At 65.6% G+C, this 57,478-nt stretch carries 53 protein-coding genes and 1 tRNA gene (2 of these 54 running past the window's edge); 23 read left to right on the forward strand and 31 right to left on the reverse strand.

Annotated elements, in window-relative coordinates:
- The 5 genes from ASE13_RS05620 to ASE13_RS05640 all read right to left on the reverse strand — a co-directional run.
- A protein-coding gene (locus ASE13_RS05620; RefSeq protein WP_235536855.1) for a glycoside hydrolase crosses the window boundary here: on the reverse strand, positions 1–5 show its 5' portion. 1,456 nt of this gene lie to the left of the window's left edge; the window shows 5 of its 1,461 coding nt (coding positions 1–5); its start codon is at positions 3–5; its stop codon lies off the left edge, out of view.
- 139 nt (positions 6–144) lie between these two features.
- Entirely contained in the window at positions 145–3,258 is a 3,114-nt protein-coding gene (locus tag ASE13_RS05625; RefSeq protein ID WP_082596387.1) for an alpha-L-rhamnosidase, read from the reverse strand.
- 6 nt (positions 3,259–3,264) lie between these two features.
- Complete coding sequence (locus ASE13_RS05630; RefSeq protein ID WP_235536856.1) at positions 3,265–5,361, reverse strand: beta-galactosidase; 2,097 nt, start codon at positions 5,359–5,361, stop codon at positions 3,265–3,267.
- A gap of 158 nt (positions 5,362–5,519) precedes the next feature.
- On the reverse strand, positions 5,520–6,281 hold the full coding sequence (locus tag ASE13_RS05635; RefSeq protein WP_056612537.1) for a FadR/GntR family transcriptional regulator: 762 nt from the start codon (positions 6,279–6,281) through the stop codon (positions 5,520–5,522).
- 284 nt (positions 6,282–6,565) lie between these two features.
- Positions 6,566–9,412 carry a TonB-dependent receptor gene (locus ASE13_RS05640; protein WP_056612539.1) on the reverse strand — a complete coding sequence of 949 codons (2,847 nt, stop codon included), beginning with the start codon at positions 9,410–9,412 and terminating at the stop codon, positions 6,566–6,568.
- A 164-nt stretch (positions 9,413–9,576) separates the two neighbouring features.
- Between ASE13_RS05640 and ASE13_RS19740 the strand changes: the two genes are divergently transcribed.
- The 3 genes from ASE13_RS19740 to ASE13_RS05650 all read left to right on the forward strand — a co-directional run bounded on the left by ASE13_RS19740 (position 9,577) and on the right by ASE13_RS05650 (position 15,628).
- Complete coding sequence (locus ASE13_RS19740; RefSeq protein WP_156404747.1) at positions 9,577–9,750, forward strand: Hpt domain-containing protein; 174 nt, start codon at positions 9,577–9,579, stop codon at positions 9,748–9,750.
- A gap of 279 nt (positions 9,751–10,029) precedes the next feature.
- Positions 10,030–12,507, forward strand: a complete 2,478-nt coding sequence (locus ASE13_RS05645) for a TonB-dependent receptor (protein WP_056612540.1) — start codon at positions 10,030–10,032, stop codon at positions 12,505–12,507.
- A 448-nt stretch (positions 12,508–12,955) separates the two neighbouring features.
- Entirely contained in the window at positions 12,956–15,628 is a 2,673-nt protein-coding gene (locus ASE13_RS05650; RefSeq protein WP_056612542.1) for a TonB-dependent receptor, read from the forward strand.
- Positions 15,629–15,882: 254 nt separating this feature from the next.
- On the opposite strand, the gene ASE13_RS05655 is transcribed toward ASE13_RS05650, so the two are convergent.
- The 3 genes from ASE13_RS05655 to ASE13_RS19745 all read right to left on the reverse strand — a co-directional run bounded on the left by ASE13_RS05655 (position 15,883) and on the right by ASE13_RS19745 (position 20,268).
- A complete protein-coding gene (locus ASE13_RS05655; RefSeq protein WP_056612544.1) occupies positions 15,883–18,927 on the reverse strand; it encodes a VIT domain-containing protein in 3,045 nt (1,014 codons plus the stop codon).
- Positions 18,928–19,059: 132 nt separating this feature from the next.
- On the reverse strand, positions 19,060–19,782 hold the full coding sequence (locus ASE13_RS05660; RefSeq protein WP_235536857.1) for an alpha/beta fold hydrolase: 723 nt from the start codon (positions 19,780–19,782) through the stop codon (positions 19,060–19,062).
- Between the two features lie 180 nt (positions 19,783–19,962).
- Positions 19,963–20,268 (reverse strand): hypothetical protein, encoded by a 306-nt coding sequence (locus tag ASE13_RS19745; RefSeq protein WP_156404748.1) that lies wholly within the window; start codon positions 20,266–20,268, stop codon positions 19,963–19,965.
- Between the two features lie 422 nt (positions 20,269–20,690).
- On the opposite strand from ASE13_RS19745, the gene ASE13_RS05670 reads away from it, so the two are divergent.
- From ASE13_RS05670 to ASE13_RS05690, 5 genes are read left to right on the forward strand one after another with little or no spacing between them, the layout of a single operon-like run.
- Positions 20,691–20,993 (forward strand): UBP-type zinc finger domain-containing protein, encoded by a 303-nt coding sequence (locus ASE13_RS05670; RefSeq protein WP_056612551.1) that lies wholly within the window; start codon positions 20,691–20,693, stop codon positions 20,991–20,993.
- A 17-nt stretch (positions 20,994–21,010) separates the two neighbouring features.
- Positions 21,011–23,299, forward strand: a complete 2,289-nt coding sequence (locus tag ASE13_RS05675; protein ID WP_056612553.1) for an FdhF/YdeP family oxidoreductase — start codon at positions 21,011–21,013, stop codon at positions 23,297–23,299.
- 5 nt (positions 23,300–23,304) lie between these two features.
- Positions 23,305–24,075, forward strand: a complete 771-nt coding sequence (fdhD, locus tag ASE13_RS05680) for a formate dehydrogenase accessory sulfurtransferase FdhD (RefSeq protein WP_235536858.1) — start codon at positions 23,305–23,307, stop codon at positions 24,073–24,075.
- Positions 24,072–24,617 (forward strand): molybdenum cofactor guanylyltransferase, encoded by a 546-nt coding sequence (locus ASE13_RS05685; RefSeq protein ID WP_056612556.1) that lies wholly within the window; start codon positions 24,072–24,074, stop codon positions 24,615–24,617. Before fdhD ends, ASE13_RS05685 begins: the two co-directional genes overlap by 4 nt.
- 47 nt (positions 24,618–24,664) lie before the next feature.
- The gene (locus ASE13_RS05690) at positions 24,665–24,973 is read left to right on the forward strand and encodes a hypothetical protein (RefSeq protein ID WP_156404749.1); all 309 of its coding nucleotides are present in this window, start codon (positions 24,665–24,667) and stop codon (positions 24,971–24,973) included.
- Positions 24,974–25,231: 258 nt separating this feature from the next.
- On the opposite strand, the gene ASE13_RS05695 is transcribed toward ASE13_RS05690, so the two are convergent.
- The 6 genes from ASE13_RS05695 to ASE13_RS05720 form a co-directional block, all read right to left on the reverse strand.
- Positions 25,232–25,307: transfer RNA gene (locus ASE13_RS05695), tRNA-Lys, on the reverse strand.
- A gap of 110 nt (positions 25,308–25,417) precedes the next feature.
- Complete coding sequence (rodA, locus tag ASE13_RS05700; protein WP_056612560.1) at positions 25,418–26,536, reverse strand: rod shape-determining protein RodA; 1,119 nt, start codon at positions 26,534–26,536, stop codon at positions 25,418–25,420.
- Positions 26,533–28,569, reverse strand: coding sequence for a penicillin-binding protein 2 (gene mrdA / locus ASE13_RS05705; RefSeq protein ID WP_268801279.1), 2,037 nt, complete (start codon positions 28,567–28,569; stop codon positions 26,533–26,535). Before mrdA ends, rodA begins: the two co-directional genes overlap by 4 nt.
- A gap of 1 nt (position 28,570) precedes the next feature.
- Entirely contained in the window at positions 28,571–29,083 is a 513-nt protein-coding gene (gene mreD / locus ASE13_RS05710; RefSeq protein WP_235536859.1) for a rod shape-determining protein MreD, read from the reverse strand.
- On the reverse strand, positions 29,080–29,991 hold the full coding sequence (gene mreC / locus ASE13_RS05715; RefSeq protein WP_056612563.1) for a rod shape-determining protein MreC: 912 nt from the start codon (positions 29,989–29,991) through the stop codon (positions 29,080–29,082). The genes mreD and mreC overlap by 4 nt, the downstream gene beginning before the upstream one ends.
- Before the next feature lie 13 nt (positions 29,992–30,004).
- Complete coding sequence (locus ASE13_RS05720) at positions 30,005–31,045, reverse strand: rod shape-determining protein (protein ID WP_025494655.1); 1,041 nt, start codon at positions 31,043–31,045, stop codon at positions 30,005–30,007.
- A gap of 148 nt (positions 31,046–31,193) precedes the next feature.
- On the opposite strand from ASE13_RS05720, the gene mutL reads away from it, so the two are divergent.
- Together mutL and ASE13_RS05730 are read left to right on the forward strand one after the other, a co-directional pair.
- A complete protein-coding gene (gene mutL, locus ASE13_RS05725) occupies positions 31,194–32,987 on the forward strand; it encodes a DNA mismatch repair endonuclease MutL (protein WP_056612565.1) in 1,794 nt (597 codons plus the stop codon).
- Positions 32,988–33,095: 108 nt separating this feature from the next.
- Positions 33,096–33,356, forward strand: a complete 261-nt coding sequence (locus tag ASE13_RS05730) for a hypothetical protein (protein WP_056612567.1) — start codon at positions 33,096–33,098, stop codon at positions 33,354–33,356.
- Between the two features lie 10 nt (positions 33,357–33,366).
- Here ASE13_RS05730 and ASE13_RS05735 read toward each other — a convergent pair whose 3' ends face one another.
- The 7 genes from ASE13_RS05735 to ASE13_RS05765 all read right to left on the reverse strand — a co-directional run bounded on the left by ASE13_RS05735 (position 33,367) and on the right by ASE13_RS05765 (position 37,349).
- Positions 33,367–34,080: a CAP domain-containing protein gene (locus ASE13_RS05735; protein ID WP_200955579.1), complete on the reverse strand. Its 714-nt coding sequence runs from the start codon at positions 34,078–34,080 to the stop codon at positions 33,367–33,369.
- 117 nt (positions 34,081–34,197) lie between these two features.
- Positions 34,198–34,800: a CAP domain-containing protein gene (locus ASE13_RS05740; RefSeq protein WP_056612569.1), complete on the reverse strand. Its 603-nt coding sequence runs from the start codon at positions 34,798–34,800 to the stop codon at positions 34,198–34,200.
- Between the two features lie 115 nt (positions 34,801–34,915).
- Positions 34,916–35,524 (reverse strand): 50S ribosomal protein L9, encoded by a 609-nt coding sequence (gene rplI / locus ASE13_RS05745; RefSeq protein ID WP_056612571.1) that lies wholly within the window; start codon positions 35,522–35,524, stop codon positions 34,916–34,918.
- A gap of 12 nt (positions 35,525–35,536) precedes the next feature.
- The gene (gene rpsR / locus ASE13_RS05750) at positions 35,537–35,761 is read right to left on the reverse strand and encodes a 30S ribosomal protein S18 (protein WP_010543816.1); all 225 of its coding nucleotides are present in this window, start codon (positions 35,759–35,761) and stop codon (positions 35,537–35,539) included.
- 14 nt (positions 35,762–35,775) lie between these two features.
- A complete protein-coding gene (gene rpsF, locus ASE13_RS05755; protein WP_056612573.1) occupies positions 35,776–36,171 on the reverse strand; it encodes a 30S ribosomal protein S6 in 396 nt (131 codons plus the stop codon).
- 164 nt (positions 36,172–36,335) lie between these two features.
- Positions 36,336–36,845: an SPOR domain-containing protein gene (locus ASE13_RS05760; RefSeq protein WP_056612575.1), complete on the reverse strand. Its 510-nt coding sequence runs from the start codon at positions 36,843–36,845 to the stop codon at positions 36,336–36,338.
- Between the two features lie 129 nt (positions 36,846–36,974).
- Positions 36,975–37,349 carry an RcnB family protein gene (locus ASE13_RS05765; RefSeq protein ID WP_056612577.1) on the reverse strand — a complete coding sequence of 125 codons (375 nt, stop codon included), beginning with the start codon at positions 37,347–37,349 and terminating at the stop codon, positions 36,975–36,977.
- Between the two features lie 199 nt (positions 37,350–37,548).
- Here ASE13_RS05765 and fabD point away from each other — a divergent pair, with 199 nt between their 5' ends.
- The 7 genes from fabD (at position 37,549) to mltG (ending at position 42,993) form a co-directional block, all read left to right on the forward strand.
- Entirely contained in the window at positions 37,549–38,484 is a 936-nt protein-coding gene (gene fabD, locus ASE13_RS05770; RefSeq protein WP_056614774.1) for an ACP S-malonyltransferase, read from the forward strand.
- 40 nt (positions 38,485–38,524) lie between these two features.
- Positions 38,525–38,920, forward strand: a complete 396-nt coding sequence (locus ASE13_RS05775) for a GxxExxY protein (protein WP_056612579.1) — start codon at positions 38,525–38,527, stop codon at positions 38,918–38,920.
- A gap of 47 nt (positions 38,921–38,967) precedes the next feature.
- Positions 38,968–39,705 (forward strand): 3-oxoacyl-[acyl-carrier-protein] reductase, encoded by a 738-nt coding sequence (gene fabG / locus ASE13_RS05780; protein WP_025494677.1) that lies wholly within the window; start codon positions 38,968–38,970, stop codon positions 39,703–39,705.
- 23 nt (positions 39,706–39,728) lie between these two features.
- A complete protein-coding gene (locus tag ASE13_RS05785; RefSeq protein WP_056614777.1) occupies positions 39,729–40,256 on the forward strand; it encodes a hypothetical protein in 528 nt (175 codons plus the stop codon).
- 99 nt (positions 40,257–40,355) lie between these two features.
- Complete coding sequence (locus tag ASE13_RS05790) at positions 40,356–40,604, forward strand: acyl carrier protein (RefSeq protein WP_056612581.1); 249 nt, start codon at positions 40,356–40,358, stop codon at positions 40,602–40,604.
- Between the two features lie 138 nt (positions 40,605–40,742).
- A complete protein-coding gene (gene fabF, locus ASE13_RS05795) occupies positions 40,743–42,002 on the forward strand; it encodes a beta-ketoacyl-ACP synthase II (RefSeq protein ID WP_056612583.1) in 1,260 nt (419 codons plus the stop codon).
- Between the two features lie 4 nt (positions 42,003–42,006).
- A complete protein-coding gene (gene mltG, locus ASE13_RS05800; RefSeq protein ID WP_056612585.1) occupies positions 42,007–42,993 on the forward strand; it encodes an endolytic transglycosylase MltG in 987 nt (328 codons plus the stop codon).
- 32 nt (positions 42,994–43,025) lie between these two features.
- Here mltG and ASE13_RS05805 read toward each other — a convergent pair whose 3' ends face one another.
- Positions 43,026–43,634, reverse strand: coding sequence for an NAD(P)-dependent oxidoreductase (locus ASE13_RS05805; RefSeq protein WP_056612587.1), 609 nt, complete (start codon positions 43,632–43,634; stop codon positions 43,026–43,028).
- 56 nt (positions 43,635–43,690) lie between these two features.
- Between ASE13_RS05805 and ASE13_RS05810 the strand changes: the two genes are divergently transcribed.
- Positions 43,691–44,098: a winged helix-turn-helix transcriptional regulator gene (locus ASE13_RS05810; RefSeq protein WP_056612589.1), complete on the forward strand. Its 408-nt coding sequence runs from the start codon at positions 43,691–43,693 to the stop codon at positions 44,096–44,098.
- A 9-nt stretch (positions 44,099–44,107) separates the two neighbouring features.
- Here ASE13_RS05810 and eda read toward each other — a convergent pair whose 3' ends face one another.
- The 8 genes from eda to ASE13_RS05850 all read right to left on the reverse strand — a co-directional run bounded on the left by eda (position 44,108) and on the right by ASE13_RS05850 (position 51,510).
- Positions 44,108–44,698 (reverse strand): bifunctional 4-hydroxy-2-oxoglutarate aldolase/2-dehydro-3-deoxy-phosphogluconate aldolase, encoded by a 591-nt coding sequence (eda, locus tag ASE13_RS05815; protein ID WP_200955662.1) that lies wholly within the window; start codon positions 44,696–44,698, stop codon positions 44,108–44,110.
- Between the two features lie 20 nt (positions 44,699–44,718).
- Positions 44,719–45,687, reverse strand: a complete 969-nt coding sequence (gene glk / locus ASE13_RS05820; RefSeq protein WP_056612593.1) for a glucokinase — start codon at positions 45,685–45,687, stop codon at positions 44,719–44,721.
- A gap of 97 nt (positions 45,688–45,784) precedes the next feature.
- A complete protein-coding gene (gene edd / locus ASE13_RS05825; protein ID WP_056612595.1) occupies positions 45,785–47,608 on the reverse strand; it encodes a phosphogluconate dehydratase in 1,824 nt (607 codons plus the stop codon).
- Complete coding sequence (pgl, locus tag ASE13_RS05830) at positions 47,608–48,315, reverse strand: 6-phosphogluconolactonase (protein WP_056612597.1); 708 nt, start codon at positions 48,313–48,315, stop codon at positions 47,608–47,610. Before pgl ends, edd begins: the two co-directional genes overlap by 1 nt.
- 49 nt (positions 48,316–48,364) lie before the next feature.
- Positions 48,365–49,825, reverse strand: coding sequence for a glucose-6-phosphate dehydrogenase (zwf, locus tag ASE13_RS05835; RefSeq protein WP_056614779.1), 1,461 nt, complete (start codon positions 49,823–49,825; stop codon positions 48,365–48,367).
- Between the two features lie 83 nt (positions 49,826–49,908).
- Positions 49,909–50,850 carry an N-acetyl-gamma-glutamyl-phosphate reductase gene (gene argC, locus ASE13_RS05840; RefSeq protein ID WP_056612599.1) on the reverse strand — a complete coding sequence of 314 codons (942 nt, stop codon included), beginning with the start codon at positions 50,848–50,850 and terminating at the stop codon, positions 49,909–49,911.
- Positions 50,847–51,104, reverse strand: a complete 258-nt coding sequence (locus ASE13_RS05845; RefSeq protein WP_156404750.1) for an SH3 domain-containing protein — start codon at positions 51,102–51,104, stop codon at positions 50,847–50,849. The genes argC and ASE13_RS05845 overlap by 4 nt, the downstream gene beginning before the upstream one ends.
- A gap of 52 nt (positions 51,105–51,156) precedes the next feature.
- Entirely contained in the window at positions 51,157–51,510 is a 354-nt protein-coding gene (locus ASE13_RS05850) for a MarR family transcriptional regulator (protein WP_029727285.1), read from the reverse strand.
- 218 nt (positions 51,511–51,728) lie between these two features.
- On the opposite strand from ASE13_RS05850, the gene secG reads away from it, so the two are divergent.
- The 4 genes from secG to ASE13_RS05870 all read left to right on the forward strand — a co-directional run bounded on the left by secG (position 51,729) and on the right by ASE13_RS05870 (position 55,424).
- Positions 51,729–52,103: a preprotein translocase subunit SecG gene (secG, locus tag ASE13_RS05855; protein ID WP_056612601.1), complete on the forward strand. Its 375-nt coding sequence runs from the start codon at positions 51,729–51,731 to the stop codon at positions 52,101–52,103.
- A gap of 94 nt (positions 52,104–52,197) precedes the next feature.
- Positions 52,198–53,829, forward strand: coding sequence for a CTP synthase (locus ASE13_RS05860; RefSeq protein ID WP_056612603.1), 1,632 nt, complete (start codon positions 52,198–52,200; stop codon positions 53,827–53,829).
- 37 nt (positions 53,830–53,866) lie between these two features.
- Positions 53,867–54,715 carry an alpha/beta hydrolase gene (locus ASE13_RS05865; protein WP_056612605.1) on the forward strand — a complete coding sequence of 283 codons (849 nt, stop codon included), beginning with the start codon at positions 53,867–53,869 and terminating at the stop codon, positions 54,713–54,715.
- A gap of 43 nt (positions 54,716–54,758) precedes the next feature.
- The gene (locus ASE13_RS05870) at positions 54,759–55,424 is read left to right on the forward strand and encodes a peptidylprolyl isomerase (RefSeq protein ID WP_056612608.1); all 666 of its coding nucleotides are present in this window, start codon (positions 54,759–54,761) and stop codon (positions 55,422–55,424) included.
- A 195-nt stretch (positions 55,425–55,619) separates the two neighbouring features.
- Here ASE13_RS05870 and ASE13_RS05875 read toward each other — a convergent pair whose 3' ends face one another.
- Complete coding sequence (locus ASE13_RS05875; RefSeq protein WP_056612610.1) at positions 55,620–56,087, reverse strand: Hsp20 family protein; 468 nt, start codon at positions 56,085–56,087, stop codon at positions 55,620–55,622.
- A 248-nt stretch (positions 56,088–56,335) separates the two neighbouring features.
- Between ASE13_RS05875 and ASE13_RS05880 the strand changes: the two genes are divergently transcribed.
- Positions 56,336–57,478, forward strand: the start of a protein-coding gene (locus tag ASE13_RS05880) for a TonB-dependent receptor (RefSeq protein ID WP_056614788.1). The gene runs 1,332 nt beyond the window's last position; 1,143 of the gene's 2,475 nt are visible here — the first part of the coding sequence; the start codon lies at positions 56,336–56,338; the stop codon falls past the right edge of the window.

The raw sequence follows: 57,478 nt of genomic DNA on the forward strand, positions 1-57,478 counted from the left end.
ATCACGCCAGACCACCGGGGTTGCCGCCGGGCCATGCCCATCGACGCGCAGCCGATCAAGCCGCATAGAGCAACCATCAGGAAGTGCGGCACCCTGATCATCTGGGAGATTTGGCTCCATTACCCGAGATGCATTTCATCGCTGTCACCGGAGATGCGCACTATCGGCGAATTTGAGCTGAGAGGTGAACTCGTAGCGGCCGGGGCGGCAGACCCGACGGAGGCCGGGTAGCACGAGTTCCGCATTTGTGTTCGCGGGTACCTCAAGCCGTAAGACGATGCGGCCGCCGTTGTGGACCCACTCCAGCCGAATCGGGCCCGAAGCGCTGCGGAGCGACACGCCTGCGGATCCGATGCGCGGATCGAAGGCCGGTGCGATCCGGAAGCGTCTGAAGCCGGGCGCAACGGGTTCGACTCCGCCCACCCGACGGTACAGGAACGAGCAGACGGCGCCGAAGGCATAGTGATTGAACGAGTTCATCGACACGTCGCCGACGTCGCTGTTCCAGCGTTCCCAGGTCGTCGTGGCGCCGCGCCGCACCATATAGCCCCAGGAGGGATAGTCGGAGCGCAGCAACAGGTCGAAGGCGAGGGTGGTCTCGCCGATATCGACGAGTGCATCGAGCGCGAGCGGCGTGCCGAGGAATCCTGTCGAGAGCAGGGTGCCGCGTCGCCTTATGTCTGCGGCCAGCCTGCGCCCGGCGGCAACGCGGAGCGCCTTCGGCACCAGATCGAGGCGCAATGCGAGGACGTAGCCGGTGTGGCTGCCGTTGCCGACAATGCCGTCAGCGGCGACGAAGACCCGGGCAAAGGCTGCTCGCGTGGTCTCGGCGCGGCGACGCCAGATCGATGCGTCGGCTTCCCGGCCCGTCCACGCCGCCATGCGCGCCATCTGATCGAGCGAGCGCGCCAGCATGGCGGTCGCGATCAACGGCTTCGGGGTCGTCTCGTCGCCCGGCTGCTTCGCGTCGAGCGCCAGCCAGTCGCCCAAATCTGCGCCGCGCCCTTCCTTCCAGAGCCCGTCAGGATTGGCGGTGAGGATGCCATCGAGATAGGCGGTCATCGCCGCCCAATTATCGTCGACCACCGCCGCGTCGCCATTATGGAGAAAGCTGACGTACGGCAGCATGACGCCCGCATCTGCCCATCCAGGGGTCGACGTGGACGATCCCCACCCAAGCCCCTTGGACGAAGGCGACCACATCGGATAGGCGCCGTTCGCAGCCTGATCGGCGCGCAGCATGCGCGTGAAGGATCGCGTGAAGCCGCCCACATCCATGTTGAAGGCGGCGGTATCCCAGAAGACTTGGGCATCGCCCGTCCAGCCAAGCCGCTCGTCGCGCTGCGGGCAATCGGTGGCGTTGCCTCGGAAATTCGACCGCTGGCTCCACAAGGTGTTGAGCCATAGCTTCTGGATGGTGGGCTCCGCGATCGTGAAGGTGCCGATCTCCGGCAAGTCGCTGGAGATCACGACGCCTTCGATCATGTCCGGACGCAATTCGGCGAGGCCCTCGACCTCGGCGTAACGAAAGCCTTGAAAAGTGAAGACGGGCTCGAGCGTCTCCTTCGGCTCGCCGGCCAGGATGTAGCGATCCTCCGCGCGCGCCACGCGCAGGTTGCGGCGGTCGAGCGTTCCGTCGGCGGTCAGGATTTCGGCATGCTTGACGGTCACTAGGCCCCCGCGTTCGCCCGGTACGGTCAGGCGCACGCGGCCCGCGAAATTCTGCCCGAAATCGACGAGGTGCGTGCGCGGCCCGATCCGGCGGATCGCCAGCGGCGGCACGATGCGCGTGGCCCGGATCGGCTGCGCCAGCGGCGGGACCAACTGCGCGACGGGAGCGGGCGCCGGCCAGGCGCGATCCCAGGCGCCGTCGTTGAAACCGGGGGCGGACCAGCCCTGCGGCCAATCGCGGTGATCATGATCCTCGCCGGCATAGATTTCCGACAAAGTGATTGGCGATTGCCGATGGCGCCACTCGGCGTCCGTCACGATCCTGTCCACGGCGCCGTCGGCGGCTTGCGCCTCGATCATCAGCCGCACGCGGCGCGGGGCGGGGCCATAGGCCCAGCGGCCGTCAGGCGCCTGATAGCTCGCGTAGAAGCCGTCGCCGGCGAGCACTCCGACGACATTGTCACCCGCCCGCAGCAACGGTGCGACGTCATAGGTGCGATACGGAATGTGCTCGCGATATTCGGCGGGTTCGCACTGGAGCTCGTCGTCGCCGACCCTTTGGCCGTTGATCCAGATCCGGTAGCCTGCGAACGCCGCCACGTAGAGCCGTGCCGTGCGTGGAGCGGCGCCCAGCCGAAATGCCCGGCGCAACAGCCGCGCGGGCGTGGGCGGCCATGGAAAGTGACTCTGGTCCACGCGCTCTGGCGCACGTGTCCATGTGTTGTTCGGACCCGCGACCTGCCAACCGTCGACAATGCGCCGGGGCGTGCCGTCGATCTGCGGCGCGCGAAGCTGCGCCGCGAGCGCCGCCAACGCCTTGCTGCCCTCGGGACGGGCTGCGACTTCGGCCACCAGCACATGCTCGCCCGCTGCGAGCGAGAGGGGGAAAGTCGCCGCCGGCGGTCCGCCATAGGCATCCGCGTGCCAGGACGGCACCTCCACCGGCCGGCCGTCGAGCGTTAGCCCGACGAGCTTGCTCGCGGTATGGATAGTCAACCGCCCCTCGCCGGTGCCGCTCGGGAAGGAGAGGCGAAACCGGCCGGGACGCTGCGCATCCGGCGTCTGCGCGACAACCCAGCGCGGCTCGGCGAGGCGATCGTCGCGCTCCGGCGCGCTCTCCACCGCCAGCCATTCACCCGTCCAATCCGCTGGCAGCAGCAACCCCATTTCCCAGACCGCCGGCTCGCTCCACTCGGACTCGGCGCCGTCGGGGGCCCAGAGCTTCACTTGCCAATGGCAGCGCAGGCGCGAGCGCATCGCCCGGCCGGCGTAAGGCACGCCCGTAGAGACGGCGCTTTCGACGCGCCCGCTATCCCAGAGATCGGCAGTTCCCGACGCCAGCATCGCACGATCGCTCGCGACGCGAATGCGCCAGGCAGCCTGAAAAGTTCCCGCGGGCCCGATCACCTGCCAGGAAAGCATGGGCTGCGCATCACCGATCCCCAGCGGATTCCGCAGTGTAGCGACGCGCAGGTTCTCAGCCCGCAGCCGAGCCGCCGCCGTGCGGGCGTGCGCGCCGGGCACCGCCAGCCAGCCGGCGCCGAACCCGCTCCCGGCCAGCAACGTGCGGCGATCGATCAGGGGCATGGGTCGTCAATCCTCGACTATCGCCACGCCCCAAGGTGACAGCGGGACGGCATCGCCGCTGCCCAGTTTGCGCCCGGTGATGAGTTCGGTTCCCCGCGCGACTTCCGGCGTGAACGTCGCCGGCCGGGCCGAATAGTTCAGGACATAGCGAACGCGGTGCCCGTTCTTCAGGGTGCCGCCGCGCACGATCAGCGGGAAGCGCGTGGTGCCGACCGGGACTTCGGCGCGGCGCGCGGCATCGGCGAGCAGCTCCTCGATCAAGGTGTCGCCCGGCATAAACCCGACATAAGTCACTTCGCCCTTGCCGTAGCGGTTGCGCGTGATGGCGGCGTCGGCGGGCCAAGAGGGGTGGCGATAGCGCGCCAGCACCGTCGCGGTCGTCGGCTTCAGCATCTCCATCCACCAACGCACCTTCAGCGTTTCGGGATCGGCCGGCGCGCCCGCGCGAAACGGGTCGGCGTCGAGCGTCACGTCGCGCGGGGGCGTGTACATTTGATAAGTCACGCCTGCCGCCTCGGCGATTCCGCCCGGCTGTGCGGCGTAGCGCACCTGCGTGTTCTCGTCGGAGAAGCCGCTCTTGAAGGTGTAGACGACGTGGCCGCCGGCGCGGGCAAAGGCGTTGAGCCGCGCGAGCTCGGCGTCGCTGGCCGCATAGAGCGCGGGCACGACAATCAATTTGTAGCGATCGAGGGGAGTCTTCGAGTCAGGCGAAAGGATGTCGGCTTCGATGTTCTGTCGGTAGAGCGCGTCGTAGAAGGGGCGGAGCACTTCGTTGTAGCTGATGCTCTGACCGTCGGCGTTGATCCGGAACGAATCGAAGGCGCTCTGCGCGCGGTTGCTGACATAGACTGCAACCTGGTTTCGCTTGGTCATGTCGACCAGTTTCGGCCCGAGCCGCTTGAAGTCCGCGCCGATGCCCGTGGCTTCGTCATAGAGCGCGTTGGGTTTGTAGTCCTGCCCCAGCAATCCGCGCCAATAGGTCTCGACGGCGTTGGCGGTCGTCGCCCAGTGCCAATATTCGACCAGATGGGCGCCGGAGGCGAGGTGGCTGAACGCCTGGAGCCGCAGCTGGCCGGGGAAGGGCGTCCATTCGGGGAAGCCCTGCGCCTGCGTCTCGAGCACCAGATAGTTCTGGCCATCGCGCATCGAACGGGTGAGGTCGCCGCCAAAGGCGATCTCGGCGCCGGTCAGCCGCTCCTGGCTAGGGTGGTAGATGTCGATTCCCGCGATATCGAGTGGGCGGGCGGCGAGCCAGTGGTTCACTTCGGGTTGCACGCCATAGGAATGGCCGCGCCAGCCGAGATCGAAATTCTGGGTGATGAACTGGTCGGGCCGGGCACGGGCGCGGACGAGGCCAGCCTGCCAGGTCAGGAACTCGGTGACGAGGCCGCGCTGGAACTCGGCGAACGCATTGGCGACGCTCGCGTTCATGGTGCCTTTGGTGGACGGGAAGTCTTCCCAGCGATTGATCCGGTTGCTCCAGTAATCGAGGCCCCATGCCTTGTTCAGCGCGTCGAGATTGGGCCATTTCGCCTTCATCGCGGCGACGAAGGCCGCCTGGATGTTGGGACCGCTGGTGCCATAGGCCTTGGTCTCGTTGTCGACCTGATAGCCGATGACGGCAGGGTGATCTTTCACATGATCGATCAACGCGACGATCACGCGCTCGGCCGCGGCGCGATAGTTGGGATCGGTGATGTCCATGTTCTGGCGGTAGCCGAACTCGGCGCGGCCATTGGGGCGAGTGACGAGGACATTGGGATGCCGGCGCGCGAGCCAGGTCGGGATGGCATAAGTCGGCGTGCCGACGATCACCTTGATGCCGTGGCGGTGCATCGCCGCCAGCATCCGGTCGACATGGGTGAAATCGAACACGCCGGGTTGCCTCTCCAGCGTCCCCCAGGTCGATTCGGCGATCCGCACCACGCTGATATTCGCGGCTTGCATCAGCCGCGCATCTTCCTCGACGCGGTCTACGGGCGTGTATTCGTCGTAATAAGCGACGCCATAGAGGATCGTGTCGGGAAGTTTCGGCGCCGCCGCGGTGCCGGGCGCCGCGGCCAGTAGGGCCGATGCGAGCAGGGCGCGCGTGATCTTCTTCACCGATTGGTCTCCCCGGTTCGTCGGAGCGTCAGGTTTCGTTCCCCGATCGACGGCGCGCAGCCATTGGTTGTCGCGGTCGGCACCTCTCCGTTATTAAGTAAGACAATATAGCGAGGGAGGGACCGGTCAAGTCTGAGTGGGCGGACGCGGACAGCAGCCTAGCCGCGTGCCGCGTGCCCGTTGCCCTTCGCTGTTGCGGCCGCGCGGCGGGTTTCTTCCTCGATCGCTACTTCGGTGTCGATTTGGGCCTGCCGGACGAGCACCGCGGTCGCCTCGCGCGCCGCCGGCGCATCGCTGTTGGCGATCGCTTCGAACAATGCCTGGTGCTGAGGCATCGGATCGCTGGGTTTCTTGGTGCTGCGATATTTGAAGAAGGTGGTCCAATGAACCGCGGCCGATATGCTGGCCGAGAGGCTGACCAGTAGCTCGTTGCCGGTCGCCTCGAGGATGAGCGCGTGGAAGCGTTGATCGGCGGCGCGACCGAGCTCGTCTGCCAGCCCATACCGGGCCATTTCTTCGAGCGCATGCCCCATGCGTGACAGCTGGCGCGCGCTTCGCCCCAGCGCCGCCAGCTCGGCCGCCGAGGGCTCGACGATCATGCGCAGCTGGAACAGGCTGTGTACGAAGGGAAGGGGCGGGGCGCCCTCGAACATCCAGCCGAGCATTTCCGGATCAAGCATGTTCCAGAATTGGCGATCGCGGACCTTGGTTCCCGCCTTCGGCTTGCTCTCGACCAGGCCCTTGGCGGACAGCATCCGCAGCGATTCGCGTATCACGCTGCGCGACACGCCGAACTTCTCGGCCAGCTCGACTTCGCCGGGGAGAATGGTGCCGGGCCCGTTGCAGCCCGTGACGATCGAGACGCCGAGCTGCTGTGCCAGAGAAATATGGGCAGGTCGCCCGCGCTTGCCCGCCGTCATGTCACCCTCCCGAGGAGCGCGAACTTAGGCCTGCAGACGCCACCGCGGCAACCCCGACGTTACGGAAACGCGCGCTTTTGTCAGGCAAGAGGAGCTGCTGAGCAGCAACAATGGGACATGCCCACCTTGTCTGACAATAATGGGGAAGAGGCGGGCGGGATTTGATCCTCGTGGCGCGTGCGTCGCGCAGTCGGTCGGCTCACCCTGGGGTACGTCGGCGCCCTAGTGCTTGCCGGTGAGTTCGTCGAAGAGGCGGCGGGCCGCCCCTTCGACCAGGCAAGCAATTAGAAACGGAACCGGGCGCCTACACCAAAATAGCGACCCTCGTCACGAATATCGCGCGGATAATAACGATCTTCCGCATATTGCGCGTAGTTGTTGAAAGGTTTTGCCAGAATATTGGCGACATCCAAAGTAAGAGTAACCGCCTCGATTGGCGTATAGTTGAACGAGAAATCCAGGCGGTTGATATTTTCGGTTCCCTCGCCCAGGTAAACTCCCTGGGCGTTGACGAAATTACCGTTCAGGAAAGACGCGCGGTTGTTCAAGGAGAGGCGTGAAGATATTTTGCCCTTCTCAAAGAACAGGGCCATATTGTACGTCCACTTCGACAATCCCGGGATCTTGACGAAGGGAGGTTCTGCGTTGGAGCCTGTTACACTGGCAAACAGGTTCGCAGGGTACTGCTGCTCACCGTCGAGATAGGTCACGTTCGCCTGCACGCCAAAGCCGCTGAGGATGCCGGGCAGGAAGTCGAGGAAGGTCTGACCGCCAACCTCGACGCCCTTGATCCTGCCTGCCCCGGCGTTTTCGGGCCGGTTGATCTCGATGAGGCCGTACACGGGATCGAGCGTACGATTGACGTAGTTCGCGATGAAGCCGTTCAGATCGCGGTAGAATACCGCTGCACTCAACGAGGCGGTCGGCGAGAAGTAATATTCGACCGTGGCGTCGTAGTTGGTCGAGGTGAGGGGCTGCAGGTCCGGGTTGCCCCCACTGCCATAGGCATTGGGGCGCCCCTGAAGCCCGAGTGCGAAGCGCGTGTCCGGAACGATGCCGCCGGGAGGAATGGTGGCGGTGTTCTGGGAAATCGATATCGCCGGATTGAGCTGCCCGAATTCAGGCTTGGTCCGGGTCTTCGTCACGCCGAAGCGGAGCTGCAGCTTGTCGTCCGGGCGGATGCGGAGACTGAAGTTCGGAAGCACGTCGACATAGTTCGCCCTTGTCACACGCGGCTCGCTACGGGTGACGCCATCAAAGGTGACGCTCGACAAACCGCTGTATCGGCCCACGGTGTTGACCACGCGAGCGCCGATCAAACCGTCCACGCGGAAGCTGCCTAAATTGAATTCGTATTTGGTCTGGCCATAGAATGCATATGTCTGCTCTTCCGCGAAAAAGGCGGCGCGTGGATCCAGCTGGACGGTGGGGGTCGAAAAGCGGGCAAGCGCATCGCGGTAGCCCGCATCATTGGGATTGGCCGCAACGATCTGCTGCAGCGCCTGATAGGCGAACTGCCGCAGCTCGGGTGCGTTGCCGGCAATGCCCTCACGTGATGGCATCAGCCAGCTGGTGAAGCCCTGGTTGCCGCGGAACGCGTCCGGCGTGAGCTCGAGTGCACCTGCCGGAGTGTTCGCAAGAGGAATGTTGAGCGACTCAGTATATGCGTAGCGGTTCCCGCGCTTGAGCGATGCGTCGCGATCGGTCCACCGCACGCCGAACTGGAATTTCGGCAGGAACGAGATGTCCGTGTCGAGGTCGAGATCGCCCCGCCATTGCCACCCCTTGCCCTTCACGCGGTAGATACTCTCATAATAGCCACGCCAGCGATAATTGGCTGGATTTTCGACGTCGAAGCCCTTGAAATCCCATGACACGCCATTGTCGACAAAGAATTGGACCTCGGCTGTCGGAGAGCTGAACAGCGAGGAGTCGAAGCTCCATTCGTCCGAGCTATATTCGCTTCGCGTATAAGCGAGATCGGTCGATAATTTGGCGCGGCCGACATTCCATTTGATGCCGCCCGCAGCCTGATAGGTGTTGGTGAAGGCGGAATTGGTGCTGCGATACGCTTCGGGGCGGAAGCCGCCGACCTTGGTGAGGCTCTCTACCTGATCGGGCTTGCCCTCACGCAAGACGATGTCGGTCAGCGTCGGATTGCCGTCGATCAACGGTGTGCGCCACCAATCGTTGGCGCCGCGCCCGCGATAGCCCTGGTAGAGGAAGTCGTAATAGATTTCGAGATTGGGGGAGGGCCTCCACTGGACGCTGGCATTGACCGCCGGGCGCCAGCGCTTGCCGCTGTCATTATACACACCAACCGCCCCGGGGATGCGGAAATCGCGGCCGACGGACGCAGGCTGGATCGTCGTACCGGCGCTGGGGCCGGTGATCCAACCGTCTCCCCAGCGCACCGCATTGCGATATTGCGCCTGGCTGTAGGAGGCATTCACCAGCACGCCGATCTCGCCGATGGCGCTATCTGCGCGGGCGCTGATCAGAATGTTCCCAAGGGGGTCGTACTTGCCGCTCTGATCATTGTACGTGCCGCGAATGCCGCCGGCGACGACGAAACTCTCGGTGAAGTCGAACGGACGGCGCGAGCGCACATTGATGAGGCCCGCGAGACCGGGTTCGAGCAGGTCCGCCGTGCCAGACTTGTAGACCTCCAGGCCAGCCAACGCGCCGGCAGGGAAATCCTGCAGCTGGGAACGCCGAAGCTCGGCCGTGAAGATGTCGCGGCCGTTGAATGTGGTTGCGACATCGGGGAGACCTCGAACCAGAACCTGGCTCACTTCGTCGCTGAAGCGATTCACCTGCACTCCGGTAACGCGTGCAAGCGATTCCGCCGCCGTGTTGTCGGGAAGCTTGCCGATGTCCTGGGCGACGATCGCGTCCAGGATCGCATCGGAATTACGCTTGATTGCCTGCGCGCTCCCGAGGCTGGCCCGATAACCGGTCACCACGATGTCGCGGGGATCGGTCTCTGCGCCGTCGCCGGGAGCCTTCTCGCTTTGCTCTTCCGCAGCAGGGTCGTCCTGCGTCGTCGGTGTGACTGCGGTCTGAGAATATGCAGGAAGCGCCATCAGCGCCAACGGCGCAACCGAAACATAAAGCGCAAGCCATTTCATATTAGTCCCCTCTCCTGAGTCGTGCCGATTGTGGCATCTCGTTAGTATTATTTGTCTGACAAACATTGCGCTCACGTCAAGAGCATTTCTCAAAGGGGCCGCTGCCTAAGGGAAATTTCTCTTACGAGCCGATAAATTGTCAGGCAAAAGGTCGGCATATCGCCATGCCCCTCCAGCTCCGCGGCCTGCTTCACAAGCTCGCCGGTTCTGCCGGGATGTTCGAGAAGGCGGAGCTCGAGACCAAGGCCGCAGACCCGGAGGACGCGCTCGAACTCTGCCCGCGGGAGCGCCCGGCAAGGGTTCGCGAGACTATCGAGGCGCTCACTGAGGCCACCTGATCGGCGGCCTTGTCCTTTGCGCGAATCGGTTCTTGCCGGCCGGCTACCCGATGCCTTTGTTCAGGCGCCCGGCATCGCCGCGGCGCGTCGCAGTCGAGGGGCGAAGAACAGCGGTATCGCCTGCGCGATGCGAGCGCCGCAAGCGACGAGGCGTGCATGTCATCCCGCCAAGTCGCCGCCGCATCGATTGAACGGCGGGTCGGGCAAATGTTAAATCGGTCCTCAGGAAAACGATCGGGCTCCAGCGATGCTCAGGAGGCCGACGAAAGGGAGGAAGCCATGAAAAAGCTCCAGAATCCGCTGCGCCTGCTCCTTCTCGGTGCCGCGCCGGCCGCGTTGATGCTGCCGAACTACGCAGCTGCGCAGACCGCCGCCGACACCCGGGCAACGCAAGACACCGATGCGGCGCAGCGGTCGGAACCGGACGTTGCAGCGCAGGCCCCCGAATATACCGATGGCGAAGAGATCGTCGTGGTCGGCACGGCCGGCGGCGGGACACGGCGGCAAGACGCGGCCTTTGCGGTTACCACCCTTTCCAGCGAAGCGATCGCGCGCGCCGCGCCCAACAGCACCGCGGATCTGCTGCGGACCGTCCCGGGCGTGATGGCGGAGAGCTCCGGCGGGCAGAACGGCGCGAACATCTTCGTGCGCGGCTATCCTTCCGGCGGCGACGCGCAGTTCGTCACCTTCCAGCTCGCCGGCGTGCCGATCTTCCCGCCGCCGACCCTGTCGTTCCTCGAGAATTCGCAGCTGATCCGTCTCGATGAGACCGTGCAGCGGGTCGAGGCGGTGCGCGGCGGCACGGGTTCGCTCTTCTCCAACGGCCAGCCTGGGCTCACCGTCAACGTCGTGCCGCGGACGGGAGGCAGCGTATTCCACGGGCTCGGCAAGATATCCTATACCGATTTCGGCGAGATCCGCGGCGACGCCTGGATCTCGGGACCGCTCAATGAAGATACCGGCTTCATGATCGGCGGCTATTACGCCCAGGGCAACGGCGTCCGCGATCCGCAATACCGCGCCGAGAAGGGCGGGCAGGTCACCGCCAACGTCCATCACGATTTCGGCAATCGCGGCTCGGTCGAGATCTATGCCCGCTACCTCAACGATCATGGCCAGTGGCTGCTGCCGATCCCGATCGTCCAGAACGGTAGCGAGATCAGCGAATATCCGGGCTTCGACGCCGGCACCGGGGCGCTTCCCGGGCGCGAGACGCGCGTCACGACCAATCTGGCCGGCCGTACCGTCGACCTCGCCGACGGGCGCGGCGCCGACGTGTTCAACACCGGCATCAACTTCGACTATGAGGTCGCCGACGGCTTCCGGCTGCGCGAGCGCCTCAGCTATCTCGGCGGCAATGCCGATACGGTCGGGTTGGTACCGGCCGAGGCGCCGGTCGCGGCTTCGGACATGGCGGTGACGCTGGGCGGCGCAGGCTCCACGGTCGCGAGCCTCGGCTATGTCAATGGCGGCGGCGCGCTCGCGGCGACCACACCGGTGATGCGCGCCGGTGTCTGGGAGGTCCGCAAGAAGATATCCTCCTTCGTTGCCGATACCGGCTTCGAATGGACCGCCGGCCCGAACAAGCTGACCGGCGGCTTCTATTACGCCAACTACACCTCGCGCGACAGCTGGTCGCTCGGCAACCAGATGTTGCTCACCGGCGAGCCCAATGCGCGGCTGCTCAACATGACGTTGAACGGCGGTCGGACGGCCACGCTCAACGGCTTCACCAGCGGGCCGGGCTTCATCGTCGACGGCCGATATGACGGCAGCGACTATGCTTTCTACGCAGTCGACGAATTCCAGATCACGCCCGAGCTGCGCGTCGACGGTGGCCTGCGCTGGCAGCGGCACACGGTGAGCGGAACGATCCGCACGCCGGGTGGGGCCGTCGATCTCGATGGCAATGCCAGCACGCTCTACGACAATTCGGTCTCGGTGTTCGGCGGTCCGCGCCGGATCGACTATTCGGATTCGGCCTGGTCGTGGACCGCGGGCGTCAACTATGACGTTACGCGCCAGATCGGTCTGTTCGCGCGCTACAGCCGGGGCAATAGTTTCCCGCAGTTCGACAATCTGCGCGACGCTTCGGACGCGGACATCGCGAACGACACCGGCCTCGCCGTCACCGCCGAGGTCGAAACCTATGAAGGCGGGCTCAAGATCTCGACGCCGCTGGTCAACCTGTACGCCACGCTGTTCCACAACAAGTTCGACGGGCTCGCGACCACGCAGCTCGTCAACAACGTGCCGCTCAGCCAGATCGGCGGCGCCAAGGCCACCGGCGTCGAACTCGAGGGCGCGATCCGGCCTTTCCCCGGCTTCAGCCTGTCTGGCGCGGCCACCTGGCTCGACAGCACGTACGAGGATTTCTTCACGGGAGGCGGCACGATCGACAACACGGGCAACCGCGTCCAGCGCCAGCCGCGCTGGGCATGGCGCGTGACGCCGGCCTATGAAGTCGATCTCGGCAGCGTGAAGCCTTCGGTCTTCGCGACGCTGCAATATACCGGCGATCGCTTCTCGGACGTGGAGAACAACCAGCTGCTGCCGTATTTCTACCAGCTCGATGCCGGCGTCTCGGTCGATGTCGCCGAGCGGGTAAAGCTTCAGGTGACCGGCAACAACCTGACCAACGAGATCGGCCTCACCGAAGGCAATCCGCGCATCATCGGCTCGCAGGGATCGGGGCCGATCCTGGCACGGCCGATCCTCGGACGGTCGTTCCGCTTCAGCGCGGCCTTCAGCTTCTGATCGCAGTTCGACCCCGAAAGCGATTATCCGGCGCAGGTGAAGCAGCCGGAAATTCTCGCCTTTGCCGACTCTTGCGCCAGACTTCGCATAAATCGCTCAGGCCGCCGCTTTTGCGACAAGCTGCCGGAAACGGGCGGCGCAGTTGCGTCTCGTCGCCTTTACAAGGCGCCGCCTGCCTCTAGCCTAAATCATATAAATGAGACGTGAGCGGAAGGCGATCGCGTGATCGCGGCCGGCACCAGGGGGGCGATGCAAAAGGGAGAGAATGATGAAGATGTCGCTCAAGGCATGCTTGCTTGTAAGTGCGTTGACGATCTCCACACCGACATTGGCGCAGCAAAGTGCACCACCCGCTTCCGGGTCGCCCGGAGACGCGGCCACCACATCTCAAGAATCCGCCGCGGGGACTGAAACGACGCAAACAACGCCCCAAGGCGAAGAAATCGTAGTGACCGGCATCCGCAGCAGCCTCGCCTCCTCCGCCCGGATCAAGCGTGAGGCCCAGCAGATCGTCGACACGATTTCGGCCGAGGATGTCGGCAAGTTCCCCGACGCGAACATCGCCGAATCGCTCCAGCGCATCACCGGCGTCGCCATCGATCGTTCGGGCGGCGAGGGCCAGTTCATCACGGTCCGCGGGCTGGGGCCGGAATTCAACACGGTGCTGGTCAACGGCCGTGTGATGGCGACGGACAATCCGGGTAGGGAGTTCTCGTTCGACGTGCTGTCGTCGAACATGATCCAGCGCACCGACGTCTACAAATCCAGCGTGCCCGAGCTGCAGGAAGGCGGCATCGGCGCCACCGTGAACATCGTCACCGCCCGTCCGCTGGAGGGACGCAGCGGCTTCCACGTCGCCGCGTCGGCCGGCGGCATCTATGATACGCTGCGCGAGAAGGTGAGTCCCGATCTGTCGGCGGTCGCCTCCTTCACCAACGCGGAAAAGACGATCGGCATCGTGCTGGCGGGGTCCTATACCGATCGCTACAGCCAGCTCGATTATGTGCGCACCGAAGGCTGGCTGTTCGGGCCGCAGCGGACAGTGGACGGAACGGCGGATTCGACCGGACTGACGCCCGGTGCGATCGTCACCACGCCCGGCGAGGTGCATACGCCGCAAAATGTCCAGTTCGCCCGTCAGTTGGACCGTCGGCGCCGCATCAACGTCTCCGGCACCTTCCAGGCGGAGCTGGCCGACAATCTGCTGCTGACCGTCGACGGCATCTATTCCAAGTTCGACGTGTTCAGCGATCGCAACATCTTCGCGAACTTCTTCTCCGCGCCCTATATCGGCATGGAAGTGGACGAACAGGGCACCGTCACCGGTTTCAATCGCCCCGGGCAGCAATTCCTCGCCGCCAATCCGGCGCTGGCCGATGCGGTGTCGCTCTCCCAGAACGACAATATCGTCAATCCCAGCGACCGGCTGACCACGACCTATCAGATCGGCGGCAATCTCAGATGGCGGCCGAGCGAGGATGTAGAGGTACGGCTCGATGCCTCGACCACCCGCGCGAAGCAGCGCGCCCCGGGGATGTTCGTTGTCGTGGGCTCGCTGGCGCAGACCAGTCCGCGCTTCGACTTGAACAAGGGCAATGACCTGCCGATCGTGTCCAATTCGGGCAACATCACCGATCCGTCGCTGATGCGCGCGCATTTCACTGCCGCCGACGACAATCGCGTAGAGGATGAGGGCTCCGAATATCACCTCGACACCGAATTCAAGGTGCATGACAGCCCATTGCAGGCGGTCCGGATCGGCTTCTCTTATTCCGATCGCAGCAAGCTTCGCCGGTCGCAGAACAACCAGGACGGCAACTGCGCCTATTGCGGGTACGAGATCCCGATGGACACGTCGCTGCTCGAGCCCTTCAAGCTCGACAATTTCCTGTCGGGCGTGTCGGGCAGCGAGAATGTGCCCGCGCAATTCTTCACTTATGATCCCCGCGCGGTAATCGCCTTCCTCTCCGATCCGGCGAACCTCGCCCGGCCCCGGCAAGGACGAAATGCGGCGGAGCAGGCCGCCGAAGCGGCGCGCCTGCTGGCATTGCCGGGCGGTCCCTATGGCGTGCGCGAGAATCTGGGCAGCCGGCTGGATGTCCAGGAAGAAGTGTTGGCCGGTTATATCGCCATGCAGTTCGGCGGAACGAACTGGTCGGGGAATGCCGGCATCCGCGTCGTCCGCACGCAGACGATGTCGCGCGGATTTGCCCTGCCGGTAGTGAACATCACCAACACGCCCGGCGACGACACGCTGCAATATCAATATGGCGATTCCACGCCGGTCTCGGTCCGCAACAGCTATGTCAACGCGCTGCCCTCGGCTAACCTCAAGGTGAACCTGACCGACAAATTGATCGCGCGCGCGGCCTTTTCGCAGACGGTGACTCGCCCGACGCTTACCGATCTGGGCGTCGACAATTCGTTCGGCGGGCGCGTGTCGGTGCCCTTGTCGAGCGGCGGCAATCCGGCGCTGCAACCGTTCAAGTCGACCAATTACGATCTGTCGCTGGAATGGTATCTGTCACCGGTCAGTTATCTGAGCATCGGCGGCTTCTACAAGACTCTGAGCGACTTCCTCGAGCTCCAGACGCTGCCGGTCGAGCGGTTCGGGCGGGTGTTCCAGGATACCCGCACGCGCAACGGCCAGACGGGCTATATCCGCGGGATCGAGGTCGGCGGCCAATATTCGTTCGATTTCCTGGGCGGTTTCGCCTCGGGCTTCGGCGTGGCCGGCAACTATACTTACGTCGACAGCAAGGCCAATCGCGACACGACGCTGTCGGATTATGATTGCGGCTATAACGGCCTTTCGCCCCATTCGGCGAACGGCAGCGTGTTCTACGAGAAATTCGGCCTGGCGGCGCGCGTTTCGTACAATTGGCGCTCGGACTATCTGCGGGCCTGCCGCTCGGACCAGGCGCGTCCGCGAAACCGGTCGGCTTATGGCCAGCTCGATTTCAATCTGGGCTATGATGTGACGCCGAACTTCCAGCTCTATGTTCAGGGCGTCAACGTCACCAAGGCGCGGGTGGACGAGTGGTCGGCCATCGAGGATCGCTTCCTGATGCTTCAGGATACCGGCGCGCGGTACAATTTCGGCGTCCGCGCGACATTCTGACCTGCTTTGCCTCGCTGCGCCGGGAGCGCAGCGAGGCATCGCCTCTCGGCATCACCCAAGTGAGGGAACGGTTACGTCCAGCTTGTATGGCGTCGAACGCTGCAAATCCGCCTTCACTCACCTCGATGTGATCTCTTCGGTTGCGGCAGCTTCGCTCCAGTCCCGCCATTCGGCGCCGCCCGGGAAATTCCCAGAGCGCCCATTCATTCAGCCGCGAACCGCCATCAATCGTGACGCGACGAAACCTGGGAGGGTTACTCGCCGATCTTCGCGACGCGCAACGTCGCGATCGGCCTGGCCTCATCCTCGTCGTCGCGGTTCACGCCCTGTTGGAACGACAGGTCGGCGTCGACCAGGGTCTCCGCCTCACTGCGGCGTCCGAAATTGCGGGTCAGCCGGATGAGGACATGTCCCGCGCCGTTGGGGTTGATCCGATCGGCGTCGAAGCCGTTGATCCGCACGGCGTATTCGCCCCGCGGCGCGCGGCGAATGGCATATTCCTCGGGCCCGTAGCCGTCGGTCATGTCGTTCGAGATCTGGCCGCCGGCACTGCTCAATTGGTCGCCATAATAGACGCGCTCGCCATTGGGCTCGTCGACCCACAGGTCGATGTCAGCGTCGTCGGCGGTCCATTCGATGACGATCCGGGCGTCGGTGTCGAGCAAGCCGACCAGTCGCGGATCGAGCGACCAACTGCCGCCCGCCGCCTCGATATCGGCGATCAGCGCATTGGCCTCCATCAGCGCGATCACTTCGAAGCCGTCGAAGTCGTCCGATGCAGGGTTGAGCGCGGCATCGGTGAGCAGCTTGAACGCACGCTCCAGATCGGCGCGACCCCCATTGCCGCGGCTGCGCCCGCGCGCCGCCAGCGCGAGCGCCAGGTCGCGCGCGGGTTGCGGGCGGAATTCGGCATTGGCCGCGGCCAATTGTTCGGCAAGTTCGATCGCGCGATCGTGCGACCGGTCGCGCTCGAGACGGAAAGCTACGATCTGCCGGGTTTCGTCGTCGCTCAACGGCAGTTCGAGTGCGGAGAGCAGCAACTGCCCGGCGGTCGCTTCGTCCCCCTTGCTTCGGAACCATTCGGCGACGTCGAGATAGAAGCTCGGCACCGATCCATAAGCGCGCTCCTGTTCGGAGAGCACGCCCAGTCGGGCCACGGGGGCGGCGGCATCGAGCGCGACGATATAGGGGCGTTTGGCGATCAGATCGGCGAGATCGACCTTCACCGCGGCCTCGGTATCCGGCCGATCGGCGTGGGCAACCGGGACCTCTCGAGCCTGGGTTCCGGTGACGACCACGTCGCTCCCGTCTTCAGCCGAGATCGAGCCCGCCGCGGAGACCGACTCCGCTACGGTGTTTGCCTGTGGGGGAATCCGCGCGCTCGTGACCGTCACCTCACTGCCTTGGTCGAGCACGGTGCCGGGAGCTCTCTGGAGCACTTCCGCCGGCGCGGGTTCGGGCGCGGGCGGCGGCGGGAGGGCCGCCATCGGGGCTACCGGCGGGGCCGGCGCGGGCTGGGGCTTCGGCCGTGGTGCGACGACGAAGCGCCGCTTCCACCACGCCTTGCGTTCACTCCATTGCTCGAGGACATAGTCGAAGCGTTCGCGCCGGTCGTCGAGCGCCTGTTCGTCCGATTCCTGCTTCGCCTCGCGATATTCGCCCATCCATTCCGCGGCGAAGCCCGGTGGCGGCGCGATGTCGGCGCGCAGATATTGGTCGGGCCGTTCGAGCACGAGCAGCGACATCGCCGGTCCGGCGACATGATAACGCCGCGCAAGCTCGACCATCGGCTGATGGCGCGCGGGATCGTCGCCGAGGATCTGGACCTGCTGCGCTGCCCACAACGCGCCGGGCGCATCGGCACGCACGGCATCCTCGCCGGCATAACTGCGTTCGCTACCGTCGCCGAGCCGCACGCGAACGCCGCCGTGATCGGGCATGCGGCCGACGAGCAGCCAGCCACCCTGCGGGGCGGGGAGGGCGCGGAAAGAAACTCGCCGCCCCGATGCATTGCGCACCGCGGCGACCGCCATGCCGGATCCGGTGAGCGCGGCCGCCGCTTCCGTGGCCTTACCCTCGCGCACCCGGACAAGTCGACCGGAGGCACCCTGGGCGAGGCGTCCTAGCCGTGCGCCGTCGGCTTGGCTCGATGCCGTCAGCAGCGACAGTGGACAATCGGGGACGAATTCGGCGCCGCGATCGATCGTCACCAGCCCGTCGGAAACCAGCACGCATTGGCTGGCGGGGGCCAGGCTCAGCCCGTCGAGGCCGGCGAACGAAGTGCCGCCACGATACACGATTTCGCCGAGCGCCTTGCGGAGGCCGGCGACATCCTGGTGCGTGCTGACTTGCGGGCGGTCGCTCGCGAAGGTGACGAGGTCGATCGCGGTCGGTGCCGTCGCGTCGGCGAGGCGCGCGAGCACTTCGGTCTCGAGGTCGGTGCGGTCGCGCCCGTGCGACAGCGAACGGTCCCAATAGACGCGCAGCCTTCCCGCCGGCCTGATCGCAGAAGCCCTGGCGGAATCGTCGATCACGAAGAAGCGTTCGCCGCTCTGGTGTCGCGTGACGATCAGCGGCGTTGCGGGAGGCCCGCCCGCGATCTCCAGCCCGTCGCGCAGCGTTCGGCGTTCGGCGGCTGCACCGCCGCGCCAGCTTCGGCCGTCGCGCGCCAGCGTCACCGTCGCGCCCGCGAAGCGCACTATTGGCGCGGTGTCATAGCCGTCGACAGTAATTTCGAGGCTGGTCTTGCCGATCGCGGCGTCGCGCGCGAGCGGCACGACCACGCCGCGCTCGGGATCGAACGGCATGGCGAAGCTCAGGCGAAACCGTCGCGGATGCTCGCGGTCGATCGGATAGATGCGCGTGGTGAAACGGTTGCCCGCCGAAACTTCGGCCAGTCCGGGATCGATCCCGGCGCGAACCTCGTCCTCATAGAGATTGCGCGCCTTCGGCTGTTCGAGCAGCTGGCCGGGGATCATCGCGTCGCCGACGCTCAGCGCATAGCCGGTAACCACCGCGTCGGGCGGTAGCGCCAGCGCCAGCTTCGCCTCGAATTGCTCCTGCTCGGCGGGGTCGGCTGCGAGCAACAATTCGAGTGTCACGTCGGCCGAGCGCCCGGTCGCGTGCGCGGTGACGAGCAGTTCGTCGATCCGCAGATGCTTCGCGTCGTCTTCGTCCCCGTCGTTCCGAATGCCGCGTTCGGCTTCGGAAAGCGTCGGGTTGAGCTGTGCCGCGACGGGGCCGGGAAACACTGTCAGCAACAGGCCCGCCGCCAGCGAGAATTTCGCGTGCCACCCCATTCGATCCCCCCGAACCCTATGTTTGGAGAGACTATGCGACTGGGCGTACAGCGCAAGGGTCATGGCGGCCCGATGTGGGTCCGAATAGGCTCCTTGCCTTTCCACTTCCCATGGCAGGGCCGCGAGAGCGCGCTATCGGCCGGAGGCGTCCAGGATGAGAGCAGTGATTTCCTTTGGATGCGAGATCAGAGAAACATGGCTCGATCGAACCTCCACTGTCCGTGCCCCCATGCGCGCCGCCATGAAGCGCTGGAGCTCGGGGTTGATCGTCCGGTCATCGGTCGAGACGGCGTAGAAGCTGGGACGGGTGCGCCATGCCGCCTGGGTAGTGCGCCCGCTCAGCAGTGCCCTTCGGAATGGCTGCTGGACAGCGAAGAGTGCGCGCGCCCTGGCGGTGGGCAGGTCGCCGGCGAAGTCCCGTAGGAAGGCTTGCTCGGACAGACGGCCCTCGTCCCCATCATAGACGATGCCCGCCGAGGCCGGTGGCGCAGGAAAGCGGGCGGCGAGGGCGGCATAATCCTCGCCGGCATCAGGCGCCCGCGCCGCCACATAGACGAGCGCGGAGACGTTCGGATGGGCGCCCGCCTCGGTCACGATCATGCCCGAGAAGGAATGGCCCGCCAGCACCGTGGGCCCGTCCTGCCGGTCCAGCACCTTGCGGCAGGCCGCAACCGCTTCGTCCAGCGTCGTCAGGGGATTCTGGACAGAGGTCACGTTCAGCCCCCGAGCCTGGAGGTGCGGGATGACCTCAGACCAGCTCGATCCGTCGGCGAATAATCCGTGGACGAGGACGACGTTGTTCGCCTTCCGCAGCGCCGGGGTGCCCTGGGCGGTCGCCCTGGGTGCGGTTAACATAGCCGCCGCACCCGTTAGTAGCGAAGTTGCGAACGTCCTGCGATCCATGTTCATAATGGCCTCCCTGATCCGTGCTTCCTCCAGATCGCCATGCCGCCCGAGAGCTCGATCAGCTGCGCATTCACCCGGCGATTGTCGTCGGGAAGCAGGTCGGCAATCTTCAGGCCGATATCGTCCCGCTCACCGCCGCGACCTTCCGGTTGCGTTCCGGATTATCACGAACCATGTCGCTGCTGAAGTCGGTCCGGATCGCGCCCGGCCATCTTCAATGCGCGTCACGTGCGCAAGGTATACGCGGTCCTCCGGATGGGTGTGCGGCAGAAGCTTGATGCCGCCCGCGACCTTTACCCGGACGACATAGGGGTCTGGCCTGGTCGGGTCGGCGACAACCTTGGCGAGTTCCGCGCCAGCCGGGAACGCCGCGAAAGGTTCGAACCGGATCGCCTCGGGATGGATCGATCCGCCGTCAACGGCGCTGTCGAACACCACCACCCGCACATGTCGTCCGACTCGATCTCGTCGATCAGGAGCTGGAATTGCCGGACCATCTCAGGGCCCATGATACTGAGCGGCGGTAGTCGAACGTGACGCGCCAATAGGCCGAGGTGTGGCGCGTCAGACGGATTTGTATCGGTCGGCCCTGGGGGCCATCGAAGCTTCCCTTCGCGGTGTTGCGGGACGACCACGAGATGTCGCGCCATTGGTCGGAGCACGATTGGACGAAGGTATCGCCGAGACCATCGTGTCGTTGATGCCGGGCTCCACTGGATCCAGCTGTCGTTGCGCGGCACGTCAGTGGTCGATGCCCGCTATCCGCACGGCATGCTGACCCGCTATGCCGAATTCGTCCGGGCAGACAGGATGCTGTAACGGTCTCCGTCCTGCCGCCGGAGAGTCAGGGAGAACGCATGACGTCGTGTATCCATAGTACAACGATCAATCAGGTGACGCCGAGCGCGGAGGGCTGCGAGGAGTGCCTCGCGATCGGCAGCCCATGGCTTCATCTCCGCATCTGCCGCGCCTGCGGCCATGTCGGCTGCTGCGACCAATCGCCGCACCGCCACGCCACCGCGCATTTCCGCGCCACGCGTCACCCGATCATCGAGGGCTATGACCCGCCCGAGGGCTGGGGCTGGTGCTATGTCGACGAGGTCGAGGTCGATCTGCCCGACCAGACGCCGCAACGCGGGCCGATCCCGCGATACTATTGAGTGGAAGGACAGGCGTCATGTCGAAGCAGCGTTCGGACAAGCCCAGAATCAAACCCTTCGCCGGGCCGGCCGGCGGATGGGGCTCGGTACGCTCGCTCGCCGAGATCCTGCCGCGTGAGCGCGTCACCCCCGATGCGCTGCTCCAGCTCGCGCGCCAGAACAAGCCCCATGGCTTCATGTGCACCAGCTGCGCCTGGCCCAAGCCCGCCGATCACCATCCCGCCGAATTCTGCGAGGAAGGTGCGAAGGCGACTGCATGGGAGCTGACCACGCTGCGCACCACGCCGGAATTCTTCGAGCAGCACACGCTCACCGAGCTGCGCGAGTGGAAGGATTATGATCTCGAGCAGCACGGCCGGCTGACGCATCCGCTGCGCTACGATGCAGCCACCGACAAATATGTCGCGTGCAGCTGGGAAGAGGCGTTCGACGCTATCGGCGCGGCGCTCCGCCCGCTTGATCCCAAATCGGTCGCTTTCTATTCGTCGGGACGCACTAGCCTCGAGGCGTCGTACATGTACGGGCTGATGGCGCGGATGTTCGGCAACCAGAACCTGCCCGACAGCTCGAACATGTGCCACGAATCCACTTCGGTGGGGCTGAAGGCGGCGATCGGGGTACCGGTAGGAACGACGCGGCTCGTGGATTTCGAGGCGTGCGACGCGATCTTCTTCTTCGGCCAGAATGTCGGATCGAATGCGCCGCGGATGCTCCACGACCTGCGCAGCGCGCGCAAGCGCGGGGTGGAGATCATCACCTTCAATCCGCTTCGGGAGCGCGGGCTCGAACGCTTCACCGATCCGCAGAACCCGATCGAAATGGTGATCGGCGGCGAGACGCAGATCTCGAGCCAATATCATCAGGTGAAGGCCGGCGGCGATATCGCCGCGATGCTCGGCATCGCCAAGTTCCTGATCGAATGGGACGATGCCGCGCTGGCGGTCGGCGACTCGCCGGTCCTCGATCATGAATTCATCGCGCAGCACACGCATGACTTCCATGCCTTCGCCGATGCGGCGCGCGCTGCGGAATGGGCGGATATCGAGCGCGAGTCCGGACTGGCCCGATCGGCGCTGGAGCAGGCGGCGCGGGTCTATGCGAAGGCGAAGGCGGTGCTGGCCATCTACGGCATGGGGCTGACCCAGCATGTGAAGGGCGTCGAGAATGTCCGCATGGTGGTCAATCTGCTGCTGCTGCGCGGCAATATCGGCAGGCCCGGCGCGGGCCCGACGCCGGTGCGCGGCCATTCGAACGTCCAGGGTCAGCGTACCGTCGGCATCACCGAGAAGACCGAACTGGTGCCCGTCGAGAGGCTGAAGGAGCTGTACGGCTTCGATCCGCCGACCGAGAAGGGCCTCGACACCGTCGAGACCTGTCGCGGCGTGATCGACGGATCGGTCAAGGCGGTCATCGGTCTGGGCGGCAATTTCCTCCGCGCAGTGCCGGAAACCGCCGCGATGGAAGAGGCCTGGCCGCGTCTCGATTTGTCGGTCCAGATCGCGACCAAGCTCAATCGCAATCATCTCTTCGCCGGGAAAATCACCTATCTCCTGCCCTGTCTCGGCCGAATCGAGGAGGACGTGCAGGCAAGCGGGCCGCAGGCGGTATCTACCGAGGATTCGACCAGCTGCATCCACGGTTCGCGCGGCAAGGCGAAACCCGCCGGCCCGCACCTTCTGTCCGAGCCGCGCATCGTTGCGGAGCTCGCCAAGCGCATCCTGCCGCCCAATCCGCGCGTGGACTGGGACGGCTGGGTCGCCGATTACAGCCGGATCCGGGACGCAATCGAAGCGACCTACCCGGCGATCTTCAAGGACTATAACAAGCGTCTGTTCACGCCCGGCGGCTTCTGGAAAGGCAACAAGGCGGCCGAACGCATCTGGCAGACGCCGAGCGGCAAGGCCGAGTTCCTTGCGCCGAGCGGGTTGAGCGCAACCGGGTTCGCCGATGCGGAGGGACGCTTCCGGCTGATGACCCTGCGCTCGAACGACCAGTTCAATACGACGATCTATGGCTATCACGATCGTTTCCGCGGCGTGAAAGGGACGCGCGACGTACTGTTCATCAATCGCGAGGACATGGCCGTGGCGGGTGTGTCCGAAGGCCAGACCGTTGCATTGGAGAGCGACGCCGGGGACGGCAGGCTTCGCCGGCGCGAGGGCCTGATCGTCACGCCCTACGACATCCCGCGCGGCTGCCTGGGGGCCTATTATCCGGAGGCGAACGTGCTGATGCCGGTCGAGCATCATGCCGAGCAGAGCCACGTCCCCGCGGCGAAATCGGTGCCCGTTCGGATCCGGGTTTGACCGCCGTGCGGACTCTCGCATTCGAGCGGATCGGCGCCGACGGCAGCGCCGACCTGCGGGAGCGGGCGATCGCCGAGGAAGTTCCGGTCGCGATCGAGTGCAATGGCCTTGGCTATGCCGTGCTGATGGCCAGCCCAGGCGATCTGCTCGATTTGGGCTATGGCTTTGCCCTGACCGAGCGGCTGATCGACGATGCGCGCGATATGCTCGACGCCGAAGTGCATGTGCTCGAACACGGCACGGTCCTGCGCCTGACCTTGTCGCAGCGCGTGGCGCACCGCATTTCGGACCGCGTCCGCCATCGCACCGCCGACTCCTCTTGTGGACTGTGCGGAGTGGAAAGCCTCGAACAGGCGCTGCGTCCGCTGCCTCCACGATCGGCGCACTGGGCGGGCGAGGACCAGGCGATCTTCACTGCGCTGCACGCTCTCGAGGAGACGCAGCCGCTCGGCGCGGCGACACGCGCAGTGCACGCCGCGGCAGCCTGCACGCAGGCGGGCGCGATCCGCCTCGTTCGCGAGGATGTCGGCCGCCACAACGCATTCGACAAGCTCATCGGAGCGATGCTGCGCGAAGGCCTCTCCTGGGATCATGGCTTCGCCTTGCTCACTTCGCGCTGCTCCTACGAACTGGTGGAGAAAGCCGCTTTGTCGGATTGCCCCATGCTCGCGACGATTTCCGCTCCCACTGCTCTCGCGCTTGAGCGCGCCAGGGCGGCGGGGCTGGAATTGCGGGTGCTGACGCGGGCCGACGCACTGCTGCGACCGCTCGCGTGAAACTGCTCGGCGCCATCCTTGCCGGCGGCCGCTCGCGTCGGTTCGGCAGCGACAAGGCAGAGGCCGTGCTCAATGGACGGACACTCCTCGCGCACGTCGCAGATGCGCTTCGTCCGCACTGTGATGCTCTTGTCGTTTGCGGCCGAACGCATCGCGAAATGGCCTCGCTGGAGGATCGCCCGAAGGCTGGTCTTGGTCCGCTCGGTGGGCTTTGCGCGGCCCTGGCATATGGGGAGGAGGCGGGCTTCGCCGCCGTGCTCAGTGCGCCTTGCGACGCGCCCGACCTGCCGCCGGACCTTTACGATCGCCTGTCGCAGGAATCCGGGGCGGCCTGTGTCGTCGATCTGCCGCTGGTCGGCCTCTGGCCCTGCGCGCTAGCGGCACACCTGGGGTCCTGGCTCGATGAGAGCAGCGATCGTTCGTTCACTACCTGGGCGCAGGCGGTGTCGGCGACCCCGGTCGAATTCGTGCACAAACTCGGCAACATCAACACGCCTGACGATCTGGGCGCATTCGAATGGCGACGCGCAATACGCCGGTGAGCGGGGGCGCCGCGTATCCAAATTTATCAAGGAAACGGAGGGCGTCGATGGGATTGCTTGTTAACGGCAAGGCTGCAGCCGCCGAAGGCTCTGTGCTGGTTCCATCGGGCGCGAACGCCTATGCCCTTTCACTGCCAAGCGGACCGATGCCGCTACGCTTCGAGCCGAATGCACCGATCAACCTCCGCATCGAGAATGGGACACTGATCCTGTCGGGTAAGCCCAACCTGGGCGCCGCTGCGACACTGCACGGTTTGTCGGTGGTCGGCGTGCCTCACACGATGGCAGTGATGGTCACCACCATGGGCACTGAGAGTCCGTACTACTTCATCAGCTATACGATCTACCGCAGTTGAAGGTCGATGCCTTCAGTTCATCGATACCGATCTTTGTAGCAGCGATTCGCGAGCGGTATTCTGTGGCCGCACGAATGCAGCCGAGTGCCTTTCAAAAGGAGGCAATATGGCACTCTGGAAACGCGCAGGTCGATACTATCTCGACTTCACAGGCCCGGACGGAAGCCGATGGTACAAAATCCCCGACAGCTCCGCGCAGGGCGTGCTGATTTCGGCGTTACAGGGCCGTGTAAGGTGTTGAGATACAGGTAGAAAATATGGTGGACGCACTTGGGCTCGAACCAAGGACCCGCTGATTAAGAGTCAGCTGCTCTACCAACTGAGCTATGCGTCCATTCCGGGGCGTTTCCGGCGCTCTTGGTGAGTGCGCCGCCGCGTTTGGAGGGGCGCGGTTAGCAAAGCTTTCGGGGATTGCAAACCCTAAAATGCGCGTCCCTCGAAACTTTACCAGCGCTGCTTGCGGCGGCTCTCGCGATCGATCGACATCAGGATGCCGAAACAGATCATGAAGGTCATCTGCGCAGTGCCGCCGAAGCTGATCAGCGGCAGCGGAATGCCCACCACGGGAGCGAGCCCCATCACCATGCCCATGTTGATGGCGGTGTAGAAGAAGATCGTCGCGGAGAGGCCGGCGGCGGTGAGCCGGCCGAAGCGGCTCTTCGCGCGCATGCTCACGCTGATGCCCCAGCCGATCAGGCAGCCGAAAGCGACGATGATGAACAGGCCGCCCATCAGTCCCCATTCCTCCATCATCGTGGCCAGGGCGAAGTCGGTATGGCCCTCGGGCAGATAATCGAGATGGCTCTGGGTGCCATTGAGGAAGCCCTTGCCGAAGATGCCGCCCGATCCGATCGCGATCTTCGACTGGCTGATGTGGTAGCCGGTGCCGAGCGGATCGCTCTCGGGATCGAGGAACACGAGCACGCGGTTGCGCTGATAATCGTGGAGCACGAAATTGACGACGAGCGGAACCGCCGCGGCGAGCGCCAGCCCGCCGCCGATGAACAGGCGCAGGGGGATGCCTGCGAGGAACATCACTGCGATACCGCCGCCGGTGATCATCAGCGCGGTGCCGAGATCGGGCTGGAGCATCACCAGAGCGGCGGGGAGGCCGATCAGCACCGCGCCCGGCCAGAGTGCGCCGAACTTGCGGATCTCGCTTGCGGGCAGGATCTCGTAGAAGCGCGCCATGGTGAGGACGATCACCGGCTTCATCAGCTCCGATGGCTGGAGGCGGATGATGCCGAGGTCGAGCCATCGCTGGCTGCCGCCCGCGACGGCGCCCAGTGCCTCGACCCCGAGCAGCATCAGCAGGATGACGCCGTATAAGGGAAAGGTGGCATGCGCCCACCATCCTTCGGGGACGCGTGAGAGCGCGATCGCCATGCCGAAGAAGACGAAGAACTTGGTCCCTTGCGAGAACGCCCAGGGATAGAGACTGCCGCCCGCCGCCGAATAGAGTACGACCAGTCCGAAACAGCCGACCGCGAGCACCAGCACCATGATCTTCCACGGCAGCTGCGCGAGCGGGGCAGGAATCATGCCGGGGCCGAGCGTACTCATTCGTCGCGCTCCACCGGGGCGCCGGCGACGTCGCCGACCGGCACGCTGGCATTGGCGGCTTCGGAAACGACATCGCTTGCCGCCGCTTCGGCATCCTCGGGAACGGGCGGAGGAGGGGCTGCCTTCGCCGCCGCCTGCGCTGCGTTGAACGCCTCGCTCTTCGCCGCCATCCGCTCGGTATAGGTGCCGCCCCAGCCTTTCTCGAGCGCGTGCAGCGAGGCCATCGCCTTCTCGCGATCGAACAGAAAGGTCATTATGTCGCGCGCGGTGGGTGACACGTCGGTGACCGGGTTGACGTGGCCATGATGCTCGAGAACGATCGAAGCGGCGTAACGCGGATTGTCCCACGGCGCGAAGCAGACGAACAGCGCATGGTCGCGCAGCTTGAAGGGGAGCGCAGCGTTCTTGAGCACGCCCGAGCTGCGTTCTGCCGAAGTGATGGCGCGGACCTGCGCAGTGCCGGTTTTGCCGGCCAGCTCGATGCCGGCGATCGGCAAACGCGCCTTGCCGCCGGTTCCGCCCCCATTGATCACGGCCCACATGCATTGGCGGACCGTCTGGATATGCTGCGGGTCGATGCCGAGCGAGGGCGCCGGCTCGTGCGGCTCGTCGAGCAGCAGGCGGGGTACGATCGCGCGGCCCTGCGCCATCCGCGCCGCCATCACCGCCAGCTGGAGCGGATTGGCGAGAACATAGCCCTGTCCGATCGACGCGTTGACCGAGTCCGCGATGGTCCAGGGCTGTTTGTACTTCTTCAGCTTCCACGCGCTGTCGGGCACGGTGCCGTAACGCTGACTCGTGTAAGGCAGGTCGAAGCGCTGCCCGAGGCCCATCTCTCGCACCGTGGGCGCGAAGTGGTCATAGCCGAGTTCGCGCGCCATCGAGTAGAAATAGATGTCACAGCTCTGCGCGACGGCACGCTCCATGTTGACCGCACCGTGCCCGCCGCGCTTGTGGCAATGAAAGGCGCGATTCCCGATCTGCAGTGCGCCACTGCATTGCACGGTGGCCTGGGGCGATATGCCGGCGCGCAGGATCGCCAGCGAATGCATCGGCTTGACGGTCGATCCCGGCGGATACAGCCCCTGCAGCACCTTGTTCATCAAGGGCACGTGATCGTCCCCCGAAAGCATCTTCCATTCGCTCTGGCTGATCCCGTCGGAGAAACTGTTGGGATCGTAGCCGGGCATCGAAACCATCGCGAGCACGTCGCCGGTCAGGCAGTCGAGGACGACGATCGAGCCCGAATTATCGGCAAGCCGCCGCGCGCAATATTCCTGCAGCCCCGCGTCGATGGTCAGCTTGACGGTTTTGCCGGGCACATCGGGCCGCGTCGTCAGCTCGCGCACCAATTTGCCGCGGGCGGTGACCTCGACGCGCTTGGCGCCGGGCACGCCGCGCAACCGGCTCTCGAGCGTCTTCTCGAGTCCGTCCTTGCCCATCTTGAACCCGGGCGTGACCATCAACGGATCCTTGGTCTCCTTATACTGCTCGGCCGAGGCAGCGCCGACATAGCCGATCAGATGGCCGACTCCGGCGCCGAGCGGATAGTTGCGCGTGAACCCCTGCGTCGCCTGCACCCCCGGCAATTCGGGCAGCCGGACGAGCACCTTGGCATAGCGTTCCCAGTCGAGGCGTTCCTTGACCTGCACCGGCTTGAAGCCGTGGGCGCGCTTGAGGTCGGTGGCGATGCGCGCCATCTCCTCCGGGGTTAACTCCAGGATGCGCTGGAGCTCGGCCAGGGTTTCTTCGCGCCGCTCCAGCCGATCGGGTATCAGATCGACGCGGAAGTCGGTGCGGTTGTTGGCGAGCGGCTGACCATTCCTGTCGATGATCCAGCCGCGGCGCGGCGGGCTCAGCGTCTGGCTGACGCGGTTGTCCTCGGCCATGAGCCGGTAATGCTCGTTCTCGTAAACCGAGAGCCAGGTCATGCGCGCGGCGAGCGCCAGCGCGACGGCGCCCTGCGCGCCTCCCATCAGCAATGCGCGCCGCGAGAAGCTGTATGCCTGTGACGCCTCGGTGACCTTCAGCACCTCAATGCTTCCTCACGTCGCGGTCGAACCAGGCGCAGAGCCGATAGATCAGTGGAAACAGCGCGGCAGAGGTGACGACCTGCAGCAGCAGCGCGGTATCGACATGCGAGCCGAAGGGCGAGGCGACCAGCCGCCCGGCAATCAGGCAAAAGCCGATGGCACCCGATGCGATCAGCCAGTCCTGCCAGAAATCGCGCCATACCAGCCGCGTATCTAGCACGTCGATCGCCAGCACGCACAGCGTCCACAGCAGCATCGCCGAGCCGAGCGGCTGCCCGCTCACCATATCGTCGAAGAAGCCGAGCAGCACGGGCATCCAGACGCGCATCGAATCGCCGCGCACCATCCGCCAGCCGAGCAGGATCATCAGCCCGAACGGCGGCAGGAACGGCACCACCGCGATCACGGGAAGCAATGTCATCAGCGAACCGAGCATCACCGACAAAGGCGCGAGCCAAAGCGCGCGCGGCGGCTTTTCGGCATGCCCCATCGGGATGAATTCGATGGGGCTCACGGCGCGGACCTGGGCTGTGCCGCGGTAGGCGAGGGGGAGGGCGAGGGCGTCGGGGTCGCTACCGGCTCGGGCAGGAAGGTTTGCTGGACCAACGCGAAATCGAGGGCGTCGGGATTGACCGCGGGCTGGGCGATGGCGATGTCGCCCTGGGTACGGACCACGCGCGCGACCGGGATGTTCGGCGAGAAGACCCCGCCGGTTCCCGAAGTGACGAAAACATCTCCGGGACGGAAGCCCATCGTCGCGACGCTGGCCGAGCGGATGTCGATCAGCCCGTCGCCGCGTCCCGAAGCGATCGCCGGAAGCCCGTCGCGCGTGCGGCGCACGGGCACGATGCTCTCGGGGTCGACGACCAGCAGCACGCGCGCGCTGTTGGGGCTGGTCTCGATGACCTGACCGACCAGCCCGCTGGGATCGCGCACCGGCTGGCCGCGCTTCACGCCCTGCCACGATCCGGCGTTGAGCGTGGCGTAGCGCCGGGTGCTCGACGACGAGCTGTTGACCAGCCGCGCCGCCACGATCGCGTCGGTGGTCACGTCACGCAGCTTGACCATCTCGCGCAGCCGGCGATTCTCCTGGTCGAGCGTCTGCGCGCGCGACACCGACAGCGCATTGTCGGCGAGTTGCTTTTTCAGGCGAGCATTCTCGCCGTGAACGTTGAAATAGCTGCCAATTCCTTGGGGGATGCCCCCCAGACCACGCCGCACCCAGTGGAACCCGGAAGCGATCGGAGTGGTAATCTCGGCGACCACGCCCCGCAGGGGAGCGAAGGCCGGCGGATTGAACGTCGAGAGCAACAGCAGCACCGCGCCGACCAGTCCGCCGCCGATCAAGCCCATGTAACCGATGAAGAGCCCGTATTGCGCCCGCCGCGAAAATCCGGGGCGCCGGTTGCGTGGCGGCGCCATGTCCCCTCGCTCCTTAGACCTGGATGAGCACGCCGCGGAACATCGGGTCCTCGAGCGCGCGTCCGGTGCCAAGCGCGACGCAGGTCAGCGGATCCTCGGCGACCGTCACGGGCAGGCCCGTTTCGTCGCGAAGCACCTCGTCCAGCCCCTGGAGCAGCGCGCCGCCGCCGGTGAGCACGATGCCCTGGTCGACGATATCGGCGGCCAGTTCGGGGGCGGTGTTCTCGAGCGCGATGCGCACGCCCTCGACGATCGTGCCGACCGGCTCGCTGAGCGCCTCGGCGATCTGGCCCTGGTTGATCTGGATTTCCTTGGGCACGCCGTTGACGAGGTCGCGGCCCTTGATGTGGATCGTCGCGCCGATGCCGTCGGCCGGCGGCTTGGCCACGCCGACTTCCTGCTTGATCCGCTCGGCGGTGGCTTCGCCGATCAGCAGGTTGTGGTTGCGGCGCACGTACGAGACGATCGCCTCGTCCATCTTGTCGCCGCCGACGCGCACACTTGTCGAATAAGCGAGGCCGCGCAGCGAGAGTACTGCGACTTCGGTGGTGCCGCCGCCGATATCGACGACCATCGAACCGATCGGCTCGGTGACCGGCATGTCGGCGCCGATCGCGGCCGCCATCGGCTCCTCGATCAGCCACACCTGCGAGGCGCCGGCGTTCGACGCGGCATCGCGGATCGCGCGGCGCTCGACCGAAGTGGAGCCCGAGGGGACGCAGATCACGATCTGCGGCCAGCGCATGAAGCGGCGCTGCCCGTGGACCTTCTGGATGAAATGCTTGATCATCTGCTCGGCGACATCGATGTCGGCGATCACGCCGTCGCGAAGCGGGCGAATCGCCTCGATCGAGCCAGGCGTCTTGCCCATCATCAGCTTGGCGTCGTCGCCGACGGCCTTGACCCGTTTGACGCCGTTGAGCGTCTCGACCGCCACCACCGAGGGCTCATTGAGGACTACGCCGCGTCCGCGAAGATAGACGACGGTGTTCGCGGTGCCCAGATCGATCGCCATGTCGTGGGACATGAATTTGAAAAAGCGGGAAAAAGCCATTCGTTGTTCCGTCCTGCCGCACGGGCGCCCGCCGCCGGCTGTTCGCACCAGATTTTAGCCCTGACCCTTCCGGATTGGACAAAAAATCCATCTCGGTGCATGCGCTTGCGGGTCGCGGGATGCCGCCCGTTGGGCTAGACAGACTGCCATGTCAATACGCCGTCTCCCCGAGCATCTTGTCAACCGAATTGCAGCTGGCGAAGTGGTCGAACGCCCTGCCAGCGCGCTGAAAGAACTGGTTGAAAACGCTATCGATGCGGGCGCTTCGCGGATCGCCGTCAGGCTCGTTACCGGCGGGACCGAATTGATCGAGGTCATCGACGACGGCTGCGGCATGAATCCCACCGACATGGCGCTCGCGCTCGAGCGCCATGCCACCTCCAAGCTGCCCGACGATGCGATCGAAGCCGTCGCGACATTGGGTTTTCGCGGCGAGGCGCTGCCGTCGATCGCCAGCGTCGCGCGGCTGACGATCGAGAGCCGATTGCGCGGTGCCGATGGCTGGTCGCGCATTGTCGACAATGGCGAGCTGGTCGCCGAGGGCCCGGCCGCGCTGCCGCCGGGCACGCGCGTGCGCGTCGAGCAATTGTTCGCCCGCGTGCCGGCGCGCCGCAAGTTCCTTCGCTCGCCGCGCGCCGAATATGGCGCCAGCCTCGATGTCGTTAAGCGGCTGGCCATGGCGCGGCCCGACATTGCCTTCTCGGTCGAGCACGACGGCCGTCGCGTGCTGTCGGTGCAAGGCGGCGAGACCCGACCCGAACGCGTTGCCGCGCTTACCGATCGCGATCTCGCTGGGAACAGCGTCGCGATCGACTTCCAGCGCGAGAGCCTCGTCCTCGGCGGCGTCGCCGGGCTGCCGACCTTCAATCGCGGCGTGGCGGATCACCAATATCTGTTCGTCAACGGCCGCCCAGTGAAGGACCGGCTGCTCGCCGGCGCGGTCCGCGGCGCTTATGCCGAGATGCTCGCGCGCGATCGCCATCCGGTGGTGGCGCTGTTCCTCGATGTCCCGCCCGACCAGGTCGACGTCAACGTTCATCCCGCCAAGACCGAAGTCCGCTTCCGCGATCCCGCGCTCGCCCGCGGCATGATCGTCAGCGGCCTGCGCCGCGCCCTTGACGAAGCCGGTCACCGCAGCGTCCAGCGCCCGAGGGAGGCGGCTTTGGGGATGTGGCAGCCGGGGCATGTGAGCGGGCCTGATCCGGAAGCATTCGCGTGGAGCCCAGTCAGTCCCGCGGCGGACGGAGAAGGACTGAAGCATTATTCAGGCCTCGCGCTCCACGATCGCCGCCCCACCTTCTTCACCCCGCCGCCGCAAGCCCGCGCCGAAGCCGCGCATGCGCCTGTCCCTCAGACGATAGACTTCCCCCTCGGTGTCGCCCGCGGGCAGGTTGCGAAGACCTATATCGTCGCCGAGGCCGAGGACGGACTCGTCCTCGTCGACCAGCATGCCGCGCACGAGCGCCTCGTCCTCGAGCGGATGCGGCGGGCGATGCAGGGCGGTGGCGTCGCCAGCCAGGCGCTGCTGCTGCCCGAAGTCGTCGAGCTCGAAGAGCCCGCCTGCGATCGGCTCGAGGCACGCATCGAGGAACTGGCGCAATTTGGCCTCGAGCTCGAACGTTTCGGCCCGCGCGCGATGCTTGTCCGCGCAACGCCCGCAGCGCTGGGACAGGGCAACGTCCACGGCCTCGTCACCGATCTCGCCGACGAACTCGCCAGCTTCGACGAGGCATTGTCATTGAAGGAACGGCTCGATCATGTCGCCTCGACCATGGCGTGTCACGGCTCGGTGCGCGCGGGCAGGATCCTCTCGGTCGCCGAGATGAACGCGTTGCTCCGCGAAATGGAAGTCACGCCGCATTCGGGCCAGTGCAATCACGGTCGCCCGACCTGGGTGAAACTGGCGCATGGCGACATCGAGAAACTGTTCGGACGCAAATAGCGCATAGCGTGATCGCATACCGTCGGCACCACTCGCTTAGTCGCGACCGCTATACGTGTGCAATACAGTATGTTATGGCGTTGCTTTGCTATCTTTCAGGGGGTGGGAATGTCGATCCGCTTGCTCGCGGCTGCTGCTGTTACGTGTCTGTTTTCGCACGCCGCCATTGCGCAGGATGCGCCGATTGATCCGGCCAAGCCGGTCCAGGAGAAGAAGCTCTGCCGTTCGGTCACGCCGACGGGAAGCGTGATGTCGAAGCGCATCTGCCTGACCAAGACCGAATGGGCGAAGCTCAACGGGGAATATGAGAAGCGGAACGAAGCCTTTCGCGAGAATCAGAGCCGCGGCGGCCAGCTCGGCGCGCAATAAGCGACCTGCCTCAGCGGGCGCGGGCGCGGGCGCGGGCGCGGGCGCGAACCGGCGCGGAGCGCGTGCCGCGGGCGGTCCATTGCGGCAGGTTTGGCCGGCCGTCGGCGGTTGCGGCGAAATCGACGACGCAGATATAGCCGTAGCGGCGATGCTCGCCGCAGCCGATGCCCGCAAAACGGAAGTCGTTCTTGAACAACAGCGTGCGATGGCCGCGGCCGGGTACACCGTCGTCGACGATCATCTGGCGGATCACTGCGTCGGCATCGGCCATGCCATAGGAAATGCTTTCGCCGACGAAGATGTCACCGCCGCGGCGCCTGACGCGCTCGCCGGGGCCGGATCCGTCGCGTGAGACGTGCCCCATGGCGCCGATCATTCCCTGATCGTCGGCATGATCCTGCGCGGCGAGCGCGAGCAGGTCGCCCCGTTCGAGCGGTGGGAGCGGGGCCTGGCGTTCGAGAAAGCGGATCGCCTCGTCGACCGCCGATACGCCTTCGCGCGTGTAAGTGCCTTCCTCGCCCGGCAGGAACAGCATGTCGCCGTCGAAATAGCGGCGATATTCGCGCAGATCCTCGGCAAAAGCGCGGGGATCCTGGCGAACGTCGTTGATCCGCTCGAGCACCTGCGCCTCGATCGAACGGCCGCGCGGTTCGCTATCGGTGGCGGCAATCAAAAGGGCTGAGCAGGCCGCGAGCGCGGCGGCGGCGAAACGCCCGATACGCATGTTACAGATCCCCCCGGAACCCGCCGCGTACGCGCGCCGGACGTCTATGGTGATGCAGCACATCCTAACCCCATGACGAGGCGTGTGGATAGTCCGGAGTTAACCCTAAATGCGGGTTCAGCGGCGCCCGTCCGGTTTGCGCGCGAATTCGGCGACGCACATCACGCGGTAGGTCTTGTGCGGCCCGCAGCCGATTCCGACGAACCGCATCTCGGCCGCGAACACCGTGCGGCGGTGGCCGCGATTAGGCACGTCGTCGTCGACGATCAACTGGCGCACGACTTCGACTGCAGAGGGTGGACCGTAGGTGATCGTCTCCGCGACATAGTCGCCCCCGCCGTGCCGCCGGACGCGATCGCGCGGATCGTCGCCGTTCTTCGAGAAATGACCGGTCGCTCCGCGCGGTCCCTGTTCCGCGACATGCGCGCCGGCTGCTTGGGCGAGAAGCCGGGCAGGGGAGAGCGGCGGCACCGGCGGCTGGCGTTCGAGGAACGCGATCGCTTCATCGACGGCGGCGACACCCTCCGCGGTGCGCAGGCCTTCGGGCTTGGCGGGATACTGCACGATCTTGCCGCGGAAATAGCGGCGATACTCGCGCAGGCGCCCGGCATAGTCGCGCGGATGCTGGCGCGCGAAGTTCAGTTCGGTGACGATCTCGCGTTCGAGCGCACTCTCGGGCGCGGCAAGCGTCGCGGCGAGAGGGAGGAGAGCGGCCAGCATCCTCCAATTTTTTGCGTCCCTGCCGGCTGAATGCAAGCCGCGGATCGATCATGCACGAAAAAGGCCGCCCCGGATGCTCCGGAGCGGCCCTTTATTTCGGAATGCGACGAAAGCCTCAGCCCTCGGCGTTCTCGCTCTCGTCCGCGGCAGGCTCGGCCTGCACTTCGGCGGTCGCGCCCGGCTCGGCGTTGGGATCGTAATCCTCGGTGAAGCCGGCTTCGTCCTTCTCGAACATCGCCGTCATCACGTCGACGCCCTGCGACTGCATCTCGGCCTCTTCCGGCGAGCGGGCGACGTTGACCTTGACGGTCACCGACACCTCGGGGTGCAGCGCAACCTTGATCTCGTACACGCCGATCGACTTGATCGGACGGTCGAGCACGATCTGCGCCTTGTTGACCTTGTGGCCGTCGGCAGTGATCGCCTCGACCAGGTCACGAACCGCGACCGAGCCGTAGAGCTGGCCGGTGTTCGAAGCCTGACGGATCAGCGTGACCGAAACGTCGTTGAAGTTGCCGGCTTCCTTCTCGGCGTCGCTGCGGCGCGAAGCGTTGTCGGCTTCGATGCGCGCGCGATTGGCCTCGAAGACCTTGCGGTTGGCGGCGTTCGAACGAAGCGCCTTCTTGTTGGGGAGAAGGAAGTTGCGGGCGAACCCGTCCTTGACCTTCACCACGTCGCCGATGGCGCCGAGCTTCTCGACGCGCTCAAGCAGGATGACTTCCATGTTCTCTGCTCCTTACTTGACGATGTAGGGCAGCAGGCCCAGGTGACGGGCGCGCTTGATGGCCTGGGCCAGCTCGCGCTGCTTCTTCGCGCTCACCGAAGTGATGCGCGACGGGACGATCTTGCCGCGCTCGGACACGAAGCCCTGAAGCAGACGGACGTCCTTGTAATCGATCCGGGGCGCATCCTTCGCGGAGAAGGGGCAGCTCTTGCGGCGGCGGAAAAATGGGCGTGCCATGATCTATATGCTCCTTATTCGCCGCCGAAACCGGTGTTGCCGCCGGCATCGTCGCGATCGCGACGGCCACGGCCGCGCTCGCGGTCCTGACCCTTGCGCATCATCACGCTCGGACCTTCTTCCAGCCCATCGACCTTGACGGTCATGTAGCGGATCACGTCCTCGTTGATCTGCGTCTGGCGCTCGAGCTCGGCGACCACGCCCGCGGGGGCATCGATCTCGAGCATCACGTAATGCGCCTTGCGGTTCTTGGCGATGCGATAGGCGAGGCTGCGAAGACCCCAGGTCTCGGTCTTGACGACCTTGCCCTTGTGATCCTCGACGATCTTGGTGGCGGCTTCCGCCAGTGCGTCCACTTGCGCCTGTGCCAGATCCTGGCGCGCAAGGAACACGTGCTCGTAAAGAGCCATGCGTTTCTTCTCACTGTTGGCCGATCGCTGACGCGCACCCCATGTGCAACGCCCCTCCGGCTGTCGTCTCAAAAGCAATCGGGCGGAGACACGTCTCCACCCCGACCGAGCGGCCTATGCGAGCAAAGCGCCGGAAATGCAAGCGCCAAGGTGCGCGCTTATGGTTAGATGGTCCGCCGCACGAAGCAATCGATACCGCTCGCCTGCGCCCGCGCGCAGAGCCCTTCGGTTTCGGTGCGCATCGCGGGCAGGCTCTGCAGCCGGTGGAGCGATCCGACCTGCTCGACCGTGACAGAGACCCCGGCCTCGATCAGTCGCGCGCGCTGGCGTTCGGCGGCATCGGCGGAGCTGAATGCCCCCAATTGCGCCTGCCAGGCCTCGCCGGGCGGCAGATCCGCGGCCGCGGCCAAAGCGAGGCGCTGCGCGCGGGCGCGGCGCTGTGTTTCGATCAGCGCACCCAATGTGACGGTAGCCGGCCTGTCGACATGGCGGCGCGGTTCGCGACGGGTGACGTCGAATGCCGCTGCTGGGCCGGGACCTTGCCGCGACGCCTGTGCGATGCCGAGGATTGGAAGCACGCCGACGACCGGCAGGCTCGCCAGCGCGACGAACAGCCACCGCCGGCGCGGCCGCCTGCGCAATGCGATCGGAAAGGAGGAATCGGTATCGGTCACGCACGACTCGTTACGGTTAACGACCGTTAACGCACGAGCCCCGGATATTGCTACCCGGTCCCGAAAAGAGACGCGAAAACGGCGGAGCCCGAGGGCCCCGCCGTCTCATGCCGGTGACAGGCCGGCGGTTTAGCGGATCATGTTGGCGAACACGGCGCCGATGATCCCGCTGGTGATCGCGACCAGCACCGCATCGTTGCCCGACTGGACGTAGCGATAGCCACGGGGCGGGGCGCGGAGACCGCGATACTGGCGATAGTCGATCTGCCTGTAGTTGCGGGCATAGCGGCTGTCGAAGCGCTGGCCGCGCTGCCAGTTGCGGTTCTGCCAGTTGTGGCTCTGGTAACCGCGATCGTCCCGGTAGCCGTAGCCGCGCTGGTCGTCGCGATGGACGACCTGCTGTCGGGGCGCGTCGTAGCCGCGATACTGTTGCGGCGCTGCGGCGGCCATAACCGGGGTGGCTGCGATCGAAGCGGCGACCAGGCCGAGAATGATCTTCTTCATGACTTTACTCCTCTTGTTCGCGCCGTTTCCGGCGTTGAGACCTATCTAGGAGTCGCTTGTCGCAGCCTTGTCCCGGCCACCGGGCAAAATGGTCGCCATTTGTCGCGCGGACGTCTGGTTCGTTCAGGTTGCGAAGCGGACAGGCTTGCCCGCATTGCGCAACGGCACTAACCCGCGCGCCTTCACCAAGGAGAGGCAAATGCGCGCGTTCATCTTCCCCGGGCAGGGCAGCCAGGCCGTTGGTATGGGCAGTGCGCTCGCCGCCGCCAGCCCGCATGCGCGCGAAATCTTCCAGGAAGTAGACGAGGCGCTCGGCCAGAAGCTGTCGAAGCTGATGGCGGAAGGTCCCGAGGACCAGCTCACCCTCACCGCCAACGCCCAGCCCGCGATCATGGCCAATGCCATCGCCGTGCTGCGCGTACTCGAAAAGGACGGCGGCATCCGTCTGGGCGAGAAAGCCGATTTCGTCGCGGGCCACAGCCTCGGCGAATATACTGCGCTCTGCGCTGCCGGCGCCTTCGATCTCGCCACCACCGCGCGGCTGCTGCGCACGCGCGGCGATGCGATGCAGGCGGCGGTGCCCGTCGGCGTCGGCGCGATGGCGGCATTGCTCGGCACCGATCTCGCCAAGGCACAGTCGATCGCCGATGCCGCCGCGCAGGGCGAGATCTGCACCGTCGCCAACGATAATGATCCCGGCCAGGTGGTGATTTCGGGCCATCTCGGCGCGATCGAGCGCGCGCTGCCGCTCGCCAAGGAAATGGGCGCCAAGCGTGCGCTGTTGCTGCCGGTCTCGGCGCCGTTTCACTGCCTGCTGATGCAGCCCGCCGCCGACGCGATGGAGGCCGCGCTCGCCGCAGTCGTGGTCCAGTCGCCGCTCGTTCCCGTCTATGCCAATGTCACCGCCGCGCCGGTCACCGATCCCGCGACGATCCGCACCTTGCTCGTCGAGCAGGTCACCGGGATGGTCCGCTGGCGCGAATCCGTGCTCGCGATGCAGGAGGCAGGGGTGACCGAGTTCGTCGAATTCGGCGGCAAGGTCCTCGCCGGCATGGTCAAACGCATCGCCCCCGACGCCACCACCACCAGCCTCGTCACCATGGACGACATCGAGGCGCTGGCGAAATCGTTGTGAAGAAGTAAGGTGGTTCACGCAAAGGCGCAAAGGCGCGAAGATGGATCGGCTTGAGGCAGCAGCATCCGATGTCGTCGATGCCGCGTTGATGCTGCATCGAGAGATCGGACCCGGTTTGCTCGAGAGCGTTTACGAAACCCTTCTGGCGGCGGAGCTCATCCGCCGCGGCCATTCGGTTTTGCGGCAGCAGCCGATCGATTTCGAATTCAACGGCTTGCGTTTCGAAGGTGCATTTCGCGTTGACCTGCTCGTGAATGCTCGGCTCGTGGTTGAAATCAAGTCTGTCGAGCGCTTGAGCGGCGTCCATTCGAAACAGCTGCTTACGTATCTCAGACTTATGAAGCAGCCCCTTGGGCTGCTTATCAATTTTGGTGGCGAGACGCTTAAAGAGGGCCTCAAGCGCGTGGCCAACAACTACGTTCCCTTTGCGCCTTAGCGCCTTTGCGTGAACCATTTTCTTTTCTTAAGGATCGGAGCTCCGAAATGTTCGACCTCACAGGTATGACCGCTCTCGTCACCGGCGCTTCGGGCGGGATCGGTTCCGCCATTGCCAAGGGCCTCGCCGCACAGGGCGCGCGGCTGGCGGTTTCCGGCTCGAATGCCGAGAAGCTCGAGGCCTTCCGCGCCGAGCTCGGTGGCGATCACGTTGCACTGCCGTGTAACCTGTCCGACGGCGCCGCGGTCGACGCGCTCGTGCCCCAGGCGGTGGAAGCGCTCGGCAAGCTCGACATCCTCGTCAACAATGCCGGCGTCACCCGCGACAATCTCGCGATGCGGATGAAGGACGAGGAGTGGGACACGGTGATCCGCGTCAACCTCGAAGCCGCATTCCGCCTGATGCGCGCCGCCGCCAAGCCGATGATGAAGGCGCGCTTCGGCCGGATGATCTCGATCACTTCGGTCGTCGGCGCGACCGGCAATCCGGGGCAGGCGAACTATGCCGCGTCCAAGGCCGGCCTGGTCGGCATGTCCAAGGCTCTCGCGCAAGAGCTCGCCAGCCGAAACATCACCGTAAACTGCGTGGCCCCCGGCTTCATCCGCTCGGCGATGACCGACGTGCTGCCCGAGGCGCAGAAGACCGCGCTGCTCACCCGCATCCCCGCGGGCGATCTCGGTACGGGCGAGGATATCGGCGCGGCGGTGGTCTATCTCGCCAGCAAGGAAGCGGGGTACGTCACCGGCCAGACCTTGCATGTGAACGGCGGGATGGCGATGCTCTGAGCCCCGGGGCTGGAGTGACCATCATGCGTATCCTCGCAACTGCCGCGCTGCTGGCGCTCGCGGCACCTGCGCACGCTGCCGATCTCGCGACGATCGATTGCGTCGCGGGGAAACTGAGCCCCGTCGTCACTGCGAAGCTCCACGCCGACGTCTCGCGCAACATGGCCGAGAGCGGCAAGCGGCCGAGCTACGATCCGGCGGTCGGCGGCAGCATCGCCAGCGCCGCCGCGGCGTGCGGGCTCGAGCATAATTGGTCCGAAGCGGCGATAAAGGCCGCGCGGATTTATACGCTCGCCAGGCTCGGCATGCCGGTCGCCCAGCGCGTCATCGGCGAGCGTGGGTTCGACGCCGCGGCGCTGGAGGATCAGTTCCAGACATTGCCCGAAGAGGCGCGCAATCGTCCGCTCACGCCGGCGGAGAACCAAGAGTTGGTCAAGGGATCGGTGACCGAGGAAGCGAAGCAGACCCGCGAGAATGCCGAGCTGCTGGCCGAATATTTCGCCTTCCTCAGCACGATCCAATATGCGAGCTTCGCTTTTTCGCAGGCGTGAAGCTTGCGGTGCGGGGGTGTCCCCCCTTGCAACCGCACCCCCGGCATTCTAGGTGCGTTCACACAGAATTCAGAGCCCAGACAAAGGAAAACAGGGACTATGGCCAACCAGGAAGAGATCACCCAGCGCGTTGCCGCGCTCGTCGTCGACCATCTGGGCGTCGATGCCGGCGAAGTGAAGCCCGAAGCGAGCTTCATCGACGATCTGGGTGCGGACAGCCTCGACATCGTCGAGCTGGTCATGGCGTTCGAGGAGGAATTCGGCGTCGAGATCCCCGACGACGCGGCCGAGAAGATCACCACGGTCGGCGATGCGGTCTCGTACATCAGCGAGCACCAGGAAGGCTGATCGCCCTCCGGCGACCTGCCCGGATGGGCCGGCACTGCCATATAGCGGCTTCCCGTCCGGGCTCGAAAGAGAGGGCGGGGAGCCGTTTCGTTTTACGGGATTTGATCCCGATGAGAGAAGTTTGACGGAGAGAATGCCATGCGCCGCGTAGTCGTAACCGGCCTTGGGCTCGTCACCCCGCTGGGTGCCGATGTCGAGACGGCCTGGAAGAACATCATCGCTGCCAAGTCCGGCGCGGCCACGATCACGCGCTTCGACGCGACCGACTTCCACAGCAATTACGCGTGCGAGGTGAAGTCCGTCGATCACGAATACGGCTTTGATCCGGGCAAGCGCGTCGATCACAAGGTCCAGCGCCAGGTCGATCCGTTCATCGTCTTCGGCATCGATGCCGCCGGCCAGGCGATCGAAGATGCCGGCCTGCTCGACATGGACGAGGAAACGCGATTCCGCGCCGGTTGCTCGATCGGTTCGGGCATCGGCGGTCTTCCGGGCATCGAGAGCGAATCGCTGGTACTCGCCGAAAAGGGGCCGAAGCGCGTCTCGCCGCACTTCGTCCATGGCCGCCTGATCAATCTGATCTCGGGTCAGGTTTCGATCAAATACGGGCTGATGGGCCCCAACCACGCGGTGGTTACTGCCTGCTCGACTGGCGCGCATTCGATCGGCGACGCAGCGCGGATGATCGCGATGGACGATGCGGACATCATGCTCGCGGGCGGCGCCGAGGGCGCGATCTGCCCGATCGGCATCGCCGGCTTCGGCCAGGCGCGCGCGCTTTCGACTGGTTTTCGCGACGATCCCACAAAGGGCAGCCGGCCCTGGGACCAGGATCGCGACGGCTTCGTGATGGGCGAGGGGGCCGGCGTTCTGGTGCTCGAGGAATATGAACACGCCAAGAAGCGCGGCGCCAAGATCTATGCCGAGGTCATCGGCTATGGCCTGTCGGGCGACGCATATCACGTCACTGCGCCGCATCCCGAAGGTTCGGGTGCGTTCCGTTCGATGCAGATGGCGATGAAGAAGTCGGGGCTCGACCTAGGCGATATCGATTACATCAACGCCCACGGCACTTCGACGCCGCTCGGCGACGAGCTCGAGCTGGGCGCGGTTCGCCGCCTGTTCGGCAACAACATCGCGACGCTGTCGATGAGCTCGACCAAATCGGCGATCGGCCATCTGCTCGGCGGCGCCGGCGCAGTGGAGTCGATCTTCTGCATCCTCGCGATGCGCGATCAGGTCGCCCCGCCGACGCTCAACCTCGACAATCCGAGCGAGAATTGCGCCGGTGTCGACCTCGTCCCGCACAAGGCCAAGGAGCGCAAGATCAAGGCCGTGCTCAACAACAGCTTCGGCTTCGGCGGCACCAATGCCAGCCTGGTCATGAAAGCTGTCTGAGACGGTGCCTCCGCGTCGTCCGCGGCGGGCCGGCGGCTGTGCGATCCTCGTCGTCCTGCTCCTCGTGGCGGCGATCGGGCTCGGCGTGCTACAGCTGTGGGCGGGCAGCGGCCCTTCTCCGGCGAACATGTCCGTGCTGATCCCGCAGGGCGCGACGCTCAGCCAGGCGGCGACCGAGCTGGAGAAAGCGGGCGCGATCCGCTCGGCGCGACAGTTCGTGGTGCTCGCGCGGGTCTTCGGCGGCGGCAGGCAGATCAAGGCAGGCGAATATCGCCTGCTCGCGGGCGAGAGCCAGTCGGACATCCTCAAAGATCTGCAGGGCGGCAAGACGCTCCAGCGCAAGATCACCGTCGCCGAAGGCGTGCCGTCGATTCTCGTACACGAGGCGCTGATGAAGGCCGACGGGCTCAGCGGCCCGGTCGCGGTGCCGGCCGAGGGAAGCGTGCTGCCCGATACCTATGCCTATAATCGCGGGGAGACCCGCGCTGCGGTGTTGGCCCGCATGCAGAAGGCGATGACCGAGTATCTCGCTAAAGCGTGGGTGCGGCGGAAGCCGGGGATCGCGGTATCGACTCCGGCACAGGCGCTGACACTCGCCTCGATCGTCGAGAAGGAGACCGGCAAACCCGAGGAGCGACGGACGGTCGCCGCGGTCTATTCGAACCGGCTGCGCGTCGGGATGCCGCTTCAGGCCGATCCGACGATCATCTACCCCATCACCAGAGGCAAACCGCTGGGCCGTCGCATCCTCGCGTCGGAGCGCGACGCCAAGAACGCGTACAACACCTATTCGATGACTGGCCTTCCGGTCGGGCCGATCGCCAATCCAGGGCGCGAGTCGATCGACGCGGTGCTCGATCCAGCCCAGTCGAGCGCACTCTATTTCGTCGCCGACGGCACCGGCGGCCATGTGTTCGCCGACACGCTCGAACAGCACAACGCCAACGTCCAGAAATGGTATGCCCTGCGCAGAGCGCGCGGGGAGATGTAGGCGCGCCACGCGTCGCGGCGCGCCCTCGGTGGTCAGTAAGCGGCGGTGAAGCGGGCGCGGCTGTGGCGGTGCTGCTCCAGCTCGTCGACCATTGCGATGGCGTAATCGGCGAAGCTGATCTTGCTTTCCCCGTTCGCGTCGGTGACGAGCTGGTCGGTGCCGCGGCGATAAGTGCCGAGACGCGGGCCTTCGAAGATCAGAGCAGCGGGCGAGAAGAAGGTCCAGTCGATCTCCGTTTCTGCGCGAAGGGCTTCGAGGAAGGCAATGCCGCCGAGCGCCGCGCCTTTCCACTCTTCCGGGAAGGCAGGGTCGTCGATCACGCGCCTGCCGGGGGCGACCTCGAGACTGGCGGCGCCGCCGGTGACGAGCAGGCGCGGCACACCGGCTTCGCGCAACGCCGCGAGCAGCGTGGCGGCCGGGACATCGGAGTGCAGCGCGCTGATGACGGCGTCGGTTCCGCGGATCAGCCCGGCTAGCGCGGCGGGGGAGGCGGCATCACCCGCGCTGGGCGTGACACCCGGCAGTTGCGGAATCGCCTTGGGTTTGCGGGCGATCGCGATCACCTCATGGCCACGTGCCGCCAGTTCCCTGGTGATCTCCGAGCCTGCGCGTCCGCTCGCGCCCAGAACCGCTACTTTCATGTCCGATTTCCTTTCATGGTTTCTAACAGATACCAAGTCGAGTATGGATATCGGTCATGCAAGAAGGCACTTTGACGATAGATAGTTTCCCCGAGGGAACCGGCGCGCGCGGCGATGTCTATGCGGCGAACTGTCCGACTCGCAAGCTGCTGGATCGTATCGCCGACAAGTGGAGCGTGCTGATCTTGCTGCTGCTGGGGCAGGAGGCGATGCGCTTCAACATGCTCAGGCGGCGGACCGATGGCATATCGCAGAAGATGCTCAGCCAGACGCTGCGGTCGCTGGAGCGCGACGGGCTGGTCAGCCGCGCGGTGGTGGCGACGGTGCCTGTGACCGTCACCTATGCGATCACGCCGCTCGGCCGCGGGTTGCTCGGATCGCTGCAGTCGATGATCGACTGGGCCGAAACCCATATGGAGAACGTAGCCACAGCCCAGCGCGCCTATGACGACGCGCTGAACTGAACCAGATCGTCAGCGCGCGAGGCCGGCCGCCTGGCGGGCGAGTTGTTCGACTTCCGCGTCGCTCGCGCCCTTTGGCGTGACCCAGCTGCCGCCGACGCAGAGCACGGGATCGAATGCCAGCCACTCGGGCGCAGTCGCGAGGCTCACACCGCCGGTCGGGCAGAATTTCGCCTGATAGAAGGGCGCCGCCAATGCCTTGAGCGCCTTCAGTCCGCCCGAGGTCTCGGCTGGGAAGAACTTGAAGTGCGTCAGCCCGAGATCGAGCCCGCGCATGATGTCGCCTGCATTCGCAATGCCCGGCAAAAAGGGCACGCCGCTCGCGACGATCGGCTCGCCGAGACGCTCCGTCAGCCCCGGCGAGACGATGAACTCGACATCCGCATCCATTACCTGCTTGAACTGCTCGGTGTTGACCACGGTGCCGGCGCCGACGATCGCGCCTTCGACCTTCTTCATCTCCGCGATCGCCTCGATCGCCGCGCCGGTGCGCAGCGTCACTTCGAGCACGCGCAGTCCGCCTTTGACCAGCGCTTCGGCGAGCGGGCGGGCCTGCGCCGCGTCGTCGATCACCAGCACCGGGATCACCGGGGCCGTGCGCATGATGTCCTGGATCGTCGTCGTCAAAGTGCGTGCTCCTGGGCGAAGGCCGCCGCGGCGCCGTAAAGGCCCGGCTGCGGATGCGTGATCAGCTTGACGGGGATCGACGCCATCAGGTTCCGGAACCGGCCCTTGGCAACGAAGCGCTCGCCGAAGCCCGATTGCAGCAAATGGTCCTTGAGACGCAAGCCCAGACCGCCGGCGATCACGACTCCCGTAGGTCCGTGCGTCAGCGCGAGGTCGCCCGCGACTGCGCCCAGACTGAGGCAGAAACGGTCGAGCGCGGCGACCGCGAGACTGTCCTCGCCTTCGAAAGCCAGTTCCCAGATCTTCTTGTCGTTATGGCGCGGCACCGGCCGCTTCTCGAGCTCGGCCAGCGTCTCGTAGATCGCGACGATCGCGGGGCCGGCGACGATCCGCTCGGTAGACACGCGGTTATATTCGCGCCGCAGCCGCTTGACGAAGGCGTCCTCGATTGGATCGAGCGGTGTGAAATCGACATGCCCGCCCTCGGTCGCGATGATGTCGTAGCCGCCCTTGTGGCGGAAAACCTGCGCGACGCCCAGCCCGGTGCCGGGCCCGCACACGGTGATCGATCCGCGCTCGGGCAGCGGCATCTCGGGCCCGCACAAATGCAGGAAATCCGCATCGCCGAGCTGTGCGACGGCATGGCCGATCGCCGCGAAATCGTTGACCATCGTCCAGGTCTGGGCACCCAGCCGTTCCGGGATCAGCGCAGGGCGTATGATCCACGGATTGTTGGTGAGCTTGATCACCTCGCCGCCGACGGGGGAGGCGACTGCGATCGCTGCCGCCCTGGGCAAGGGGCGCCCGAGCGTTTCGCCGAACGCCTGCCAGGCGAGCTGCAGGCTCGGATGCTCGGCGACCTTCTGGGTCACCGGCTCGCTGATCGAGACGACGCGACCCTCAGCTACTTCGGCAACCGCGAAGCGGGCGTGGGTCCCTCCGATATCGACCGTGACGACTTCCATGCCTTCTCCCTGAACCTCTCATGCCCGTCGCCTGTCAACGTTGGCATACGGTGCGCCGCCCTTCTCTGCGCTGGACTGCGTGTTGTAAAGCGGGTGTCTAGAGTCCGGCCTCCGCCAGCATCGCGGATCCGCCCATCTCGGCCTCGCTGGCATAATGGCGCATCATCGCGAACAGCTCCCGGCCCGTGCCTTCCGCAGGCGGCGGCGCCACGCATTGCTCGCGCGCCGCCCACTCGGCCGGATCGACCAGGGCTTCGAGCTGGCCGGTTTCGGCACAGACACGCACCACGTCGCCATCGCGCAGCTTGCCGATCGGTCCGCCGCCCAGTGCCTCGGGCGACAAATGGATCGCGCACGGCACCTTTCCGCTCGCTCCGGACATCCGGCCGTCGGTGACCAAAGCGACGCGGAAGCCGCGATTCTGGAGCACGCCCAATGGCGGGGTGAGCTTGTGCAGCTCGGGCATGCCGTTGGCGCGCGGTCCCTGAAAGCGGACCACGACCACCACATCGCGCTCGAGCTCGCCGGCCTTGAACGCGGTCTGGACCTCGCTCTGATCGGCGAAGACCCGGCACGGCGCCTCGATCGTCCAGCGATCACGCTCCACGGCCGAGACCTTGATGCAGGCGCGGCCCAGATTGCCCTTGAGGATCCGGAAGCCGCCTTCGGGCGAGAAAGGTGCGTCGATCGTGCGGACGATGGTGTCGTCGCCGCTCTTCTCGGGATGGTCGTGCCAGACGAGCGCTTCGTCCTCGACGGCCGGCTTGCGCCCGTACGCGGACATGCCGTCCTTCGCGACGGTCAACGTGTCGCCGTGCATCAGTCCGCCCATGAGAAGCTCACGGATGACGAACGACGGCCCGCCGGCATCCTCGAAGCCGTTCACGTCGGCCGATCCGTTGGGATAGACGCGCGTCAGCAGCGGCACGGCGCGCGAGAGCCGGTCGAAATCGTCCCAGTCGATCAGGATGCCGGCCGCGCGGGCGAACGCCGGGACATGGATCAGGTGGTTGGTCGATCCGCCAGTTGCGAGCAGTACGATCGCGGCGTTCACGATCGCCTTCTCGTCGACGATATGGCCGATCGGCCGATAGTCGTTGCCGTTCCAGCCGATCTCGACCAGCCGATGCACCGCGGCCCGCGTCAGTTCCTGCCGCAGCTTCGTGCCGGGGTTCGGGAAGGCGGCGCCCGGCATATGGAGGCCCATCGCCTCCATCATCATCTGGTTCGAATTGGCGGTACCGTAAAAGGTGCAGGTGCCCTTGGAGTGATAGGCTGCGATCTCCGCTTCCAGCAGCTCCTCGCGGCCGACCTTGCCCTCGGCATAGGCTTCGCGGACCGCGGCCTTCGCCTTGTTGGCGAGGCCCGAACGCATCGGCCCGCCGGGAATCATCACCATCGGCAGATGCCCGAAGCGAAGCGCACCGATCAGCAGGCCCGGCACGATCTTGTCGCAGATACCGAGCAAGGCGGCGCCTTCGAACACACGGTGGCTGAGCGCGATGCCGGTGGAGAGCGCAATCGTGTCGCGGCTGAACAGCGACAGCTCCATCCCTGCATAGCCCTGCGTCACGCCGTCGCACATCGCGGGTACACCGCCGGCGACCTGCGCGGTAGCACCAGCTTCGAGCGCCCAGATCTTCATCTGCTCGGGATAGCGGTAATAGACCGCATGCGCCGAAAGCATGTCGTTATACGACGTGACGATGCCGATGTTCATCCGGTTCGCCGGCGTCATCAGGTCGCGCTGCTCGTCCGTTCCTGCATAGGCATGGGCGAGGTTGGCGCAGCCGAGCTTCGGCCGGTCCGCGCCGCTCTCGCGCTCGCGGCGGATCAGGTCGAGATAGGCCGCGCGGCGCTCCTTCGAACGCTCGATCACGCGATCGGTGACTGCGGCGATTTCCGGATGCAGGCTGGCCATCAGGCGCTCCAGTGAATGTCGACCGGCAGTTCGACGTCGGCGAGAACGCGTCCGACCGGATAATTGGAAGATGCCCCCTGCGCGATGGCCTGCTCCAGCACGTCGCGCTTCGCCTGGCCGGTAACCGCGATCATCAGCGCGCGCGCCGAGACGATCGCGGCCTTGCTCAGCGTAACGCGGGCGACCGGTGCTTCGGGCGGCAGCGGGTCGGGCATTACCCCGGTTGCGCGCCGCTCTTTGGGGCCGTTCAACGCCTCGTCGAAATCGGGCCCCGGGAAGATCGAGGCGCAATGCCCGTCGCCGCCTACGCCGAGCAGGCACAGATCGAGCGGCCAGTGCAGGTCCTGCAGGATCGCATCCGCCGCGCGGCCGGCCGCCTTGTAGTCGGCGACGGTCGCGCTGATCAGCGGGATCACGCGCGCACCCCTGGGGATGAAGACCTTGCCGATCGCAGTCACGTTGGAGAGCGGATCGCCCAGCGGCACCAGGCGGTCGTCGCCGGGAACGATCGTCACGCGCTTCCAGTCGAGCTTGGCCGCGGCGAGTTTCTCGTAGATCGGCAACGGGGTCTTGCCGCCCGCGAGCGCAACGACGGCGGCGCCGCGCGCGTCGATCGCGCTTTCGATGATGAACTGCACGTCGCCCGCGACGGCCGCGGCCATCTCGTCGGCGTCGTCATAGTCCCACCATTCGATTTCGGTCGTCATGTATGCTCCTGCGTATTCGGTGGGTTCGTCGTAATATGGGGCGGCAAGGCTATTCGTTCCACGTCACCCCGTCGCGCTCGGTGAGCGCGATCGCGGCCGACGGGCCCCAACTGCCCGAGGCATAGGGCCGCGGCTTGATGTCGTTGGCTTCCCAGCCGGCGCGAATGCCGTCGATCCATTCCCATTGCGCCTCGACCTCGTCACGGCGGACGAACAGGGTCGGGTCGCCTTCGATCAGGTCGAGCAACAGCCGCTCATAAGCGATGCGGCGAGGTGTGCTGGCGAATTCGGTATCGAGGCTGAGGTTGAGCGGTACTTCGCGCAGCCGCACGCCCTCGCGGTCGAGCCCGGGCTGCTTGGCCATCACCAGCAGCCGGACATATTCCTCGGGCTGGAGCCGGATCACCAATGTGTTAGGCTGCAGCATGCCTCCGCGATCGGCGAAGATCGAGTGCGGTACCGGCTTGAACTGGATCACGATCTCGCTGCGCCGCTCGCCCAGCCTCTTGCCGGTGCGCAGGTAGAAAGGCACGCCCTGCCAGCGCCAGTTATCGACATGTGCCTTGATTGCGACGAAGGTCTCGGTGGACGATGGCTTTTCGAGGTCGCTGGCATAGTCGCGGACGATCTCGCCTTTCACCGCGCCGCCGCCATATTGGCCGGTGACGGTGAGTTGCGGCGTTTCCTGCGCGCTGATCTTCCGCAGCGAGCGGAATACCTTGACCTTCTCGTCGCGGATGGCGGTGCCGTCGAAACGGGCAGGGGGCTCCATCGCGATCAGCGCGACCAGCTGGAGCATGTGGTTCTGGACCATGTCGCGCAGCGCGCCGGTCTCGTCATAGAAGCCCGCGCGGCCTTCGAGCCCGACTGTCTCGGACACGGTGATCTGGACGTGATCGATCCCCTGCGCATTCCACACCGGCTCGAACAGCGAGTTGCCGAAGCGGAGCGCGAGGATGTTCTGCACCGTCTCCTTGCCGAGATAGTGATCGATCCGGAAGGTGCGGTCTTCGGGGAAGGCGCCCGCGACGAGGTCGTTGATCTCACGGCTGGAGGCCAGATCCTTGCCCAGCGGCTTTTCGAGGCTGATCCGGACATTGTCGCCGGCGAGGCCCGCGCTCTTGAGCCCCTCGATCGTCGGCCCGAACAGCCACGGCGCGGTCGACAGGAAGATCGCCAGTCCGCCGGAGATGTTGCCGACCTTCTCGGCCAGCGCCGCGAAGCCGTTGATGTCGGAGGCGTCGAGCGGCTGATAGGAGAGCCGTTCGAGGAAGCTCCCGACAGCGCTGTCATCCTTGCGGTCGGCGGGGAGGAACTCGTCGAGCGCGTGGCGGGCGAACTCGCGATACGATTGGTCGTCCTTTTCGGAGCGCGCGGTGCCGGTGATCGTCAGTCCGGCCGGGAGCAATCCGTCGGCATGCAGCGCATAGAGCGACGGCAGCAGCATCCGCTGGGCGAGATCGCCGGTGGCTCCGAACAGCAGCAATTTGCCCACGGGTTGGTGCATCATCGGCCTCTCGTCGACTGTTTCGACCGCGAGACACCAAAGCCCGGCAAAGATCAAGCCGTGCGGTGCAGCATAGCTATGCGGCGTTAGAGAACCAGCCCCGCGGTCGGGTCGAGCTCTGCCATGATGTTGAGGTTCTGCACCGCGGCGCCCGCGGCACCCTTGCCGAGATTGTCGAGTGTCGCCACCAGCCGCGCCTGGCCGCGCTCGGCATTGCCGAACACCCGCACGCTGAGCCGATCGGTTCCCGCATCTTCCTCGATCGACACCGTCGAGACGTCGCCGGGCAGCACGCGGATCAGCGGGCTGTCCTTGTAGGCATCGCGCAGCGCGTTCTCGATCGCTTCCAGCGACGGGCGCCGCGTGAAGGTGTGAAGGGGCAGGGGCACTTCGACGACCATGCCGCGATAGGTGCGCACCACCGCGGGCTGGAAGATTGGGGGATGCTCGATCCGCGCGTGCTTCTGCATCTCCGGCACATGCTTGTGCTCGAGGCCCAGGCCGTAGCCGCGGAAGGCGGTGGCAGTGAAATTGTCGGAATTCTGGTCCTCGAACTCCGCGATCATCGACTTGCCGCCGCCCGAATAGCCCGAGACGGCGTTGACCGAGAAGACATGATCGAGCGGCACCAGCCCCGCGCGGATCAACGGGCGGACCAGCGCTAGGAAGCCGGTGGGATAGCAGCCGGGGTTGCTCACCCAGCGCGCCTCCGCGATTGCGTTCATCTGGCCGGGCTCGAGCTCGGCGAAGCCATAGACCCAGTCAGGGGCAACGCGGTGCGCCGTCGAGGCGTCGATCACGCGCACCTTTTCGGCGCGAATCATCGCCACCGCATCGCGCGCCGCATCGTCGGGCAGGCAGAGGATGACGAAATCGGCCGAATTGAGCGCATCCTCGCGCTTCGCAGGATCCTTGCGGTCGGCCTCGTTCAGGATCAGCTGCTCGATTCCCGCGCGGCCATCCAGCCGTTCGCGGATCTCGAGCCCGGTCGTGCCGACGGCGCCGTCGATGAATACCCGGATCGTCATTGCGGGTCCGCCAGCGAGGAAGCGGGAATGTAGCCGACAAGGCCGGCGCCGGGCGCCACACCCCAGGCATGGCTCCCGGCCAGCTCGAGTACTTCGAACACGTCACCCACGGCGAGTTTGGCCAGCACTTCGGAATCGGCGGCGGCACTGAGGCGAAGATCGGCGGGAACGGAAAGCGTGCGCGGCATCGGCGCGGCATAATGCGGAGCGAACACCCGATCCGCCAGCCGGACGTCGGCAAGATCGCGACGCACTGCGTCGACACGCGAATCGATGGTCGCAGAGCGGCCCTTCAGCGAGAAGCGCTTATGCGTTGGCCCTGCGGGCGGCTGGCTGGCCGATGTTGTCGCCGGCGAGGAAGTGCCCGAACTCTGCAAGAAAATCTGCCCCTTCAGCGGTACGCGCAACGAAGATGTTGCGTTTGTCGGTATCGTCACGTTGGCGGCGCAGATAGCCGAGCGTCCCCAGGCGATTCAAGGCGCGGGTAACTACGGGCTTCGATACGTTGAGGGCCCGCGCCAATCCGCGGACCGTATGCGGCCCCGGATCGAGATACACAAGCATCAGGAGAGCCATCTGGCGATTGGTGAGGTCGGGCTCGCCCGATCGCACATAGTCGATCAGTGTGTTCTTCCACGACGATAGCGATTGGTCCGGCATCGCGTTCACGGCATCTTCTCATGGTTACGTCCCCGGTTCTGCCTGGGGACACTCACACAAACGCAGCTTGGGCACAGTGGTTTCAGTGCGTTGGCGAAATGTTATCGCTTTGGCCCGGATGCTCGTCGTCACGCCCCGTAATCACCCGCGGATAGACGCAGGTTGATCCCCGGCGGCCGCTCCCCTATGTCGCCGCTTTCGCAACAGGTCCGGTCTCAATGTTCACCTTTCTGCTCGTCGTCCACGCCATCATCGCGGCACTGCTCGTGACCGTGATCCTCATGCAGCGCTCGGAAGGCGGCGGCTTGACTTCGGGCGGCAGCCCCTCAGGGCTGATGTCGGCGCGCGGCGCCGCGGACTTCCTGACCCGCGCCACTGCGATTCTCGCGACCCTGTTCATCGTGATGAGCATCGTGCTCGCGTTCATCGCCGCATCGCGGCACTCGACGACGATCGACACGTCGCTCCAGCGTGCGCCTGTCGCACCGGTCACCGCGCCGACCAGCGCGCCGGTGCCCTTCGCGGTCGGCAACAGCACCGCGCCGGCGAATGCAACTGCGCCGGCCAACGGCTCGGTTCCGCTCGCGCAATAACCCGCCGCTCTCCTCCTACGGAGAGCACAAATGAAAAAATAAGTGAGTCGCGCGCTTGTCGGCGCGCGGCCAATGACGTTAGGCGTTTACTCCCATGGCGCGGTATATTTTCATCACCGGCGGCGTGGTCTCCTCGCTTGGCAAGGGTTTGATGGCGGCGAGCCTTGCGGCTTTGCTCCAGGCCCGTGGCTATCGGGTCCGCATCCGCAAGTTCGATCCTTATCTCAACGTCGATCCCGGCACGATGTCGCCGCATCAGCATGGTGAGGTCTATGTGACCGACGACGGTGCCGAGACCGATCTCGACCTCGGCCATTACGAACGCTTCACCGGCGTCGCCTCGCGCCAGTCGGACAACGTCACCTCGGGGAGAATCTACAAGACGATCATCGAGCGCGAGCGCCGCGGCGACTATCTCGGCGCCACCGTACAGGTGATCCCCCACGTCACCGACGCGATCAAGGCATTCGCCCAGGACGAGACCGAGGATCTGGATTTCGTGCTCTGCGAGATCGGCGGCACCGTCGGCGACATCGAATCGCTGCCGTTCATCGAAGCGATCCGCCAGCTCCGCAACGATCTCGGCCGCGGCCAGACGGTCAGCATCCACGTCACGCTCGTGCCGTACATCTCGGCCGCCGGCGAGCTGAAGACCAAGCCGACTCAGCACAGCGTGCGCGAATTGGCGGCCCTCGGCGTCCAGCCCGACGTGCTGGTCTGCCGCTCGGAGCGCGAACTGCCGGCCGGCGAGCGCGCCAAGATCGCCCAGTTCTGCAACGTGCCCACCTCGGCGGTGATTCCGGCGCTCGACGCCAAGAGCATCTACGCGGTGCCGATGCAATATCACCGCGAGGGTCTCGACGTCGAAGTGCTGCGCGCATTCGGGATCGATCCGGGCGAGGCGCCGGACCTCGAGCGGTGGGAGCGAATCGTCAGCCGTCTCCAGAATCCCGAGGGTGAGGTCACGATCGGCGTGGTCGGCAAATATATGGGCGTCCCCGACGCCTATAAGTCGCTCCACGAAGCGCTGGTCCATGGCGGGATCGCCAACCAGGTCAAGGTCAACATCCGCTGGCTCGACGCCGAACTGTTCGAGAAGGACGAGGAGGAGATCGCCTCGAAGCTTGAGCCGATGCACGGCATTCTCGTCCCCGGGGGGTTCGGCGAGCGCGGCAGCGAAGGCAAGATCGCCGGCGTGCGCTTCGCCCGTGAACGCGGCGTGCCGTTCTTCGGCATCTGCCTCGGCATGCAGATGGCCTGCGTCGACGCCGCGCGCGATCAGGGGCTGAAAAATGCCTCCACCACCGAATTCGGCCCTACCGAAGAGCCGGTGGTCGGCATGATCACCGAATGGATGACCGCCGAGGGCATGCAGAAGCGCGAGGAAGGCGGCGATCTGGGCGGCACGATGCGGCTCGGCGCCTATCCGGCGAAGCTCGGCGGCAACAGCGTCGTCGCCTCGATCTACGGTGCCGAAGAGATCAGCGAGCGGCACCGGCATCGCTATGAAGTCAACACCCACTACAAGCCGCTGCTCGAAAAGGGCGGGCTCGTCTTCTCGGGCATGTCGCCCGACGGCACTCTGCCCGAAATCGTCGAGCGGCCGGATCATCCGTGGTTCGTCGGCGTCCAGTTCCACCCGGAATTGAAGTCCAAGCCCTTCGATCCGCACCCGCTGTTCGCGAGCTTCATCGAAGCGGCGGTGAAGCAGAGCCGGCTCGTCTGATTCCTCGTCACCCTGGGATGGCGGTGAAAGGGGTCAAATGCTGAACGCCGACACCGCCTGGCCGCTCTGGGACGACGCATCCCTCGAAGGCGCATTCACGCTCGCCGATCCGGCCGCGGCGCTCGAGGCCGCCGTCGTCACTGCCGTCATGCGACCCGTGTTGCTTGGATACCCGCCCGCACGACCCAATGGCCGCGCGATGCTGATACTCGGCGGGGGCGGCTATACCCAGCTCATGGCCGGGCGCGAGGGCGTCCAGGTCGCGCAGTGGCTCGCCGCGCTCGGCTATCACGCATTCGTCCTGATCCACCGTTTTCCGAATGCCGGGCACGGCATCGCCGCACCGCTGGACGATGCGATGGAAGCGATGCGGTCGATCCGTGCCAGCGGGCATGCCGATAGCGGCCTCGGTGTCGTCGGACTGTCCTCGGGCGGGCACCTCGCCGCGTGCTTGGCTGCCGACTATCCGGCGGAGTGGACGGCGCCCGCTACGCGCCATGCCGGGGAGGCGACGCGGCCGGACGTGCTGGTGGTCGGCTATGCGCCGATCTCGACCAACGCCAGGGGCCGAACGACCGTCGCGGACAAGCCGCCGCTGCCGCCGGCCGAGAAGCAGGCGATGTACGATCGCCTTCAGCCCGATGCGCAACTGATCGCGAATCCGCCGCCCGCCTTCATCGTCTATGCGGGGAATGATGCGGTGGTCCCGGTCGAGAATGCCCGGCGGCTGCACGTGGCGCTCATTGCGGCGGGCGGCGCGGCCGAGCTGCACGTCTTTGCGGACGCGCCGCACGGTTTTGCGCTGGATACGCCGGACATGCCGGTGTCGATATGGCCGCGGCTCTGCGAGGCATGGCTGCGGCAGGTTGGCTTCCTCCAGGCCTGAAGGGTCTTCACCCGCACGCGCGCTTCGATTAGCGACACGCGCCATGCGTATCCTTGTCGCCTTGCTCGCTTTTCTCGTCTTGGTCCCTGCCAGCGCCGCGCAGCAGCGCCCGGCTCCGGGGATGATCCGCGTGAAGATCGAGACGTCCGAAGGCGCGATCGTGCTGGCGCTCGATGCGAAGCGGGCGCCGAAGACGACTGCGAACTTTCTGGCATATGTCGATGACGGCCGGCTCGACGGTACCGGTTTCTACCGGGCGTCGCGGCGCACCGGAAATCCGAAGTTCGGCTTCGTCCAGGGTGGGATCGCCAGCGACGCCCGGCGCGTGCTCCCGTCACCGCCGCTCGAGCCGACCAACGTCACCGGCATTCGCCATACCGACGGCGCCATTTCGATGGCGCACGGGGTGAACATCGACGGAGCCACCGGCAATTTCTCGATCATGGTGGGCGACAATCCCTCGCTCGACGCGCGCGGTACCGGCCGCGGCGGCTATGCGGCGTTCGGTCATGTCGTGGGAGGGATGGACGTTGTCCGGAAGATTCTGGCCAAACCCACGGGTGGGGGCAGGGGGCCGATGCGCGGCCAGATGATCCAGCCCGGACCGGTCAAGATCCTCCGCGCCGTCCGCCTCGATGGCGCACCCCAGCCTACCGGGCAGGTCAAGCCGTGGCAGATCAGCCCGACTCCGTGGATCCAGCCGAACTGAAGACAAGCGAACCGCTCTTCCGTTCGCCCTGAGCCTGTCGAAGGGCGCCTTGCCTCAAGCGAGGTGTTTGCGTCCGTACTTCGACAAGCTCAGACGAACGGCGAGGCAAAACAAAACAAAAGGCGCCCGGGCAATGCCCGAGCGCCCCTGCTGCGGCGCCCAAAGGGAGAAAAGCGCCGCGAGCCGTGGTGGTTCTTACGCCGCGTCGCGATGCGGGATCGCGGCCGTCGGCTGGCTGCCGGCGTTCACTGCGATCTTCTTCGGCTTCATCGCCTCGGGAACCTCGCGGACCAGCTCGATGACGAGCAGGCCATCGGCGAGGTTCGCGCTCTCGACGCGAACGAAGTCGGCGAGTTCGAAGCGGCGCTCGAAGCTGCGATTGGCGATGCCGAGATGCAGGAACGCGCCCTGGTTGTTCTCGTTCTCGTTCGCCTTCTTGCCCTGGACCAGCAGCAGATTCTGCTGCGCAGTCACGTCGATCTCGTCGGGCTTGAAGCCGGCGACGGCGAGCGTGATGCGATAACGGTCCTCGGCGAGGCGTTCGAGGTTGAAGGGCGGGTAGTTCTCGCTGCTCGCCTGACGCGCACTGGCCTCGAGCAAGTCGAACAGCCTGTCGAAGCCGACAGTCGAGCGACGGAACGGAGTAAAGTCGAACTGACGCATTTCAAATCCTCCTGTGAGCAAGTTGAACGTCTACTTGCGCAGTGCCCGGATGTCCGCGGCGCTGCTTGCCCGGCCCATATGGCACCGTGGCAAAACGAATGTGGTTCTGTTGCCGGCTTATTCAAGATGCGCTGAAGCCAAGGCTCCTCGCGGCGGAGAAACGGAGCTTCGGCTTCCCAAAGATTCGCTTGCTGGCTAATGCCTATCAATCCAGTGGAGATTGGACGCGACAAAATTAGGGGATGTTGATGCGCCGTTCTTCGCTCTCACTGCTGCTGCTTCTCGGGGCCTCGCCCTTTGCTGCCGGCGTTGCCGTCGCGCAGGAGGTGCCGACCGTCACTGCCCCCGACACGAACGTGCCCAGCATTCCCGGCGAACAAGACCGCACTCCCGAAGATGTCCAGCGCAGCTCGGCGGCCTCGGATATCGTGGTCACCGCGCGCCGCCGTGAGGAGCAGGTTCAGGACGTGCCGATCCCGATCTCGGTTGTCGGCGTGAAGGAACTGGACAGCACCGGCAGCTTCAACGTCCAGCGCCTCCAGCAGCTGCAGCCCGCGCTGCAATTCTATTCGTCGAATCCGCGCAATTCGTCGATCAACATTCGCGGCCTCGGCGCGCCGCTCGGCCTCACCAATGACGGCATCGATCAGGGCGTCGGCGTCTATATCGACCAGGTCTATTTCAGCCGCGTCGCGGTCGCCACGCTCGACTTCCTCGACGTCCAGCAGGTCGAGACGCTGCGCGGGCCGCAGGGCACGCTCTACGGCAAGAACACCGTCGCGGGCGCGATCAGCATCACCAGCAAGGCGCCGAGCTTCAATTTCGAGGGACGCACCGAAGTGACTCTCGGCAATCTCGCCTTCAAACAGGCCAAGGCCTCGGTCTCGGGACCGCTGGGCGACACCGTCGCGGTGCGGCTCGGCCTCTCGACCACCAGCCGAAAGGGCACGATCTTCAATGTCGCGAGCGGCAATTACGTCAACGAGCAGGACAATATCGGCCTCCGCGGCGCTTTGCTTTGGCATGCGAGCGACAGCCTCAGCCTGACGCTGTCGGGCGACTATAACCGTCAGGACCCCGAATGCTGCGCGCAGATCTATGTGCGCTACGGGCCGACCCAGCGCGCGGCGAACCGGCAATATCCCGCGCTCACTGCGGCGCTGGGCTATACCGTGCCGAGCACCAATCCGTTCGATCGGCTGACCGACGTCGACGCCGATCTCAACGCACTCAACGTGCTCGGCGGGGTCTCGCTGCGCGGCGAGCTCACGCTCGGCTCGGGTACGCTCACTTCGGTCACGGCGTGGCGTTTCTGGGACTGGGGTCCGGCGAACGATCGCGATTTCACCGGCTTGCCGATCACCACGCGCTCGCAGAATCCGACCCGGCAG

Origin of the sequence: Sphingomonas sp. Root241, assembly GCF_001428865.1 — a bacterium.
Taxonomy (GTDB): domain Bacteria; phylum Pseudomonadota; class Alphaproteobacteria; order Sphingomonadales; family Sphingomonadaceae; genus Sphingomonas.

Coding starts and splice junctions, on each gene's coding strand:
- ASE13_RS05625 (WP_082596387.1), bottom strand. CDS start 3,258: ATGCCCCTGATCGATCGCCGCACGTTGCTGGCCGGGAGCGGGTTCGGC.
- ASE13_RS05635 (WP_056612537.1), bottom strand. CDS start 6,281: ATGACGGCGGGCAAGCGCGGGCGACCTGCCCATATTTCTCTGGCACAG.
- ASE13_RS05640 (WP_056612539.1), bottom strand. CDS start 9,412: ATGAAATGGCTTGCGCTTTATGTTTCGGTTGCGCCGTTGGCGCTGATG.
- ASE13_RS19740 (WP_156404747.1), top strand. CDS start 9,577: ATGCCCCTCCAGCTCCGCGGCCTGCTTCACAAGCTCGCCGGTTCTGCC.
- ASE13_RS05645 (WP_056612540.1), top strand. CDS start 10,030: ATGAAAAAGCTCCAGAATCCGCTGCGCCTGCTCCTTCTCGGTGCCGCG.
- ASE13_RS05655 (WP_056612544.1), bottom strand. CDS start 18,927: ATGGGGTGGCACGCGAAATTCTCGCTGGCGGCGGGCCTGTTGCTGACA.
- ASE13_RS05660 (WP_235536857.1), bottom strand. CDS start 19,782: ATGTTAACCGCACCCAGGGCGACCGCCCAGGGCACCCCGGCGCTGCGG.
- ASE13_RS05670 (WP_056612551.1), top strand. CDS start 20,691: ATGACGTCGTGTATCCATAGTACAACGATCAATCAGGTGACGCCGAGC.
- ASE13_RS05675 (WP_056612553.1), top strand. CDS start 21,011: ATGTCGAAGCAGCGTTCGGACAAGCCCAGAATCAAACCCTTCGCCGGG.
- ASE13_RS05690 (WP_156404749.1), top strand. CDS start 24,665: ATGGGATTGCTTGTTAACGGCAAGGCTGCAGCCGCCGAAGGCTCTGTG.
- rodA (WP_056612560.1), bottom strand. CDS start 26,536: ATGAGTACGCTCGGCCCCGGCATGATTCCTGCCCCGCTCGCGCAGCTG.
- mreC (WP_056612563.1), bottom strand. CDS start 29,991: ATGGCGCCGCCACGCAACCGGCGCCCCGGATTTTCGCGGCGGGCGCAA.
- ASE13_RS05720 (WP_025494655.1), bottom strand. CDS start 31,045: ATGGCTTTTTCCCGCTTTTTCAAATTCATGTCCCACGACATGGCGATC.
- mutL (WP_056612565.1), top strand. CDS start 31,194: ATGTCAATACGCCGTCTCCCCGAGCATCTTGTCAACCGAATTGCAGCT.
- ASE13_RS05730 (WP_056612567.1), top strand. CDS start 33,096: ATGTCGATCCGCTTGCTCGCGGCTGCTGCTGTTACGTGTCTGTTTTCG.
- ASE13_RS05735 (WP_200955579.1), bottom strand. CDS start 34,080: ATGCGTATCGGGCGTTTCGCCGCCGCCGCGCTCGCGGCCTGCTCAGCC.
- ASE13_RS05740 (WP_056612569.1), bottom strand. CDS start 34,800: ATGCTGGCCGCTCTCCTCCCTCTCGCCGCGACGCTTGCCGCGCCCGAG.
- rplI (WP_056612571.1), bottom strand. CDS start 35,524: ATGGAAGTCATCCTGCTTGAGCGCGTCGAGAAGCTCGGCGCCATCGGC.
- rpsR (WP_010543816.1), bottom strand. CDS start 35,761: ATGGCACGCCCATTTTTCCGCCGCCGCAAGAGCTGCCCCTTCTCCGCG.
- rpsF (WP_056612573.1), bottom strand. CDS start 36,171: ATGGCTCTTTACGAGCACGTGTTCCTTGCGCGCCAGGATCTGGCACAG.
- ASE13_RS05765 (WP_056612577.1), bottom strand. CDS start 37,349: ATGAAGAAGATCATTCTCGGCCTGGTCGCCGCTTCGATCGCAGCCACC.
- fabD (WP_056614774.1), top strand. CDS start 37,549: ATGCGCGCGTTCATCTTCCCCGGGCAGGGCAGCCAGGCCGTTGGTATG.
- ASE13_RS05775 (WP_056612579.1), top strand. CDS start 38,525: ATGGATCGGCTTGAGGCAGCAGCATCCGATGTCGTCGATGCCGCGTTG.
- fabG (WP_025494677.1), top strand. CDS start 38,968: ATGTTCGACCTCACAGGTATGACCGCTCTCGTCACCGGCGCTTCGGGC.
- ASE13_RS05785 (WP_056614777.1), top strand. CDS start 39,729: ATGCGTATCCTCGCAACTGCCGCGCTGCTGGCGCTCGCGGCACCTGCG.
- ASE13_RS05790 (WP_056612581.1), top strand. CDS start 40,356: ATGGCCAACCAGGAAGAGATCACCCAGCGCGTTGCCGCGCTCGTCGTC.
- fabF (WP_056612583.1), top strand. CDS start 40,743: ATGCGCCGCGTAGTCGTAACCGGCCTTGGGCTCGTCACCCCGCTGGGT.
- ASE13_RS05805 (WP_056612587.1), bottom strand. CDS start 43,634: ATGAAAGTAGCGGTTCTGGGCGCGAGCGGACGCGCAGGCTCGGAGATC.
- ASE13_RS05810 (WP_056612589.1), top strand. CDS start 43,691: ATGCAAGAAGGCACTTTGACGATAGATAGTTTCCCCGAGGGAACCGGC.
- eda (WP_200955662.1), bottom strand. CDS start 44,698: ATGCGCACGGCCCCGGTGATCCCGGTGCTGGTGATCGACGACGCGGCG.
- glk (WP_056612593.1), bottom strand. CDS start 45,687: ATGGAAGTCGTCACGGTCGATATCGGAGGGACCCACGCCCGCTTCGCG.
- edd (WP_056612595.1), bottom strand. CDS start 47,608: ATGGCCAGCCTGCATCCGGAAATCGCCGCAGTCACCGATCGCGTGATC.
- pgl (WP_056612597.1), bottom strand. CDS start 48,315: ATGACGACCGAAATCGAATGGTGGGACTATGACGACGCCGACGAGATG.
- zwf (WP_056614779.1), bottom strand. CDS start 49,825: ATGATGCACCAACCCGTGGGCAAATTGCTGCTGTTCGGAGCCACCGGC.
- argC (WP_056612599.1), bottom strand. CDS start 50,850: ATGACGATCCGGGTATTCATCGACGGCGCCGTCGGCACGACCGGGCTC.
- ASE13_RS05850 (WP_029727285.1), bottom strand. CDS start 51,510: ATGCCGGACCAATCGCTATCGTCGTGGAAGAACACACTGATCGACTAT.
- secG (WP_056612601.1), top strand. CDS start 51,729: ATGTTCACCTTTCTGCTCGTCGTCCACGCCATCATCGCGGCACTGCTC.
- ASE13_RS05860 (WP_056612603.1), top strand. CDS start 52,198: ATGGCGCGGTATATTTTCATCACCGGCGGCGTGGTCTCCTCGCTTGGC.
- ASE13_RS05865 (WP_056612605.1), top strand. CDS start 53,867: ATGCTGAACGCCGACACCGCCTGGCCGCTCTGGGACGACGCATCCCTC.
- ASE13_RS05870 (WP_056612608.1), top strand. CDS start 54,759: ATGCGTATCCTTGTCGCCTTGCTCGCTTTTCTCGTCTTGGTCCCTGCC.
- ASE13_RS05875 (WP_056612610.1), bottom strand. CDS start 56,087: ATGCGTCAGTTCGACTTTACTCCGTTCCGTCGCTCGACTGTCGGCTTC.